We start from the raw sequence: 57671 nt of genomic DNA, 5'->3' as shown, positions 1-57671 counted from the left end.
AATTGATTCACCACTAATTAACGCCTCATCCAGATGACTCTGGCCCTGCAAAATTTCACCGTCAACAGGGATGCTTTCGCCCGGTATTACTTTAACTTTTTCACCGGATTTTACTGATGAAGCGGCCACTTTTTGCCATTTACCTAAGCGCTGCACTGTTGCCTCAACAGGTTTCAAATTTTCCAATGCTCTAAGTGCATCAGTTGTTCGGCGTTTTGCTTTGTGTTCTAAATATTTACCCAGCAGAACCAAGGTTATTACTGCGCTACTACTTTCAAAATACAAGTGCGGCATGCCATGAGCGCTATTAAAGCTCCACCACAAATACAAAGATAGTCCGTAGGCTGCACTGGTACCTATGGAGACAAGAAGATCCATGTTGCCCATGCCAGCTTTTAATGCTCCCCAGCCTGCACGATAAAAGCGAGCGCCAAAATAGAACTGTACTGGCGTAGCTAATAGCCATTGCCAAACTGGCGGTAACATCCACTGTTGGGAAAACAACATGCCTAACATGGGTAACACCAGTGGCAAGGTAAGTAGGCCTGCTCCCAATACGGGCCACCATGCTTTAGTATAAAAAGGCTGATGTTGGCTGGGCTTTTCTATCACGCTGTCATTGTTCAACGGGATAAAAAGGTAACCGGCTTGTGTCACGGCTTGGGCTAGTTGTTCATCCGTTACAAAGGATAAAGTTTTTACTTGTACGTGCTCGGTGGCTAAATTGACCGATGCATCGACCACACCGGTTACTTTTAACAATGCCTGTTCGACCCGCGTCACACAAGAGGAGCAACTCATCTTTCCAATACCAAATTGCTTTACCTTTACGGGCACTTGATAACCAGCCTTAATAACAGCGGTAATTAATTCACTATGACTGGCAGTGCCTTGAATAGTAGCCGTATCTGTAGCTAGGTTAACGGTAACATCTGTCACGCCAACCACTTTGTGTAAGGCCTTTTCAACACGACCGACACATGAAGCACAGGTCATACCGTCAATTATAAATTGTGTAGTTGTATTCATAAGCTTCTCATCTTAATTGAATTGTAGAACTAAGTTGAGGTTAAAGCTTACCACGGTAGTAGGGTCAACTGTTTTAGTATAAAAAGTGTTATAAGTAACAATTTATAATTTAACGGTGAACACCGTATTTTAAGGAGGAGTACAACAATCTTAATGACTGCTTTTTTAGATCAGCGATACCTGAGGTTAAATCTTTAATGTCTATATTCGTATCAAACAGTAAAATATACGCCTGCAAAATTTTAGGTTGCTAAAGACTCCTCTTTGGCAGCTATTGCCCTTAGGGTTATATTGTAGAAATTAACTACTTCAACGTTTAATTAAATTTTTTGAAAGATATTTTCGGTGCTTAAACGTAATAATTGCAGTTGCTGACTTTATTTAACGGTTTCCACCTTAATTAAGAAGGTTGCAACTTTAATCAACTTCTACAGGTTTTTACCTAATTATTTTCATTGATGTTTTTAAGAAAATAATAAACATAGAAAGCACCAATACCTAAAAGAATTGCTAATCCGCCAAAAGAATAAAGTACAACGGGATCATTAATAATCATATCGAAAAAGTTCATAATAGACTCCATAAAAATAATTGAGTTATAACAAAAATGGCTATAACGTAATGTTATAGCCATTTTAAATCGTGGGTTACTTTATGGTTGTGATATAGATCAATGAACCTTAAATTTATCCCTTAGATTATTGTCTTATTTTTTAGAGCTAAGGTTTTATTGTTTAGCTTTTAATGCTTCTTGTTCGATAATTTGTTGATAAAGTCGGTCAGCCTTTTCCCTTGCTTGAGCTATTTCTACATTGCTGAGTTTTAAGGAGTCCATATCGCGACTTTTTCCTGCATTTTGATAACCATTACTTGCGGAAATAATATTCCATATAAAAGACATCTCTACACTTTTCTCAACACCCAATCCTTCAAAATACATTAGTGCTAAATTAAACTGGGCTAGGGCGTAGTTTTGCTTTGCCGCAGTTTCATACCAACGTGCGGCTTTTGGATAGTCTTTATATGTACCCGTGCCATTGAAATACATAACACCAAGATTAAATTGTGCGGCAACGGAGTCTCTTATCGCTGCTCTTTCCATCAGTGCAAAAGCGGTTTTTAAATCTTTTTTAACGATGACTCCGTCAGAATACATCAGTGACAAACTAAATAGTGCGTCGGGGTGATTTTGTGAAGCGGCTAAGGACATTAATTCCAACGCTTTTTTGGGATCTTTTGTAACGCCGTAACCATTTAAATAAATAAGCGCCATTTGATACTGCGCAGGAGAATACTCCTGAGCAACTAAGGGTTCAAATTCATTTATAGCCGCTTTAAAAGCACCACGGTTTAATTCATAAATGCCTTGGTCAAGATCACCTTGATAAGCAAAGCTCGAAACACTGCTTACTATAGATAGACAAAAAAGGGCGAATATTGTTTTTTTCATAACGTTCTCATTATTTTAATCGTATGATTATTAAGTGTAGCAAGTAATATAATTTAATGGTTAATTTTTACAGTGAAGCTTGCAACATAATTTCTTCAATTTGTTCTTCTAATTCGAGCCAATACATTTCATTTTCTTCAACATCTGCTTTGAGCTTAGCTTGTTGCTTAATGAGTACGGCTAAGCGTGCTTTATGTTCACTTTGATATATCTCACTTTCGGCTAATACTCCTTCAACTTCAGCTAATTCAGTTTGCAGCAGTTGCACTTTCTTCTCGTATTTATCGGCTTGTTTACGCAGTGGAGATGCTTTTTTACGTAATTCAGCTTGGTCTTTGCGTAATTGTTTTTTATCTACAACCTCAAGAGACTTTGCGGGTTTAGTATTTTTCAGTGTTTGTTTTTTGTCTTCGTTAAGCCATTGTTGATAGTCATCAATATCACCAGAGAACTCGCTAACTTGACCATTGGCAACTAAGAAAAACTCATCAACACATGACTCTAATAAAAAGCGATCATGGGCAATCAAAATAATAGCCCCTTCAAAGTCTTGTAAAGCAAAGACAAGTGCTTGACGCATTTCTAAATCAAGATGGTTAGTGGGCTCATCGAGGAGAAGTAATTGCGGCTTTTCATTAACAATTAACGCCAATACCAGACGTGCTTTTTCTCCACCTGACATGGTACTTACCGGAGAGAGTGCTTGGTCGCCAGTAAAACCAAAGCTACCTAAAAAATTGCGCGCTTGTAGCTCTGTAGTCTCAGGTTTAGCACGAACAATATGATCAATCGCACTACTTGGCATATGTAATTGTTCAAGCTGATGTTGAGAGAAGTAACCAACAGTTAAGTCTTGGGCGCAATAACGCTCGCCTTTAATTAAGGCAATATCGCCGGCTAATGACTTTATTAATGTCGACTTACCCGCACCATTTCGTCCTAAAAGACCGATTCTACTACCGGGTACCAGTGTGAGACCGACATCACGTAAAATAATGGTTTCTGGATTATAGCCACAGGTTGTCTCTTTTAACGCTAATAACGGATAAGGCAATGTTTCCGGTGTTTTGAAACTGAAGGTAAATTGGCTATCAACATGTGCGGGTGCTAAGTCAGGTAATTTTTGTAAACGCTTTAAACGACTCTGTGCTTGTTTTGCTTTACTGGCTTTTGCTCTAAAGCGATCGACGAATGAGGTTAAGTGAGCAACTTCTTTTTGCTGTTTTTGAAATTGAGCATCTTGTTGTGCTAAATGTTCCGCGCGCTGACGCTCAAAGGCGCTATAATTACCCGAATATAATTTTGCTTGTTGATGTTCAATATGAAGAATTTGTTCAATAACGTCATCGAGAAAATCACGATCATGTGAAATAAGCACTAAAGTACCGGTAAAGCGTTTTAACCAACGCTGTAACCAAATTACCGCATCTAAATCTAGATGGTTAGTGGGTTCATCGAGTAAAAGTAAATCTGCGCGGCTAATTAACGCTTGAGCCAAGTTAAGACGCATGCGCCAACCACCAGAAAAATCCTTTACGGCATCACCTAGTTGTTCTTGTAAAAAACCTAAACCATGCAATAACTCGCTGGCACGGGCGGGTAAACTGTAGCCATTTATGGCGTCAATATGGTTGAGAATTAACGCTTCTTGGTTGCCATCATCATTTAATCGAGCTTTCTCAAGTTGTTGCTCAAGTTGACGAAACTCTTTATCTCCGTCCATCACATAATCTAAGGCTGATTGTTCGAGGGCGGGAGTTTCTTGTTTTACTGTCGCGACATCCCAGCCTGAAGGCATATTTACATCGCCCCTGTCGGGCTGTAACTCACCTAATAAGGCCGCAAATAAAGAAGATTTTCCACAGCCATTAGCGCCAACTAAGCCGACTTTGTGATTAGGATGAATAGTAAAGCTTGATGATTTTATGAGGTTTTTAGCGCCTCTATCTAAGCTTAAATCGGTGGCTATGATCATTGTGTATTATTACTCATTTTAATTCAGGCCGCTATTGTCCTTTTCCTATCGACAAGATTCAAGGTAAAATAATACAACTCGATTTTATTTGGATTGAAACACATGAAAAAAAGATTTATTGCTGGCGCTATTTGCCCGAAATGTAATGCTATGGACACAATGGGATTAACAAAAGAAAATAATGTTGAAAAAGTTACTTGTGTTAGCTGTGGGCATCAAATGTCACAGCCAGAAGAGCATGTTGTTAAAGAAATCCGTCCGCAAGAGCAAGTGATCGGTATTTTTAAGCAAGAATAAATCGTTATTTTACCAAGCTGAAATATTTCAGCTTGGTATTTATTTGAATGAAAGCTCAGGTTAAAAATTAATAATGTGGTGGTGGCGGTTCGATATCTTGCGACTGATTTTGACCCGGATTATTATCTTGAACACGACTTGCGATTAACTTTAGCTGTGCCCTAATGTCTGAAATTTCTAATTGATGAACAGCAAGTTCATTATTCAACTGTTCAATAACATCGTCTTGAAAGGCATTACGAGATTGTAGCGCTTCAACATTTTCTTGTAATTCGATGATTTTTTTTTGTATTTCTGTTGTCATAATTTGGGGTACCTAACGCGACTTTCTTTGCCAAAGCTCAGCGTATCCTGATGAACTTTCGGTGATTATTTGGTTCTTTCCTCGAAAGGCGACACTATACACTACCGCGCCTGCAGCACGTATACTTTCTTTTGGCGTAACTCGCCAGCTGTCAAGCCGCTCTCCGGTTAGTATGCTCCATAGGCTAACTTTTCGAGTTGGGGCTCCTGTTAATAGTTGAGTACCATCATCAGAAAACCTTACTGAGCTAAATATTTCGTGACGGTTATAGTATTGAAGTTGGCTAATGCGTTTACCTGTTTTTAAATCCCATATGTTTGAAGATTTTTTACTGTCGGCAGTAAAAGCAAACCGACCTTTAGGGTCTAAAGCGACCATAGTAACGCGACTGGGATGATTAAATCGGTAAATAACCTGCCCACTCTCTGTATCCCATACATAAGCGACGTAATCATTGCCTCCTGAAATGGCGATACGGCCATTGGGGAGCATATCAACCGCATTAATTTTTTCTGTATGACCTAAGAATTCTAAGCGACGGCCATTGCTCATGGTAATGTGAACAACGGTGCCATTACTTTTACCGAGTAAAATAAAGTCACCATTATTAGACAAGGCAATATCACGAATCGTTGACTCACGTACTTTCCAATAACCTTCTGATTGCCCTGTTGCTATATTCCACAACGAAAACGCTTCTCGATTTGCGGTCAATGCATGGCTATTATTATTGGATATATCGGCTAACAGCACTAAATTATCGCTACTATCTTGCTGTTGTGACCAGCTGTATTTTAATGCATTCTCTTCTATGTCCCATAAACTTAAGCCATGATAAATAGAAGAGACAACACTGTATTTGCCATCATTAGAAATATTAGCTGCATAAGCACCATCTGTAGCATGCTGCCAACGCTGTACAGGCTTGTCCTCTGCAGGCTGGCAAGCACTGTTCAATAAGGAAAATAGACAGATGAAAAGCAGTGTTAGCTTGTTATTACACTTAATCACAATATTAATACTTTTTTCTTAGTTAATTTATCGTTAGTATAAGCCGCATTGTCTAACAATACATAATATTTAATCAATGGCTTAGGGGGACTTCCTCCAACTGAGTACTAGGTTACGTTAACGGAGAAAAAATGAAATTATTTAAGCCAACTATGTTAGCTATTGCACTTGTGTCAGTGTTTGGCTGTCAAGAAAGTGTAAAACCAACCGAAACAGCGCCTGTTTTAGAAACTGAAATGCAAAAACAAGCGTACAGTTTAGGTGCTTCAATTGGCATGTACATGCAAAAGAATCTTGATCAACATGAGAAGTTGGGTGTTCCACTTGACCAAGCATTAATTACTCGTGGTTTCATGGACAGTCTTGCTGGCAAATCAATCATTGAGAAAGAAGAAATCCAAGCTCTATTAATGAGCCTTGATGAGCAAATGAAAGCAAAGCAACTAGCAGCAGCAGACGCTGAATCTGAAGCGGCAATTGCTGAAGGCATGAAATTCTTAGAAGAAAATGCCAAGAAAGAAGGTGTACAAGTTACTGAATCAGGTATTCAATACCTTGTTGTAACTGAAGGTGAAGGTGATAAACCTAGCGCTACTGATACAGTAACGGTTCACTATAAAGGTACTTTCTTAAACGGTGAAACTTTTGATAGTTCATATGAACGCAATGAACCAGCAGTATTCCCTTTAAATCGTGTTATTAGCGGTTGGACAGAAGGCGTACAGTTAATGTCAGTGGGCTCAAAGTACACTTTTACTATTCCATCTGATTTAGCTTACGGAAAAAATGGCAACCCGCCACGTATTCCTGGTAACTCAGTATTACAGTTTGAAATTGAATTATTAGACATTCAAAAATCAGCTGAACCAGAAGAAATCACTCAGTAATATTATTACTTTAGTGTTAAAGGAGCCAATTGTGTAAGCAATTGGCTTTTTAATTCATTTTAGAAACTCAAAATATAAACACTCATTTTTCACTCGCCATAAATACCTTACTCACTTTCAAATATATAAGCATTATATGGCTAGTCTTTCGTCGACATATTCAGCTATAGCTAAACTAGAAGTTAAGCCGGGTGAGTCAATACCAAACAGATTCACTAATCCTTTCACGCCATGCACTTTTTCACTTTGAATGACAAAATCTTTAAAACCATCATTCGGACCTTCTAATTTCGGACGAATACCCGAATAAGCAGGCTGTAATCTTTCGCTATCTAATGAAGGGTAATAGCGTTGAATCGCGGCAACAAATTTAGCTTTTAGAAGCGGAGAGACTTCATAATCAATATCATCTATGTACTGTGTGTCGGGACCAAACTTTAATTGTCCGCCAATATCTAATGAGGCGTGAATACCTAAACCATGCGCTTCGGGTAAGGGATAAATGAGTTGTGTAAAAGGACTTCTCCCTTGGTATGAAAAATAATGGCCTCGACAATAATAAAGCGTTGGAATATGTGACTTTTTTAAATCACTAATATTTTCGGCAACTTTAGTACTGTGTAATCCCCCTGAATTAATTAAATAATCACAATGCAGCTGCATTATTTCATCTTGACTATTTAAAGTAACAACAAAGCCATCATTATTGTTATCTGCCTTTATAAAGGTGGTTTTTCCAACAAACTGACCATTATTATGCTCAATTTCTGCCAGTAAAGCCTGCATATAACGATGACTATCAATAATGCCTGTTGAAGGGGAAAGTAAGGCAGCGGTGGCATGTAATGCTGGATTTGACTTCTTAAGCTCGTCTGCCGTTAACCAGACGAGATCATTAACATCATTAAGTGCTGCTTGTTTTATGGTTTTCGCTAAACATTGCTCTTCTTCCTCGCCGTGGGCAACCAGTAATTTTCCTAGGCGTTGATGAGGAATGCCTCGATCTTTACAATATTGATAAAGCTTCTCTTTTCCTTGCACGCATAGCTTAGCCTTTAAACTGTGCTGAGGATAATAAATGCCGGCATGAATAACTTCACTATTACGACTACTGGTTTCTTCACCAAAGCCAGCATTTTTATCAATAATGAGCACGTTATTGAGCTTATTGCTAAGTCTTGCCGCAATGGCTAAACCCACAACACCAGCGCCAATAATTATTGCGTCTACTTTTTCCATCATTTTATCTATTCTTTTAGCTTGAATTAAGTGTGGTCGCCCCTTATCTAAATTTCAAGAAAAAGAATGTCTTAAAATTTAGATAAGAGTGTGGGTAAAGGTTCAAAGAACTGACTTATTCTATTTTGGAATAAAAAAGCCTTTTCTATTCTTTTTATTATATGCAAAGTCAGTCTATTATTATTTTACTAAATTTAAATGGGCGAATTGACATTATGTTGCCAAACCAACAGAACTTACAAAAAACTATGCTAGATGCTGACCAACTTTCATCATTACAAAACGCTATTGGCAGTTACTCTCAGTTGCAGCTTGCATGGGCAAGTGGTTACTTAGCGGCTAAATCTGAAGGAGCATCGTTAAGCGTTAGCCCTACAGCTTCAGCTGTTGCAGCTCCTGCGCCTGTATTAACCATTTTATTTGGTTCTCAAACCGGAAATGCTAAAGGTGTTGCTAAAGCGTTAGCCGCACAAGCACAAGCAGAAGGTCTTACCGTCGACTTAAAAAGCATGAGTGACTTTAAGCCAAAAAGCATTAAAAATCTGACTCACCTATTAATTGTCGCCAGTACTAATGGCGAAGGTGAAGCACCCGATGATGCGATTGCTTTACATGAATATTTAGGCTCGAAAAAAGCGCCAAAGCTCGATGATTTACGCTATAGCGTTTTAGCCTTGGGCGACACTAGCTATGAGTTCTTTTGTCAAACGGGCAAAGACTTTGATGATTACTTAAGTAAGCTTGGTGCAAAACAGATTACCGCACGCGTTGACTGTGACGTTGATTACGAAGCTGAAGTAAAAGCATGGTCAGAGACTATTGTTAAAGATGTAAAAGCCTTGTTGGGTAATGAGATTGATAGCCATAATGTTGTGGTAATGCCAACACTTGGCGCGTCTAGCGAATATACTAAACAGGCGCCTTATGCTGCTGAGTTAAGTTTAAGCCAAAAGATCACCGGTCGTGATTCAGCAAAAGATGTTCGTCATATTGAAATCGATTTAGCCGATTCAGGTATCACCTATCAAGCCGGTGACGCTTTAGGTGTGTGGTTTGAAAATGACACCGAGTTAGTCGCCGAACTTATTGCAATACTTGGTTTGTCAGGTAATGAAAATATTGATGTTGGCGGTGAACGTTTATTACTGGAACAAGCATTAATTTCAACATTAGAAATTACTCAAACAGCGCCTAATTTTATTAGCTTTTGGGCGGATAAATCACAAGATAAAGCTTTGCTTACTTTGAGTGAAGATAAAAATGCTGCGCGTGAATATGCGGGTAACCATCAAATTATTGATGTAGTTAAAGCAGCTCCGGCGAAAGTAACAGCACAAGACTTTGTTGATGCGCTTAGAAAGATTACTCCACGTTTATATTCTATAGCCTCGAGCCAAGCTGAGGTTGAAGAAGAAGTACACTTAACGGTGGGCTTAGTTGAATACAGCGAAAATGATCAGTTAAGAAGTGGCGGTGCCTCAAGCTTTTTAGGTAAACGCTTAGCAGAAGGCGGCACAGTTAAGGTTTTCATTGAACACAACGATAACTTTCGCTTACCTGAAAATGGCGATACGCCTGTGATCATGATTGGCCCAGGTACTGGTATTGCTCCTTTTAGAGCCTTTATGCAAGAACGTGAAGCAAGCGAAGCAAGTGGTGATAACTGGCTGTTTTTTGGTGATCAAACCTTCACTCAAGATTTTTTATACCAAGTGGAATGGCAAGGCTATTTAAAATCAGGCTTGTTAACGCACCTTGATTTAGCCTTTTCTCGTGATCAAGCGGCAAAAATATATGTGCAAGACCGTTTACGTGAAAAAGCCAGTGAGATTTTTGCTTGGTTAGAACGTGGCGCACATTTATATATTTGTGGTGACATGAGCCGTATGGCAAAAGATGTTGAGCTTGCCTTGGTGGATATTATTGCTGAGCATGGCAAGTTGAGTACAGAACAAGCACAAGATTATTTAAAAGAATTGCGTAACGCCAAGCGTTTCCAAAAGGATGTTTACTAATGACTACAACAAATAAAGAAATCGTATTAACAGGTCCCGGACCGTTAATTGTAGAAGGTAAACAGGCTGATAACGAACGCTTAAAAGCAGATAGTAATTTTTTACGAGGGACAATTGTTGATGACTTAAAAGACCAAGTCACCGGTGGTTTCACTGCAGATAATTATCATATTATCAGAACTCATGGTATGTATCAGCAAGATGACCGTGATATTAGAACTGAGCGTAGTAAACAAAAATTAGAACCATTGCATAATGTTATGTTACGAGCTCGTATGCCTGGCGGTATCATTAAACCAGAGCAGTGGTTGGCTATTGACAAATTTGCTCAAGAGAGCACTTCATATGGCAGTATTCGCTTAACTACACGTCAAACATTTCAATTTCATGGCGTGTTAAAGCCCAATATTAAATTAATGCACCAAACATTAAATAGTATTGGTATCGACTCAATTGCGACTGCTGGCGATGTTAACCGTAATGTTTTGTGTACTTCTAACCCTATTGAATCAGAACTTCATCAAGAAGCTTATGAATGGGCTATTAAAATTAGTGAACATTTACTGCCTAAAACACGTGCTTATGCAGAGATCTGGCTAGATGGCGAAAAGCTTGAAGGCCCTGAAGGTAAAGAGACACAAGAGCCTATTTTAGGCAGCAACTACTTACCACGAAAATTTAAAACGACTGTTGTTATTCCGCCACAAAATGATATTGACGTTCACGCTAATGATCTCAACTTTATCGCTATTGCTAAAGATGGAAAATTAGTTGGTTTTAACGTACTTGTTGGTGGTGGTTTAGCGATGACTCATGGCGATAAGTCAACGTATCCTCGCAAGGCTGACGATTTTGGCTATGTGTCTTTAGCACATACCTTAGATGTTGCGACCGCTGTTGTAACAACACAACGCGACTGGGGAAACCGAGTTAATCGTAAAAATGCTAAAACTAAGTACACACTTGACCGAGTGGGTGTAGAAACCTTTAAATCGGAAGTTGAGAAACGTGCCGGTATTACTTTTGAAACCTCTCGTCCATACGAGTTCACTGAACGTGGCGATCGTATTGGTTGGGTTGAAGGTTTTGACGGTAAGCACCATTTAGCCTTATTTATTGAAAATGGTCGCTTATTAGATAGCCCGGGTAAACCCCTTAAGTCAGGTGTTGCTGAATTAGCGAAAATACACAAAGGTGATTTTCGTATGACTGCTAACCAAAACTTAATTGTCGCGGGTGTAGCAACTGAAGATAAAGCACAAATTGAAAAAATTGCCCGTGAATATGGCTTAATGAACGACACGGTTTCAAAGCAACGTAAAGATTCTATGGCTTGTGTAGCATTTCCTACCTGTCCATTAGCTATGGCTGAAGCAGAACGCTATTTACCGGGTTTTGTTACCGACGTAGAAGGCATTTTAGCCAAACATGATATGAGTGATGAAAGTATTATTTTACGTGTAACTGGTTGTCCAAATGGCTGTGGTCGTGCGATGTTGGCAGAAATTGGTTTAGTTGGTAAAGGTCCAGGTAAATACAATATGCATTTAGGCGGCAACTTGGCAGGAACGCGAGTACCTAAAATGTATAAAGAAAACTTAAGCGAACAAGATATTCTTGATGAAATGGATATGCTAGTGGCTCGCTGGTCATCGGAAAGAAACAGCAATGAAGCGTTTGGTGATTTTACTATTCGTACCGGCATTATTGCAGAAGTGAAAAATAGTAAGCGAGATTTTCATGACTAAACCTATTATTAATAGTGCTGATATCGCTGCGGCAAAAGCACCGATTAATAACCGTTTTCCTGCGTCTTTACCTAAGCCTTGGCTTAACCAGTGGAACGAGCTATTAGAGCAGCAAACCGCGACTGAACGAGTTGAATGGTCGATGGAAAATTTACCATCGCAGTTCGTTTTGTCTTCTAGCTTTGGCATTCAATCTGCGGTTATGTTGCATATGTTGACGCAAGTCGATGCGAATATCCCGGTGATTGTTACCGACACTGGGCACTTGTTTCCTGAAACTTATCAGTTTATTGAACAGCTCAACGAACGTTTGAAATTGAATTTACACGTTTATAGCGCGACAGAAAGTGCGGCATGGCAACAAGCAAAATATGGCGAAGAATGGGCAAAAGATGAAACATCACTCAAAGCTTATAATCGCCGTAATAAAGTTGAGCCGTTAGAACGTGGTTTACATGAGCTCAATGCAGCAACATGGTTTTCTGGCGTGCGTCGTCAGCAATCAGAACATCGTGAAGGCTTGTCTGTAGTCAGCATTTTACGCGGGCGTTTTAAAGTACATCCTATTATTGATTGGAGTAATAAGGATATACATGAATACCTAACTAAGCATAACTTGCCCTATCATCCTCTATGGGACCAAGGCTATGTATCGGTTGGCGACACACACAGTACACGGCCATTAACGTTAGGTATGAATGAAAGTGATACCCGCTTTTCTGGCATGGCCAGAGAATGTGGTCTACATACTGACGGTGACGGTATTTAAATAACGCCCAACTTAACATTTACTATTAAGGACAAACATCTTAGATGCTTGTCCTTTTTTATGTTGGGTACTTTTTGTCGGGAAAAAAACTGCATTTCAGTATCTGTATAGGGATCTTGAAGTTTAGTGACACGATCTGGTCGATAGTGACAGGGCTTGATGTGCACTCTTGTCGTCATGCTGAACTTGTTTCAGTATCTGTATTTTGGGGGTAAGTACAGATCCTGAAACAAGTTCAGGATGACGGGTTACAGCAGAATTAAGGGTTATAGCAGGATAACGTTGCTGGTAGCAGTATGAATAGGCTTGTATCTTTATTGAGAGCTTGAAGTTTAGTGACGCGATCTTGTCGATAGTGACAGGGTCTGATGTGCACTCTTGTCGTCATGCTGAACTTGTTTCAGTATCTGTATTTTGGGGGTAAGTAAAGATCCTGAAACAAGTTCAGGATGACGGGAGGTATAGCAGAATGAAGGCTTATAGCAGGATGGCGTTGCTGGTAGCAGTATGAAGAGGCTTGCATCTTTATTGAGAGCTTGAAGTTTAGTGACACGATCTAGTCGATAGTGGTAGGGCTTGATGCCCACTCTTGTCGTCATGCTGAACTTGTTTCAGTATCTGTATTTTTTTGGGGGGAAGTACAGATCCTGAAACAAGTTCAGGATGACGGGGTTGGTAGCAGGATGACTGGTTATAGCAGGATGGCGTTGCTGGTAGCAGTATGAATAGGCTTATAGCAGAATGAAGGGTTACAGCAGAATGAAGGCTTATAGCAGGATGGCGTTGCTGGTAGCAGTATGAATAGGCTTGTATCTTTATTGGGATCTTGAAGTTTAGTGACACGATCTGGTCGATAGTGACAGGGCTTGATGTGAACTCTTGTCGTCATGCTGAACTTGTTTCAGTATCTGTATTTGGGGAGGAAGTACAGATACTGAAACAAGTTCAGGATGACGGGGTTGGCAGCAGGATGACGGGGTAGGCAGCAGGATGACGGGATTGGCAGTTATATGACGTTGCTTATAGCAGGATGACGGGGCTGTAGCAGTCAGAGGGGCTTGTATCAGTATCTATATTGGTGGCTCTCAAACCACCAATTCTTATCCTTATCCCTCTGTAATTGAAAAATTTTCGCTTAATGCACTTTTTAAATGCTGTAAATAAACATCATCAATATTATCGCTGATTAGACGTGCTAGCTCGCTGCCTATTGGCGTAAATTTATAAAACTTCAGTACACAAGATGATTTTTTTGCGGTAAGCGTTAATGGCTTACCGTTAAAGTTAAAATGGAACGACTCTGACTTGTTCATTGGGCTAGATTCTGTCTCTTGAATAAAGACCAGGTGATTATCGGCTAGAATTAATAAATCAGCATAGCTCAATGAAAATTGGTTGAAGGGTATATTCTGTTCTCTATTTTTATTAAAAAAGTTTAGTAAGCCGGGTGTCTGATAGGCTCCTGAAATAATACGTATATTTCTTTTTGTTTGTTCTGTCACCGCTAAACTACAGGCCTTTGCTAACAATTTCGCTTCCGTGATACTCATGGCACGAAAAACCTTGAGGGTTTTAGTGGAAAATGAACCGGGTTGTGATATTTCCCCTGCTAGTATTTTTGCCCACAAATTTTGCATGGTGGTATTACTGACATCTTCGGCGAGTTCGGTAAAGGTACTAAACCAATCAGCATCTGCTTTATGGGTAAACTCGGTAGCAGAGCAGTAATTTACTGACTTTTTTATAATAGCTTCAAGATTCTCTTGTTTTCGTAATGCGGCAATCCGTGCTCTTTTTTGGGTTCTTTCTTCTAATGGCATCTGTTTTTCTGAAGAAATTAAGCCACCATCAAGTACAAAGTTTTTAGCCAAGGCAAGCAGTTGCATTTGGGAAGAAACACCGGCATTTTTTTTATTGCCGCTATTTTTAGCCGTAGATTCTGTTGTTTTTATTACTTCAGTGTTAACCGGTTCCTCAGCAATAACCAGCGGTGCAGTTGAGGGTTCGTTGATGTCTTTCATAAAAATTACCGTAACTAATATATTATTTTCATTACTATTTTTTCTAAGCATACGCTGGAAAATTAAAATCAGCAATATTCTCTTTATTCATCTAAACTTAACATAAATTAAGGAAGCAATTGAAATTATGAATATAATTGTAATTCTAGGTTGAATATTATTTAACTGACTCTTATTATGTAGTTTATTGGAAACATGATTCATAATAAAATTTGATGTGATAAAAAAACCTTAATCAGTAGTATTTTTCTGGTTAAATGAGGACGATATGCAGGCTTCTGAAAATAATAATGACGACTTTTTATTTATTGATGATAGTGATGAAGATGAAATTCTAAATGATGGCAGTGCTGAAACGTGGAAGGTTCTGATTGTTGATGACGATCCCGAAATTCACTCTGTTACTCAGTTAGCACTCTCAGATCTCGTCGTCTTAGGTAAAAATCTAGAGTATATACATGCTTACTCTGGGCGTGACGCATGTCTGCTTATTGAAGAGCACGAGGACATCGTTTTGGTATTACTCGATGTTGTTATGGAAACGGATGATGCGGGCTTAAATGTTGTAAAACATATTCGAGAAACTTTATCTCGTCAAGATATACGTATTGTTTTGAGAACCGGTCAACCAGGCTATGCTCCTGAAGAAAGTGTTATCAAAGATTATGATATCAATGACTATAAAACCAAAACAGAGTTAACTCGTCGCAAGTTAGTGACTACCGTTTATGCCGCTATTCGTTCATATCAACAAATTCATTCGGTTAATCAAAACCGCTTGGGCCTCGAAAAAATAATTAGTGCTACTGCTGACTTACTTGAACTGCACAGTATTCATGAATATGCAGAAGGTGTGTTGTCGCAATTAATTAAGTTGAGTAAGAGCCATTGCAGTGTTTTTTGTGCGCGTGGGCAAGGTATTATTGAGGGTTCTGACGATTTAAGCTTACATATCTTAGGTCAAATCGGTCATGACGCCGAACTGATTAATCAAAAAATTTCCTGCTTCGACAGAGATTCAGCACAAGATCGCATGAGTAGCTGTTTCACTCAAAAACAAAATAATTATGGTAGTGACTTTGCGGTATTGTATTTAGCAAGCGGTGGTTATCGCGCGGTTATTTACCTTGAAGTTGAGCAAGAGTTAACTGATATTCAAATACAGTTAATCGAAGTGTTTTTAGCCAATGTCGCCATCGGTTATGAAAATGTTCACCTTTTTCAAAAACTACGTAATGCTGCCTATCGTGATTGGCTGACTGAGCTGCCAAATCGTTTAGAGTTTGTTAATTTACTCGACAAGTTTAGTCAATCAGAAGAACCCAATCTTGTTGCCGCTTTAATAGATATAAATCACTTTAGTGATATTAATGATGGCTTAGGACAAGATTTAGGTAATAAGCTGTTGCTCGCTGTTACAGAGCGCATGAAAGAATTAGGAAAACATTGTCAGTTTGCTCGAATGGGTGCCGATGTTTTTGGTGTTATTGGTCCGGCTGAAAGTGTAAACCCTGATAAATTAATGTCATTATTTCATCGTTCGTTTACCGCGGGAGAACAACTATTACCTGTCACGGCATGTTTTGGGCTGTGCTCAAAAAGTAGTGCCGGTTCGCAAGGGGTAAAGGTTCTTAATCAAATAAATATCGCCTTGAATTTAGCCAAGAAAAGTAATCACGAAAATTTTGTTTATTACAAAAAAGAAATGGAAGATGAAACACTTTGGCGTTTAGGTATGATCAGGCAATTACGTACTGATTTTGCAGATAATCGTTTAGAGCTTTGGTATCAGCCTCAGCTTAGCTTAATTACCGGCAAGGTTATTGGCGCTGAAGCATTATTGCGCTGGCGAACCGCCGAAGGAAAATTTATTTCACCGGCTGTGTTTATTCCTTTAGCAGAATATTCAGGGTTGATTGTAGAAATTGGTGATTGGGTTATTAACCAAGCCTGTAAACAAATAAAAGTATTAGAGCAACAGAAATTTGATCATGTTGGTATCTCTGTTAATGTTTCTATCCCACAATTTAAACGTGATAACTTCGTTGACAGTATCATTCAAGCGACGATTAATCATGATGTTAAACCAAGTAAGCTCGAATTAGAGATCACTGAAAATATTTTAATGGATGAACCACAAGTTGTTATTGATGCATTAGTTAAGTTGAAAGCTGAAGGTATCAGCATTGCGCTTGATGACTTTGGTACGGGCTATTCATCAATGAGCTATTTACAACAACTACCGCTTGACCGTTTAAAGGTCGACCGTTCATTTATTACGGGTATTGCAGAGCCAGGGCAGTCATTGATTGCAGATACGATTATTAACCTCGGTAAGCAAATGAACTTAAAAGTTATTGCTGAAGGTATCGAAGAGGAAGAACAACAAGCGCATTTAATCGCTCAAGGGTGTGACGAAGTACAAGGTTTCTTTTATGCTAAACCTATGCCTGCTGATGAGTTTTTAACCTTCTTACGTAACAATAAGTAATAAATACTGATTGTTGCTAGCTTGAATAAATTAAAGCCGAGATATAATGTCTCGGCTTTTTTATCGGCTAATATAGTTAAGATGTTTCTTGGTATCTAAACTCGACGCCTTCCCTTGGTTGGCATGGAATAAAGTGCGATAAAATCAAAGAACAACAAGCAAAGCCAGCACCAATATAAAAGACCCATGACGGGTTATAAATCCACACTAAACCAAGCAACGCCGGAATAACCACAGCGGCAATGTGATTAATTGAAAAACTAACGCCAGCACTTGATGCTAAATCTTCAGGCTTGGCTATTTTTTGAAAGTAGGTTTTAATCGCAATAGCTAAAGCAAAAAATAAATGATCTATCACATATAAGCTTGCTGCGATCGTCGAGTTTTCGACAAAGCCATAGGCAATAAAGATAGTAATTAAACCGATATATTCAAATTTAAGCACCCGACGTTCACCAATAATGCCAATCAATTTGCCTATTTTTGCTGCGAATAACCAATTAAAAACATAGTTTATTAAGAATAATGCACTGATATCAGCAACGCTATAACCAAATTTTTCTACCATTAAAAAACCCGCGAATACGGTAAATATTTGGCGGCGCGCACCACTAAAGAAAGTCAAAGCGTAGAACAACCAATAACGTTTACGTAGTATCAGGCTTTTTTCTTGTTCGACCTTAACGGGAAACTCTTTAAAAGAAAGTGCCAAACAAATAGTGAGTACTAGGCCGAGTGCACCAAATAAGGCATAAGTACTTTGATAAGACCACGAGAACTTTTCCATCATCAACCAAATACTGCTAAAAGCGAGTAGTGATGCCGCTGATTTTACCGATAATAGACGCCCTAAAAAATGGGCTGTTTTATCTTTATCAATCCATTGCATGGTTAACGATTGGTTCACGGTTTCAAAATAATGAAAGCCAATAGACATGATAACAGTGGTCAGATACAAACCTAAAACAGAAGGAAAAAATCCGGTCATTATTACCCCAATAGCGGTAACGGCTAATGAAATAATGGCTAATTTTTGTTCTTTAATAAACAGTAGTACATAAATAACGGTAAAGGCTAGAAATCCAGGTATTTCACGGAGACTTTGTAAAATGCCAATTTCTTTACCGGTAAAACTGGCTTTTTCGATAACAAAATTATTGAGTAAAACCATCCAAACGCTAAATATTAGCGGCATAATAAATGCCATGGCGAGCAATAAATTCTCTGGTTTGTTGAAGCGTTCTTTAATTGACATTATTTTCCAATATTTGAGGCTGTAAATGCAGTCTTAATTGAAACAAATTATTACAGTTCAGCAGTATGTGATTAAAATTTAAAGCTATATATTGTTACGCGGGCTATTTTACCTTTATTTGTTAGATAAAAGTAATGGCATCAACAGGGATTAATTTTTATGGAGCGTAATAAGTGATCAAAATCGATAACATCAGTCGAATTTATGGTGAAGGTGAAACTCAAGTCATAGCTTTAAATAATGTTTCTTTAACCATTGAAAACAATGAATTCGTTGCGATAATGGGCACTTCGGGCTCAGGAAAATCAACCTTAATGAGTATCTTAGGTTGTCTCGATACACCGACTTCTGGTGAATACTTATTATCTGGTGAGTCAATAAAAAATATTGATGACGAAAGCCTTTCTAAGATCCGCAATCGTAAAATAGGTTTTATCTTTCAAACCTTTCATTTACTACCTCGTTTAACTGCCCTTGATAATGTTATTTTACCACTACGTTACAGTAATGCCGATCAAGAAGACGCCAAAAAACGTGGTATGGAAATGCTTGATAAAGTAGGTTTATCTTCACGTTGGCACCATAAACCCTTTGAAATGTCTGGTGGGCAACGTCAACGTGTTGCTATTGCTCGGGCGCTAGTAAATCGTCCAGAAGTGATTTTTGCAGATGAACCGACCGGTAACTTAGATTCTAAAACCTCTTATGAAATTATGGATTTACTCTGTGAGTTACATAATCAAGGACAAACTATTGTTATGGTGACTCACGAAGAAGATATTGCTGCGTATGCTGACAGAATGATCCGCATGAAAGACGGTAATATCATTGAGGACCGATTATGTATCAAAAACTAATATTATCAATCGCTATACTTGCTGTTAGCGGCTTCTCCTTAGCCGAAGGTCAAACTCCCTTGATTTTATCCGGTCAAATTAAAGCCAGCGACAATCAAACGTTTTACTCACCTAAAACAGATAGTTGGAATGTTCAAGTGCAATGGTTGCTACCAGAAGGTGATATAGCTGAAGAAGGCGATCTAGTTGTCGTCTTTGACAGTGGCTCAATTCAAAGTCAAATAGAACAAGAAAAAGTAAGCTTGATCGCCGCGAATGAAGAGTTATTTCGTTTGACTAGTAGCGCTAAGCAATCACTTTTAGAAGCGACTTACGGACAAAAGAGAACGGCTTTATTGCTTGATAAAGCACGAATTGATGCCGGTATTGCTGTTGTTCATTTAAGTGAATATGATTATCAGAAAAACCAACTTCAGCTTGAAAAATCGGTTGTTGCTAATGCGAAATCACTCGAAAATTTAAAGCAAGTCAAGGTCGCTAATCAGGTTGCCGTGACTAAGCAAAAAATTACGATTGTAAAGCATCAGGATAAATTGCAATACAATGAATACAAACTCAAGCAGATGAGTGGCTATGCTGAGCGAAGTGGTCCGGTACTTTATGGGCTCCATCCTTGGAGTGGTGAAAAAGTATTTGTCGGTATGACGGCGCAACCTTCTTGGGAAATTGCAAAAATTCCTTCGGTAAATGGCTTATATATTGAAGCTTGGGTGCATGAAGTTGACTATAAAAATATGCGTGTGGATAGCGTTGTCGATTTTAAGCTAGATGCTTTTCCACAATATAATCTTGTGGCTACATTAACCGAAATATCGAGCCAACCCGAAGAACGTAAAGAATGGGGCAACGATGTTTATTATCGCGCTGTGTTTTCTTTTACGCTTGATGAAGCCTTAACGTTATTACCGGGCATGAGCGCTCAATTAGAATTTACAGGAGTAAGCCCAAGTGAATAAATATTTTGCAATCATGTTGTTAGTATTGCTTTGTGCTTGTGAAAAAGCACCTAGCGAAACCGTAAAGTTAGAACAAGTGCGTCTAATTGTTACCGCGAGTGGAGAATTAGAGTCAAAACAAACGGCAATGATAGCACCACCGTCAGTTTCTGGTATGTGGCAGTATCAAATTAAGCAGCTAACACCGGAGAATACCCGTGTAAAAAAAGGCGAAGTGATCGTTGCCTTTGACAGTAAAAAGGTGGTGGATAGGTTGGTTGATAAACAAGCTGACTTAGACCGGGCGCAAAAAGAATTAGAAAATAAGAAAATTAAGGAAGAAGAATCAGAGCAAGAACTTATTCTCAGTATTGCTGAAAAGCAAATGGAATATGAAAAAGCGGAGCGTAAAGCCGATATTATTGATAACAGTCGCGCTGAAAATGATCGTAAAAAGTCTGTGATTGATTTTACTATTGCCGAAAATGATTTGTTTCTTGCGAAAGAGCGACTGACTTTTCATAAAAACAATAAAGCACTTAATTTAAAGTTAGCTAAAGGAAAAGTAAACCGTTTAACCGCAGAGGTAAATGATTTTAAAAGTGACATTGAGCGTTTGAAAGTTAAAGCACCGATTGATGGTATGGTTATCTACCGAGCTAATTGGCAAGGAGAAAAACCAGCGGTGGGTGAGAGTATTCAATTTGGCCAACCGGTTGTTGAACTTGCTGTTATTGAACAGATGCAATTAAAAGCACAAATTGCTGAACCTGACAGTGGTAAAATCAAACTTAATCAAAAAGTTAAAATTATGATTGATGGTACTCAAGAAATTGTTTTACAAGGTAGTATTGTTGAACTAGGACGTGTTTTTCGTGATAAGTCATCACAAGATAAACGCCGTGTTTTCGATGCAATCATTGCTTTTGAACAACCTAAAGATACGGTGATACGTCCAGGCATGACTGCGCGTATTGAGGTTGTTACCGCCATGATTGATAACGCGTTAACTTTGCCATCGCAGGCGGTTAAGTTAGAAAATGGCCAAGGGAGTGTTCGAATCACCGGTCTTTTTTCGGATCATGAAGAAACCATTGAGGTTGCTCATATAGTCGGAGATAAAGTGGTCATTAAAAGTGGCCTATCACAAGGAGATATAGTGGCTTTATGAAATATTCACAACAATCAATAATGAAAAAATCTTTTATCGTTAGTTTATTATCTATTGCAATAACCGCTTGTTCTGGGCAAGAAAACGCTCCCTTGTTATATGAGGTGACCAAACAAGACTTTATCGTTAATGTCCCGGCAAAAGGCGAACTGTTTGCAGCAAAAGCCACGGTAATAAATGCGCCAATGAGTCGACAAGGACCACAAAACATTTCATGGTTAGCACCAGAATTTTCACACGTTAAAAAAGGTGATGTTATTGCCCGCTTTGACGGTGAAGCGATGGAAATTCAAAGTAAAGATAGACAAAGTGAATTGTCGATCACCGAACAAGAAATTATTGAAAAAACTGGCATGCTTACTCAAGCACTTAACTCAATTAACAAAGATATTGGCGTGGTAGGTCAAGAGAAAAATTTTGCAGAAAATTTTTCAATCAATGATGATCAAATACGTTCGAAATTAGACATCCTTGATTCATTACAAAACACCCAGTACTTAGGGTCTAAAGAAGAATATCTTTATTGGAAAAATGATAGTTTTAGTAGCAGTTCAGCGGGAGATATGGGCTTGCTGGAAATGAAGCAAGCGCAAAGCAAAAGTAAATTAAAACAGTTAAGTGAAGGCCTAGCAAAACTTGAAGTTAAAGCACCGCACGATGGCTTACTTGCTTATAAAGCTAATTGGCGTGGAGAAAAACCACGTGAAGGCCAGTCATTATGGCCGGGGCAAAAAATTGCCGAGTTACCTGATATCAGTAACATGAAAGTTAAGTTATTCGTTTTAGAAAGTGAGGCGGTAAATTTAGCCGTAGATAAATCGGTAATCTTCTTTTTAAATGCTTATGCGGATAAACCGTTTAAAGGAAAAGTTGAGACAGTTGCCCCGTTTCCTACCTCGATAAAGCGTGGTGATCCACAAAAATATTTTGAAGTTATTGTTATTTTAGCCGAGCAAAATAGTGAGCTATTTGTACCCGGAAGAAAGTTAGAAGCTAATATTGAAATTATCGCCACCCGCCAAAAAATTATTATTCCGTTGCAAAGTGTTTTTGTCGAAGCAAAGCAGACGTTTGTCTACTTGTATAAAAATGGCGACTACACTTCATTACCCGTTACCTTAGGGCAGGCGAGTTTAAGCCATGTTGAAGTTTTATCAGGGCTTAAAGTAGGTCAGAAAATAGCATTAACCGACAAGGAGCATAGTTAATGAAATATTTAGCGATTTTTTTGGATACTTTTTCCGAGCTTGCTCAACATAAGTTACGCACGTTGTTAACTTTACTCGGCATGATTTTTGGCGTTGGTGCGGTTATCGCGATGCTTAATATTGGTGAAGGTGCGGAAGCTGAAGCGATGAAAATGATCGACTCGATGGGCTTACATAATTTAATCATCGAAGGGAAAGTTTTTGAAGAAAAAGAACTACAAGAACAACGTAAACACTCTCCGGGTTTAAGTATCAGAGACGGTGAGATTAGTGCGCGTTCATTACCTTTTGTTACTGCCTTTAGCGCGCAAAAACTTATCGATACTTACAGTATTTTCAGTGGTGAAGGGAAAAGTGATGGTGAAGCAACAGGGGTGAGTGCTAGCTTTTTTGCATTGTCTAAATTCCATGTAGCACAAGGGCGTTTACTCAACGACAGTGACGATAAAAACTTTTCTCAGGTGGCACTGCTGGGTTCATCAACCGCAAAACAGCTTTTTCCAAAAGGCAATGCCATCGGTCAAAATATTAAAATTAATCACCTCTGGTTTAAGGTGGTTGGCGTATTACAAGCGCCATTTTTAAAGAAACAAGAGTTTCAAGGCATAAAGCTCGGTGGTGACCAACGTCAGGTGTTTATTCCATTAAAAACCGCAATACATAAATTTGCTAGTAAAAAGCTAGCGAGTGAAGTCACCAGTATTAAACTTAAGCTTGATGAGAGTGTTGATCCTATTAGTGCAGCGCAAGCCGTGAGTCATTTGCTTAATCGTCGTCATAATGAAGTCGATGATTATAACTTAGTTATTCCTGCCGCATTATTGGCCCAGCAAAAACAAACACAGCAAATATTTAATATTGTCATGTCATGTGTTGCCGGTATTTCTTTATTAGTGGGCGGAATTGGTATTATGAATATAATGCTTGCTACTGTATTAGAGCGCACCAAAGAAATTGGCTTGTTGCGTGCGGTTGGTGCAACACAAAAAGATATTCGCTTACAGTTTATTGCTGAGAGTTTTACTATTTCAATTATGGGTGGCATCTTGGGGGTGTTTTTTGGGATTATGCTCTCAGAGCTTATCGCACTTTATTCTGAATGGGCGGTGTCATGGTCAACAAGTGCCATTATTTTGTCTTTTAGTATTTGTGCTTTAGTCGGTTTAACCTTTGGTGTTTATCCAGCCATTAAAGCGTCCAAACTTGACCCTATTGATGCCTTACAAAGTGACTAGTTAAGATAACCTATTCCCCCGCTATTATAGCTTAAAGCGTCATTAGTATTTGATGACGCTTTGCTCTTTATTTTTATCTGAAGATTATCGCCGCTTTTTAGTCGAGAGTGCTAAGCGGCGAATGTTAAATTTATTTTATCGATTTATTTATCTAGCACGGGCTTTTAGGATTAAGTTTAGTCTCTTGTGTCTATCGTCTTTTAGGCCCTATTAATCGGCTTATACCGCGAGCCATTCTTTCTGTCTTAGTTAAAAAACCATAGATTAATACACCTAATTAAAACGCCTGTTTAAAAAATTTGCATTTATTTTTCTTTCAAGGCACACTCAATCGTCTATTATTATAAAAACTGATCAGTTAAATTATCATTTAATTGAGTTCAGACCCTATTTTTATCCCACTAAACGAGGAAACTAGGCATGTTATTTCAAGGTCAAAACCTTTCTGCCGAATTACTGAATGACGGCATTGTTGAATTTAAATTCGATGCACAAGGCTCAGTGAATAAGTTTGATCAGCAAACTTTTAAAGAATATATCGAAGTGGTTGCTGCTATTAACAATTGTGCAGATGCTAAAGGCGTACTTGTAACGTCTGGAAAATCTAACTTTATTGTTGGTGCAGACATCACTGAATTTTTAACAATGTTCAAACTTCCTGAAGCGGAACTTATCCCTTGGATCAAAGGCGGCTCAGACGTTTTTGATTCATTTGAAGACATTAAGCTACCAACAATTGTTGCACTTAATGGTTTTGCTTTAGGTGGCGGTTGTGAAATGAGCTTAGCTTGTGACTACCGTATTGCTGATACAACATGTTCGATAGGTTTACCTGAAGTTAAATTAGGCCTGATTCCTGGTTTCGGTGGCACAGTGCGCTTACCAAGAATTATTGGCGCTGATAATGCTGTTGAGTGGATGTCTACGGGTAAAGCGTTTAAGCCTGAACAAGCAATGGCTGTTGGTTTACTTGACGCGGTCGTTGCGCCAGAGCATTTACGCGAAGCCGCTATTAACATGCTTAAACAAGCAATGTCTGGTAAGTTAAATTGGCAAGCTAAACGTCAACAGAAACTTGAAGCGTTAAAGCTTAGCCCTGTTGAATCAATTATGACCTTTAATACCTGTAAAGGTATGATTGCCGCTAAAGCCGGTAAACATTACCCTGCACCTATGATGATGGTAAAAACTATCGAAGCTGCTGCTTTACTCGGTAGAACAGAAGCCATGCTTATTGAGAATACAAACTTTGCTAAGCTTGCTAAAACTGATGCGGCTACGGCGCAAATTGGTTTGTTTATGGCAGATCAAGTCGTTAAAGGCAAAGCAAAAAAAGCCGCTAAAATGGCGACTAAACAAGTGAATAAAGCCGCTGTGTTAGGCGCGGGTATTATGGGCGGTGGTATTGCTTATCAGTCTGCTTATAAAGGCACGCCAATCATTATGAAAGACATTAATGATGCAGCACTTGATTTAGGCTTAAATACTGCTGCTGGCATTTTAACCAAGCAAGTTGAACGCGGTCGTATGAATATTAAGACTATGGCTGGCGTGTTAAATAACATCACACCAACCCTTAGCTACGATAGTGTTAAAGATGTTGATATCGTGGTTGAAGCGGTAGTCGAAAACCCTAAAGTAAAAGGTATGGTCCTTGCTGAAGTAGAAAGCTTTCTTTCTGAAGATGCCATTTTAACCTCTAACACCTCAACGATTTCTATCGATTTGTTAGCGCAAAGTGTAAAACGTCCAGAAAACTTCTGTGGTATGCATTTCTTTAACCCGGTAAACAAAATGCCATTGGTTGAAGTTATTCGTGGTAAAGCAACGTCTGAAGAAACCGTTGCGGCTGTTGTTGCTTACGCGGCTAAAATGGGTAAATCACCGATTGTTGTTAACGATTGTCCTGGCTTTTATATTAACCGTGTTTTATTCCCATACTTTGCTGGCTTTAGCCAATTAATGCTTGAAGGTGTTGATTTTGCTGCTGTTGATAAAATCATGGAAAAACAATTTGGTTGGCCAATGGGCCCAGCATACTTACTTGATGTGGTGGGTGTTGATACCGCTGATCATTGTACGGGTGTTATGTCATCTGGCTTCCCAACGCGTATGGCAAAAATTGATAATGACCCAGTAAGCACTCTATACAGTAATAAACGTCTTGGTCAGAAAAATGGCAAAGGCTTTTATGATTACGGTCAAGACAAGCGTGGTCGTCCAACAAAAGTAGCTTCAGCTGATGCTTACGCATTGTTTGAAAGTACCTGTGCAGACAAAAAAGAATTTAGTAGTGAAGACATTATTGCTCGCTTAATGATCCCTATGGTCAATGAAGTGGTGCGTTGTTTAGAAGAAGGTGTTGTTGATACTGCCGCTGAAGCTGATATGGGCTTAATTTACGGTATTGGTTTTCCACCGTTTAGAGGTGGTGCAATTCGTTATTTAGAAACGTTAGGTTTAACTAACTTTATTGCCATGGCTGATAAGTATGCGCATTTAGGTGAAATTTATCAGGTAACTGATGGATTACGCGAAATGGCTAAATCAGGTAAATCTTATTTCAACACCGACGTAAAAACAGCATAAGCTAAGGAGAAGAACATGAAAGAAGTAGTCATTGTAGATTGTATTCGTACACCAATGGGACGCTCTAGAGCTGGCGTTTTTCGTAACGTTCGTGCTGAAGGTTTATCAGCGCATTTAATGCAGCAACTATTAGTGCGTAACCCTAATTTAGATCCTTCATTAATTGAAGACATTATCTGGGGCAACGTTAAGCAAACTAAAGAGCAAGGTTTTAACATTGCGCGTAATGCACAGTTGTTAACTGACATTCCAAAAACAGTTGGCGCGGTAACAGTTAACCGTTTATGTGGTTCATCAATGCAAGCTTTGCATGATGCAACAACTAACATCATGTGTGGCCAAGGTGATGTATTCATCGTTGGTGGTGTTGAGCACATGGGACATGTTCCTATGATGTATGATGTAGACTTTGATCCGGCCTTGAGTAAGTACATTTCTCGTGCGGCTGGCAATATGGGTTTAACCGCTGAGTTACTCGGTAAGCAGTTCGGTATTACCCGTGAACAACAAGACGCTTTTGCGGCACGTTCACACAGAAAAGCTTATGAAGCACAACTTGCTGGTCGTTGGGACAATGAAATTGTTGCCACTCAAGGACATGATGCAATGGGCGCGTTAACCTTAGTTGAACATGATGAAGTTATTCGTCCTGAAACAACGATTGAAACGCTTGCCGGTTTACGCCCAGTGTTTGATCCAGTTAACGGTACAGTAACAGCCGGTACTTCTTCAGCTTTGTCTGATGGTGCATCAGCAATGTTAGTGATGTCAGCTGATCGTGCAAAAGAGCTTGGTTTAACCCCTCGTGCGCGTATTCGTGGTATGGCAGTTGCAGGTTGTGATCCGTCTACTATGGGCTTTGGTCCTGTTCCAGCAACGAAAAAAGCATTGAAACGTGCAGGTTTATCTTTAGCTGATATCGAACTAGCTGAATTTAACGAAGCCTTTGCGGCGCAAGCCTTATCGTGTGTTAAATCTCTAGGCTTAGAAGACCGTGCTGAAGATATGATTAACTTAAACGGTGGCGCTATCGCCTTAGGTCATCCATTAGGGTGTTCTGGCTCGCGTATCACGGGTACTTTATTGAACCTAATGGAAGGTCAAGATGTCAGCATAGGTTTAGCGACTATGTGTATCGGTTTAGGACAAGGTATTGCAACGGTAATTGAACGCGTTTAATTGTAAAATTTAACGGCATATTATCAAGATAAAAAAAACTCACTTCGGTGAGTTTTTTTATCGCTGTTTTGAAGAGGATCTCGACAAAATCGTACTTTATCTGTGCTGGTTACTCAGTGCATAAATTAATTGATTATAAAGGTAATATACAGAAAATGATGGGGGACGATTGCTTACAATATTAACGAATTAACGGGACCATACTTGGTCAGAAACGATTAAAGTTGAGTTAGATATCTCAACGTATAGTCGTTGTTATCGGTTTTATGATGATCAACCCATTAAAATTATGCCTTTAGCTAAGGTATTAGCATATAAAAATTATCAGATAAATCAACAGAATATACTCAGGTTTATTCGAGCAAGAATAGGCTATTTAAAAATACCCTTTCAGGAAAAGACATAAGCTCGGTGACTGCTAATGTAGAACATTAACCGTTAGGTATTTTGAAGCTGATAGTAAGCGACGGTACATTCAAATAATGGGTCAACATGAAGATATGTTTTAAGATATGACATACCTATTTTTTTCATTACACCTATTGAAGCTAGATTATTTTCGTCGGCAATAGCGCTAAATTTATCGTATTCAGGGTTCACGGCTAAAGCATTTTTAATATGTTGAGCCGCTTCACTGGCAAAACCTTTGCCCCATGATGTTTGAAAAAATCGCCAACCGAGCTCTAGGTTATTAAACTCAGGTAAGGCAGAGAAAAAATTCATCGGCCGCACAAGCACCCAGCCAATATATTGATCAGTTTCAGTGATATTAACTTGCCACAATCCCCAACCTTTAGTTGGACTTAGGTATTTTTGCATACGAGGCAATAACACATTTGTAATGGTCTCGCGAGACGACGGATTACCATCACTGATAAAACGCATCACTTCTGGGTCTTGGTCAAGTTGATACAATAACTCTGCATCGTCAGCAGACATTAATTTGTAGCTTAGTCGTGCAGAGTTATTGATTTTCATTTTTAAGCTAATGAATCTTGGAGAGGTGGAACAACTTGTTTTTTACGACTCAATACGCCGTCTAACCATACTTTACCGTCAACAAGTGGTTTGCCATAAGCTTTTTCTGTTAAATCAGCATTGTCGCTAATAACTAACATTTCAGAGCCTTCTTTCATAATGTCTGTCAGTAATAATAAAACCGTGTGTCGGCTACCTTCGGCTTTTAATTTTGCAATGTCAGCAAATAATTCAAGCTTCATATCATCAAAGATGGCGAGGTCAAGTACTTCCAACTGACCGATACCTACTAAGTTGCCATGCATGTTAAAGTCTTTAAAATCACGTAAGACTAGGTCACGTATAGGTGTACCTAATACGGCAGATTTTACTTCAAACATCTCCATACCCAAGGCTTTTGCGTCGCTAATGCCTGCAATTTCAGCTAATGCTTCAACACATTTTATATCAGCAGTGGTACAGGTGGGTGATTTAAAAATAACCGTATCAGACAAAATAGCGCACATCATTGCACCAGCAATATTTTTTGGAATTTCTACATCATAGAAATCGTACATCATTTTAATGATGGTATTGGTACAGCCAACAGGACGAACCCAAATTTCTAATGGGGTAGAGGTAGTAATATCGCCTAATTTATGATGATCAATAATACCTAATATTGTTGCTTCATCGATATCATCGGGTCCTTGAATACGGTCGGAATGGTCAACAATATAGATACCTTCGCCAGCAAAACTTGTTTTTAATTCAGGTTGCTCAAAACCAAACTTGTCTAAAATAAATAAAGTTTCTGGTGAAAGCTCTCCTAAACGAGCTGGGACGGTTTCTTCACCTAGCGTGGTTTTTAAATAGGAAAGGGCGATAGCTGAACAGATTGAATCTGAATCAGGTGTTTTGTGTCCAACAGCGTAATTAGGCATAAGTTTCTCGTATTAGCGTTTATATTGAGGCTATATTTTAAATTGGCGATATTTTAGCAAACAAACCATGGCGGTGAAAAGTTAAAGCTGACATTATCGGCACTAAATCATATCAATAGCACTAAGGCGCTTATTACTCTGCGATAACCGACTTAGTAGAATTGCGTTAATAAACCAACGCCAACAAATGTCACCACTAAAACAATAATAGGCAGTTTGACTATCCGTAATAAATAAAAACCAATAAGCACAGAAAATAAGTCAAATAGTGAACTAACAGCACTAGTAAAAATAGGGTGATAAAGCGCAGAAAATAATAGACCAACCACAGCGGCATTTACCGCCATAATCGCACCGGCGACTTTGGGCTTTGTTGCTAATGATTGCCAAGTACTTTCAAAGGTCAGTACCAATAAAAATCCAGGTAAAAATATTGCTAAGGTTGCGACTGTCGCTCCTATTAAAGGGGCTTGTGGAAATAGCTCTGCACCCAGAAAAGTCGCTAGGGTAAACATTGGGCCAGGAACTGCTTGCGCTGCGGCATAACCGGTAAGAAAAACATCGTTCGATAACGCTTCACCAATTGTTTGTTGTAATAGTGGCAAGACAACGTGTCCGCCACCAAAGACCATACTGCCCGCTTGAAAAAACTGATTGAATAAGACCATGATATCGGCTGTGTTAATCGGTGCTCCAACTACGGTTGCTAGTGGTAAAGCAAAGAGGATGATTAAGAACAACATCAATGGCAGTATTTTAAACTGTCTTGAGGTTAGAGCTGAAGGTTGGGTGACTTCAGTGGTAACTGATTTTAACGATGGATTAACAAAAAAACCAAAGCTTGCTGCGATAGTCAGTATGAAAATTTGCATCATTAAACTCGGTAAAGTGATTAAAGCAATCGCTGTTATAACCGCAATAAGTCTGTGGGTGTAATTATTACAGAAACTTTTAAACATAGTTAAACAAGCGTCAGCCACTACCACCACAGCCAGTAATTTCAAACCACTTATAACATGAAAAACCCAAGGTTGTTCAGCACCGCTAATATTAGTGGCGAGTAAATAGATAAGAATAAATGACGGTAAGGTAAAACCGATAAATGCAGCAATGCCGCCAGGCAGTCCAGCTTGTCTCAATCCAATAGCAAAACCTAATTGACTAGAGCCAGGACCCGGTAAAAATTGGCTTAATGAGATTAAATTTGCATAACTTGTTTGATCTAACCACTTTAGTTTATCGACAAATGTTTTTTGGAAATAGCCAATATGTGCGGCAGGTCCACCAAAACTGATACAACCTAAAAAAAGAAAACGCCAAAATACTTCAAATAGTTTTTTCATAAAAATGTCGTTAAAAGCCAGTCAATTATATTAACTATTATATCGTAAAACTATGAAGGGAATATTAAATTTAACGGTAAAAAAGCTCAATGAATGGAGCTTTTTTACCGACATAAGAAAAGTGTTAGTGACATGTAATAAGCTAAACAGGCTTCATCTTTGTTTTTAGAAACCTGTTAATTGGACTTATACACGTTGATACATGCTAATTTTCGATTATTTGTAATAAGCTAAACAGGCTTCATCTTCATTTTTGGAGCCCTGTTAATTGGACTTCGACATGTTGATGCATGCTAATTTTCGATTGTTTGTAATAAGCTAAACAGGCTTCTAGTTCATTTTTCGAGCCCTGTTAATTGGACTTCGACATGTTGATGCATGCTAATTTCTGATTATTTGTAATAAGCTAAACAGGCTTCATCTTTGTTTTTAGAAACCTGTTAATTGGACTTCGACATGTTGATGCATGCTAATTTTCGATTATTTGTAATAAGCTAAACAGGCTTCATCTTTGTTTTTAGAAACCTGTTAATTGGACTTCGACATGTTGATGCATGCTAATTTTCGATTATTTGTAATAAGCTAAACAGGCCTCTACTTCATTTTTCGAGCCCATAATCACTTCGACACGCTGATGAATGCTGTTCGGCTCCATATCCATAATGCGTCCTTCACTGGTCATTGCCAGTCCACCCGCTTGTTCAATGAGAAAACTCATTGGATTCGCTTCATACATTAAGCGTAGCTTGTGTGGTTGTTGCGGGTTTTTACTATCTTGTGGATAAGTAAAAATACCACCACGTGTTAATACACGATGAATGTCACCAACCATAGCGGCAATCCAACGCATGTTGAAATTTTTGCCACGAGGGCCGGTATCACCTGCAAGTAAATCACTGATGTAATTCTGCATAGGCGCTTGCCAAAAACGTTGATTTGACATGTTAACAGCAAATTCTTGTGTGTCCACAGGCACTTGAACATTACGTTCAACTAATAAAAAACCACCATGAGTACGGTCAAGTACATAAAAATGGGTACCGCTACCCGTAGTCATTACCAACATAGTTGACGGACCATATAAGACATAACCCGCACAAAGTTGTTTGTTACCCGCTTGCTTAAACATGTCTGGATCACTAGCATCCATATCACTTGGTGCTTCATGAATAGAGAAAATTGTGCCAATTAATGAGTTGATTTCGATATTAGAGCTGCCATCAAGTGGATCGAAAGAAACCAGATACTTGCCATTTTTTTCACCTGCAACAGAGCTATCTTCTTCTTCAGAAGAAATCGCTTTAACAAAGCCAGACTCTAATAAAATATCTTTAAGTAATTCATTTGCAACGACATCTAATTCTTTCTGAACTTCACCTTGAATATTTTCATCCAAAGTTGAACCCATCAAATCACTTAAGTGACCTTGGCTAACACGAAATGAAATTTCTTTAGTTGCCGCTAAAATCGTTTTGATCAGCGAAATTAAATCGAGTGGAACATTATCTTGACGTAAAGCTGGTGCTAGTCGTTGCATCGGGTTACCTAATTGATTTAGAGTAAGACTCTTAAAAATTGAGTCATAAAATTGTTGGTTATTTAATGTCGTAAAATAATAATAGCAGCTACATATTACATTATTTTACGATTAGAGGTGACGATGAAAGCTATCACCTCACCTGTAAGGCTAATGATAACAAAAATAATGGAATGACTTGAATATATATTTATAGAACCAAAAATCAAATAGGGAAAAACGATGAAACTGACGCTAGGTGTCTTTTTAATATTTATTTGTAGTACCTTTTCAATAGCCGCGCTCAGCGAAGAAATTCTTAGTTATAATGACTTTGTTAAAGATAAAGATCACCAGCAAGGCTATTTTTCTTTTTTTCATGATAAAAAAAAGGGCAATGTTTATTTAGAGATCCAGCAATTTGAACAAGACTTTTTATTTCAAAGCGGTTTACCTCAAGGAGTCGGTTCTAATGATATTGGACTTGATAGAGGCCAGTTAGGTGATACTCGTCTAGTACGCTTTGAAAAAGTAGGAGAGAAGGTCTTTCTCCGCCAACTTAATACTTATTATCGAGCGGATACTGAAAACAACTTAGAAAAAAAAGCCGTTAGCGAGGCATTTGCCAGCTCTATTATTTGGGGGTTTAAAGTTGCCAAAGAAAGTAAGGACGGTAAAAAAGTATTAATTGATTATACACCCTTTCTTTTATCTGATATTCATCAATTATCAAGTAAACTTAAACAACGTCAACAAGGTAACTTCAAAATTGATGAAAGCCGAAGTGGTATCTATATAAAACGCAGCAAGGCCTTTCCTAATAATACTGAGCTTGAAGCAACAGTGACTTACCAAGGAACCGATGCAGGTAAATACTTACGCTCAGTAACGCCAGACTCAACAGCTGTTACAGTGAACTTACATCATTCGCTGATTAAATTACCTGACGACAAATACCAAGCACGTACTTTTCATCCTTACAGTGGCTTTTGGTCAAATAGTTATGCCGATTACGCCAGTGCTATCGACCAACCGTTAATTCAGCGTAATATTCCACGTCATCGCTTAAACAAAAAAGATAGAAATCTTGAGGTCAGCGAAGCAATTGAACCTATTATCTATTATTTAGATGCCGGCGTACCTGAACCTATAAAAAGTGCTTTACTTGATGGCGCTCGTTGGTGGGACCAAGCATTTTCAGCCATCGGTTATAAAAATGCTTTTCAGGTAAAAATGTTACCAGCCGATGCAGACCCTATGGATGTTCGTTATAACGTTATTCAATGGGTACATCGAGCGACAAGAGGTTGGTCTTATGGTTCATCAGTGATAGACCCAAGAACAGGAGAAATATTAAAGGGGCATGTAACATTGGGCTCTCTACGTGTTCGTCAAGATTATCTCATTGCTTTGGGCTTAACATCTCCTTTTAAGTCATCTATAACAGACACTTCACCAATGAAAGAAATGGCTTTAGCACGCATTCGTCAATTGTCGGCTCATGAAGTTGGGCACACTTTAGGTATCGCGCATAATTTTGCCGCAAGTGCTAATAATCGCGCTTCAGTAATGGATTATCCTCACCCGTTAATTACCTTGAAAAATGGTGAAATTGATTTATCAAATGCCTACGCTACAGATATTGGTCGCTGGGACAAATCAGTTATTGCTTATGGTTATGCTGATATAACGGCTGATAAAGAAGCCGAGTACTTAGCGAAAGTTATAGCAAGCGCGCAACAAGCAGATTTGCTGTATATGTCAGACTCAGATGCTCGTTCTTCTTCGAGTGCACATAGTCGCGCACATTTGTGGGACAACGGAGTAGATGCCGCCGATGAGCTTAATAGAGTCTTAAAAATACGTGAAAAAGCGCTAACAGACTTTGGTTTAAATAGTATTCCTCTAGGGCGACCTTTGTCAGAAATTGAAGAGGTTTTGGTGCCCATCTATAATTTTCATCGTTTTCAAGTTACCGCCGCAGCAAAATTAATTTCAGGTATAGACTATCGCTATCAACTGCGAGAAGAAAATGTTCTAAAGCCATTGGAGGTAGTCTCAGGTAAACAGCAGCGAAAAGCGCTGCAGGTTTTATTAGCCACTCTAGATACAAAAATATTAACCTTGCCAGAACACATAGTGAAACTTATTCCACCAAAAGCTTATGGTTATTATCGTAATCGCGAAAGTTTTGCTGGTAATACGGGGCTTACTTTTGATCCGGTTTCTGCTGCGCAGGCTAGTGCTAAACACACGGTGTCTTTGCTTTTAAATGAACAACGTTTAGCACGTTTACAGCAACAGTCAGTAATGGATAAGCGTATTTTGAGTGTGCAAGAATTGATTAACGCTTTAATAGAGCAGTCAATTAAAGTACCGGCTGAAAAGGGCTTGGCTTTGTTGGTTCAACAGCGGGTTAATCAACAAGTTATTGAGCATTTATTAGCACTTTGGCATAACAAAAATTTAGTAACAGAGGTGCGTGCAGAAGTTTATATGGCTTTACTTAATATAAATGAATGGTTAAATGATAATTATGACTCTAAAAAGTACAAGCGCTTAGCTGCTCAGTTTATGTTGTTAGCAGTGCAGATTACCCATAGTCTTGAGCAAGGAAAACTTGTTCATCCTGCTGCTAGTATCACTATGCCGCCGGGTTCACCTATTGGTAGTTAATTATTGAAGTGTGGGTGGCTTGAGTCTTAATAAAACCACCCACACCTTTAAAATATTATTTTTATCTTTTACTTTGACGGTAAATATTTATCAGGATCAGCTAATAATTCAATTAGCACCTCAACATTATTATTAAGCTGCTGCTTAACACGTCCCGGAAATATTTCATCAAGTTTATCTAAACGGTCAAATTGAGTATGCCAAATATTTCCCCAGTTTTTCTCGGCTTTATTATCACAAGCTGTTGAATTCTTTTTATCATAACAAGTCCACAATTTTTTTGCGGTTGATTGAGAGTAACCATCAAAGCCATTCTGGCCATTAATTGAAAAGTTGGTTGATTCTACATACGCAATAGGAATACCAGCACAGGCAAAACTAGCATGATCAGACCAAGAGCCAGTTACACCTTCAGGATAGCCTTCATAGTCAGGATGAATAACATACTTGTTTTGTTCGCCTAACACCTTAATTGATGCCTTGAGTAAGGCATTTCGCATAAAAGTGTCGCTGTTATAAGTTTCATTTTTACAATTATCATAAGCTTGTGTATGCGCACTATGTACATAAACCTTATCGCCACCTGCTATGGTGTCAAAATTAATCATCGCTGCGATATTATCTAATTTGTTATGGGTTAATAAGTCGTTGACGTAATAGTTTGAACCTTGCAAACCAATTTCTTCTGCGCCAAAGGCAATAAAGCGAATACTATAATTATTTGGCATTTTTGTGGTCAATGCTTGGGCTATCGCTAACATTGCCGCAACACCTGCGCCGTTATCTGTGGCGCCCATTGATCCCGTTTTCATTGCCGTAGAATCATAATGTGCGCCAAGTATGATGGTTGGCTTTGTTACGTCACCAAATTCAGCAATAATGTTCTTTGATTCACCGACCATTTTTCTACTGTTATAGGAAAAATTTTGCTCGGTAACTCGATAACCAAACTTTTCAAATTTAGTTTTAATATAGCGGGCTGTTTGCTGTTCTTTTATCGTTCCAGCTTCGCGAGCACCTATACCTTCGGTGGGTGAAACAAGTTCTTTAAGATAGGTATAAGCAGCAGTTTCATTGTTATCTGTTTTGGCTTGTTCGCTTGATAACGAGCAAGATGTTACGAGCAATAAAGAGCTAGAAAGCAAACAAGGTAGCACTGAGCGATGGAAATATTTCATATTACCCTTAAATTTTAAGACGAGATAAAGCGGATTATTTTAAGGTAATAGGATAATGGAGTCACTTGTTATTAACAACTACGCGCGATAATAAATGCGCAACAACTAACCTTATAAAGTACTTAGTTATAAATTAAGTCGATGAGCATTATATATAAGCTTTTATAATACTTTCGAGACTACCATCTATTTTTAATCGTTGAATGGCATCATTGATTTGGGGTAAAAGATATTTTAGCTCTTTTCTTAGTCTAATTTTTAAGTAACCATCAGAATGGACGGGGCCTAAAATAATGGGTACTGATAATATTTTTGCCCAATATTGTGCTGGTTTATCACCACTAATAGCAAAGGTGATCCTTTTTCTAAAAAGTGCTTTTATTAACTCTTTTTCTGAAGGGTAATCTAGGCGATTAAATAAATTATCATTGTGATAATAGTAACCTCGAACGGTACCTATATCTTGGTCGGTTAATTGTTGATCTTCCCCTAAGTTTTCAGGAATAACGGTACCGGCCAAATAGATAATATGCTCTTTAATTGGGATCACGCTATCGCTAAAGACATAGTCGTCAGACTGTTGCTCTTTAGATAACCAATCAGGATTAATTAAATCAAAATCAACGAGACCATTTTTCAATGATAAATTGGTGCGTTTTGGCGGTAAAATTATTTCCTTACCACTTATATTGGCAGTGGCGAGTATTATGGCTACGGCGTCAACGACAATGCCACGTTTTTCACCGGTATTAATATAATAGGGATACCAAGCATTTGAGCCAGAAGGGTCAAACTTTAACGTTACTATGGGTAAATAATGATTATTATTTATTTTTTGGCAAGCGGCACTCGTCGTCATAAGTAACGATAGCGCTAGTATTAACAATTGACCCCATGAGTTATTTAACATCTTGCCCCTAATTAATGATTTTATAAAAATTAATCACTCTAAAAAGAGTAGCATCTCAATAAAATTATGCCTTTATTTCAACTCGATTTTTATTGAAAATAACAGCGTCACTTAGCGTTTTATGCGCTGCTTATGTTATTACCTATAAATTACTTGGTAAAGTCATTTTGGATTAACAAGCTGATTTAGCATAAATATATTTAAAAGTAGGATGCTTTTATGGTGTTATTATTATATTTTTCTTTTTTGGTTTAGTTAACACAACAATATTCCCGGCGACAATAATTAATAAGCCAATGACAGTATAAATATTCCAGCTAAAACCTTCAAATATCGTTGAGATAACGACGGCAACAGCAGGGAACATCACGCTTGCATATGAGGCCTTATGGGCTCCGATGTTATTTAAAAGTGTTAAGTAACTGGCAAATGCAATAATAGAGCCGAAAACCGATAGGTAAATTAGCGAACTAATATAGGGTAAGGTATATGAAAAACTAAATGATTTTCCTTGTATTAATAGCAATATAGTCATAAATATTGAGCCATAAAACATGCCCCAAGCATTGGCTTGCATCATAGGTAAATTCATAAGTTTATTTTTCATTGAGACCATATTGCCCGTTGATGCGAACAATGTTCCAACGAAGCAAAGTGATAAACCTAGTAATGTTTCTGCGCCTAACTCGGTATCGTTAATTTGTGGCCAGAATAAAACCACAATGCCGGTTAAACCTAGAAAAGCGCCTAGATAAGTTTGTTGAGTAATTTTAGTGTTAAACCAAATGCGGGCATTGACCACATTGAAAAACATAATCATTGAAAAAGCGATTGAGGCAAGCGCAGAATTTATATGCTGTTGAGCTGAATATAAAAAATAGTAATTACAGCCAAATAACATCAAACCAAAGAACAAAAATTGTAGGTGCTGTTTTTTGTTAAAGGCAAGTGAGAGCTTTTTAAAACGACAATAAGCAAATAGCAGAAGTGCTGCTAAGCCAAAACGATAAACAATAGATGCTTCGGCGGGAACATCACCTAATTGATAATTAATGGCGATCCAAGTTGTTCCCCAGATAAGTACGGTGATCACATATAATAGTGTGTTGTTCATTATTCTTTCCTGAAAAATTTAAGCGCAATCTTCTCAATTAATTTTGACTAAATCACTGTAACAGCATTTCTTATATGAAGTACTATTTCTTAAGGTCGACTTATTTCTAAAACACTAGTTTATAGATAGTTCTGTTGTGTAACAGATACAAAAAATATAAAATGTAACCTATACAGTTTTTGTTGAGGTGAAATAAAATGCGACTTTTAGATAAATCTTCTTCAGAATTTTTATATCAGCAAGTCATTGACTTTGTTGAAGACCAAGAAAAAAGTGGTGCAATAAGAGCGGGAGACAAGCTACCTAGCCTACGTAAACTCAGTAGACAATTTGAAATAAGTATACCGACAGTAAAACAAGCGTATATTGAACTAGAGCGTCAGGGTAGTATTTCTGCAAGGCCACAATCAGGCTATTATTTAAAAGCTAAGCAAGCACGAACCTTAAAACCTATGCGGTCATTATGGGCAAGTTGTCAGCCCGTTGAAATCTCATGTCGAAGCATAATAGAACAAGTTTATGAAGCTGTTCATTTACCCGATACTGTCGCATTGGGTATTTCTAACCCGGTCAATGCACACCCACCAGATAAAGCCTTAGCACGATTAATGCGTTCGGTATTGAGTAAGAATGCTGAAAAAGCGGTTAGTTACGGACCGGTAAATGGTGATCCAAAACTGCGTTTAAACCTTGCTTTTCGTTATCATGAGCAAGGCGTAGCCATTAATCATGACGATATAATTATCACTAGTGGTGCCCAAGAAGCACTATCAATTGCCTTACAGTGTGTCGCAGAACGTGGTGATATTATCGCTGTAGAATCACCGTGTTTCTTTGGTTTGATTGAATTAATTGAAAGTTTGGGTATGAAAGCTCTGGAAGTTTATACCTGCACTGAAGAGGGGATTTGTGTTGAAGAACTGGCTAAAGTTATTGAGCAACATCCGGTAAAAGCGTGTTTGTTTTCTACCGCTATCTCTAACCCACTTGGCTCTATGATGACTAATCAACAGCGCCAGAATATGGTCAGTTTATTAGAAAAACATGATATTCCACTTATCGAAGATGAAGTTTACAGTGACTTATATTTCAGCAAAGATAGACCAGTACCCGCGCAGCTTTACTCCAAAAAAGGCCTAGTGCTAACGTGCTCATCTTTTTCAAAGACCGCTGCACCAGGTTATCGGGTCGGTTGGCTATTACCAGGCAGATATGAAGAAGCAGCAAAACGTATTAAACGCGCCCAGTCTTGCTCAACACCAATGTTACAGCAATGGACATTAACTGATTATTTGATGAGTGGTGAATATGATCGTCACTTACAAGTGTTAAGAAAAACCTTACGTTATAACTGCGAGCGGATGCGCGCCTTAATCGCTAGTCATTTTCCAAAAGAAGTCTGCATTTCACAGCCACAAGGTGGCAGTGTCTTATGGATACGTTGCCGTTCTCATGTTGATACTAGCCAATTTTTTACTCAGGCTATTGCTAAGGGGGTGAGTTTTGCTCCCGGTGAAATTTTTTCCCCAACCGGGCAATATAAAAATTTTATGCGCATTAGCTATGGGGTGAAATGGTGTGAAAAAATAGACAAAGCGATTGCTGACCTTGGCAAACTTGTTTACGACTATCCGGAAAAATCATGAGAAACCTAAAAGTTAGTGAACAAACAGAGCTTTCACTAAAATTATTATTACCCTTATTAGCAGCCATTATTGCTATCTCACCATTGGCAATCGACATGTATTTGCCGGCAATGCCAATACTGGCGGAGCATTTGTCAACTGATATGCCAATGGTACAAAATAGCCTGAGTATATATTTACTAGGCTATGCTTTAGGTCTGTTATTTTTTGGCCCACAAGCGGATAAACACAGCAGAAGAAAATTAGTGATGCTCGGTATCTCAGGTTTTATCGTGATGAGTATAGCGATAACGTTTGTCACGAGTATTGAACAGTTTTTATCCTTACGATTTTTTCAGGCATTTATTAGTAGTGCGGCAACGGTTGTTGTCCCGGGAACAATAAAAGAGCGATATGGCAAAGATACCGCCAAAGGGTTTTCTTATGTATCTATGATTATGATGATAGCGCCTATGATAGCGCCCGCTATTGGCTCAGTGTTACTGCTGCATAGTTGGCAGCTTATATTTTTAAGTTTAGCGGCCTACAGCTTTATTATTTTACTCTTAGTATATCGATTTTTACCTGAAGTAAAGCGTGAGAAAAATTTAGCACCGGTTAGTTTTTTGCAACGCTATAAAATTGTCTTATCTAATAAAAAGTCACAACTAAATATTTTTACGTCTATGGTTATTTCATTAGCTTTTTTTGCTTACATTACCGCGATCCCTTTTGTCTATCTAACGGTTTTTAAGGTCTCGGAATTTGAATTTAGCCTACTATTTGCCGTTAATGTTTTGGCGTTAATGACCGCCCATTTTATTAATACCCGCTTAGTTAGTCGTAAAGGGTCATTTAAAATGTTGACCTACGGTTTAATCGTTGCGTTATGTTTTTCTTCATTGTTGGTGGTGGTAAACTTTTTGCAGCTACCATTAATGTACACGGCAGTTGCGGTATTGCCGTTGATGGGCAGTTTATCGATGATAGCGGTCAATGCTGATGCACTTATTATGCAAGAATTTACCCGGGAATCAGGTACGGCTAGTGCGGTAATAGGTACTCTTCGCTTTGGCATTGGCGCATTAGCAGGACCAATATTAGCGTATTTTTATGATGGTAGTGCTTTACCGTTTGCATTATTGATGTGGTGCTCGATAATAGTTGTTTTATTATGTCAGTTACCTAATATGACAAAGAATATAGGAATAAAGGATTAACATGAAAAAAATAGCGATTATTTTATCTGGCTGTGGCGTTTATGACGGCAGTGAAATACATGAAAGTGTTTTAACGTTATTAGCGATTGAACAGCAAGGAGCAAGCTATCGTTGTTTTGCACCAAACATTAATCAACATCATGTGATTAACCATTTAACTGGCGCGGTTAGTGAAGATGAAACACGTAATGTTTTGGTTGAATCTGCGCGCATTGCCCGTGGTGACATTGAAGACATTACTGAGCTCTATCATGAAGAATTTGATGCGCTAATTTTCCCTGGTGGCTTTGGCGCGGCAAAGAATCTCTGTGGCTTCGCGCTTGATGCAGAAAACTATCAAATAAATGCTGAAGTACTTGTTGCTGCTCAACGCTTTATTAAAGCGGACAAACCGCTTGGCTTTATGTGTATTGCTCCGTCAATGATCCCCCTTATTTACGGTGAGGATGTTCAAGCAACGATTGGTAAAGACCGTGATATCGCAGAGTCGTTAATAAAGCGTGGTTTAGCACACGTTGATTGTGAAGTGGGCGATATTGTTGTTGACGGAAAACGAAAACTTGTTTCAACACCGGCCTACATGTTAGCGACATCACTTGTTGAGGCAGCCAGTGGTATTAACAAATTAGTGAAAAAAGTGATTTTACTCAGCTAATATTACTCAGCTTTGGCATCAGTTTGTAATTCGACTTGTTGTAAACGCCACTTTTCGTATTCGCTATAGTAGTGGTCCCATACACAAGGACAACAAGCGCCGCCGCCGCAACAGTCATCGTCGGCGGGAAGGGAAGGTTCTTTAAGTAATTCAGTCATACACAGTATCGCTTAGAAAGTCGCTTAGTCTTAATTTGACTCGTTGTCTTGGGCTTGTTTTTCTTTTAGTGCGACTTGTTGCAGGCGCCATTCTTTACGCTTTGCATAGAAATTGTCCCAAACACATGGTGTACATGCGCTGTCACAACATTCACCATCGGCAGGTGGTAAAGGTTTTTCAAGTAATTCAGTCATATTTTTAAATTCAATGAGTAAAGTATAAGCCATATATTGTTATCTATGGTAACACGACATCATTGCTATTTGGGGGTAGGAATTTCATTTTTATGTAAACGTTTAATACTGTTATCCCTGATATAAAAAAGCCCTGCGATGCAGGGCTTGATTGTTAAATTTGTAGAAACTTATTCAGCTTCAGCTAATTTCTTTTCTAGATAATGGATGTTGGCACCGCCATTAACAAAACCTTTATCATTTAAAATATTTTGATGTAAGGCAATGTTGGTTTTAATACCATCAATCACTAATTCGGCTAAGGCATTGCGCATACGTGCGATTGCAACATCTCTGTTATCACCCCAAGTGATCAGTTTGCCGATCATAGAGTCATAATTTGGCGGTACCGTATACTCAGCGTAGATATGAGAATCCCAACGAACACCCAATCCTCCTGGAGGATGGAAACGAGTGATTTTGCCCGGTGAAGGAACAAAAGTACGAGGGTCTTCAGCATTGATACGACATTCAATTGAATGGCCAGCGATTTTAATATCATCTTGGGTATAAGATAATGGTTGACCAGCAGCAACACGTAATTGCTCTTTGATCAAATCAACACCGGTGATCATTTCAGTAACTGGATGCTCAACTTGAATACGGGTATTCATTTCAATAAAGTAGAATTCACCGTTTTCGTATAAAAATTCAAAAGTGCCGGCGCCACGATAATTAATATCAATACAAGCTTTACAACAACGCTCACCAATTTTGGCGCGCATTTCTGGAGTAATACCTGGTGCGGGAGCTTCTTCTACCACTTTTTGATGACGACGCTGCATAGAACAATCACGCTCACCTAAGTGAATTGCAGCACCTTGACCATCAGCCATTATTTGAATTTCAACATGACGAGGATTTTCAAGGAATTTTTCCATGTAAACCATATCATTTTTGAAAATAGTACCGGCTTCTCTTTTGGTTAATGCAATCGCGTCGACTAAATCTTCTTCGCTGCGCACAACACGCATACCACGACCACCGCCGCCGCCAGCCGCTTTGACGATAATTGGGTAGCCAATACGTTTAGCATGAGCTTTATTGGCCGCTTCATCATCATTAAGCGGGCCATCTGACCCTGGAACACAAGGAACACCCGCTATTTTCATTGCTTTAATTGCCGCAACTTTATCACCCATAATACGGATGCTTTCAGCTTTTGGACCGATAAAGGCAAAGCCTGACTTTTCAACCTGTTCTGCAAAATCAGCATTCTCAGCTAGAAAACCATAGCCAGGATGTATTGCTACTGCGTTAGTGACTTCAGCTGCCGTTATTATGGCAGGAATATTAAGGTAGCTGTCAGGCGCTGGCGCTTTGCCAATACAGATAGTTTCATCGGCTAATAAAACATGTTTTAAGTTTCTGTCAGCCGTAGAGTGTACTGCAACAGTTTTTATACCGAGTTCTTTACATGCACGTAATATTCTTAGTGCAATTTCGCCTCGATTGGCGATAACAACTTTATCTAACATGGAATGATCCTTTTGTTTGATATCTATAGGATTATTCAATGATGAATAGCGGCTGGTCAAATTCTATCGCGTCTTCATTGCCCGCTAGAATTTCTTTTATAACACCAGACTTATCAGCTTCAATTTGGTTCATCATTTTCATTGCCTCAAGAATACATAAAGTATCACCAGCATTGACATGTTTACCTACTTCGACAAATGCAGGTGAATCAGGTGATGCAGAAGCGTAGAAAGTACCAACCATTGGCGAACGAACAACGTGACCTGAAATAACAGCAGGTGCCGTTTCAGTGACTACAGGTGCGGCAATAGGTGCAGCAGCAGGAGCAGAGTGCATCATTGGAGCAGCTTGTACCATAGTACCGCCACGACAAATACGTACTGATTCTTCACCTTCAGAAATTTCTAATTCGTTAATCCCTGATTCTTGTACTAATTCAATTAATTTTTTTATTTTACGAATATCCATTTGAATACCTTTTTATCAATGTGTAATTTATGTTGTAAATAGAGCCGCTAAAGTTAAGCCACTCTCTGTTGTTTTTTCATTAACTTTTATGGTCAGTCAACCAAGTATAAGCCGACGCTAACGCATATTTATAACCATCGGCACCTAAGCCGCAAATAACACCAATAGCTTTGTCTGATAGATACGAATGATGTCTAAACGACTCTCTAGCATGGACATTTGAAAGATGAACTTCAATATATGGAATGTCCACAGAAAGGAGTGCGTCACGTATCGCTATACTAGTATGGGTAAATGCGGCAGGATTAATGACAATAAAGTCTATTTCATTATGAGCTTGATGTATTTTTTCTATTAGTAGGTGTTCAGCATTTGATTGCAAATGACTTAATTCAATTCTCAGTGGTATAGCTTGCAATGTTAAATCGTCAATAATATCGGTTAATGATTGCGCGCCATAAATTTCAGGCTCGCGTTTCCCTAACATATTTAAGTTAGGGCCATTTATCACTAAAACTTTAAACTTTGTAGTCATTTTCTGAGAAAAACCTATTAAATAGCAAATATTACAAATATCATCACATAAAAGCTAGAGTGATGGAACAGCTAATAACAAAATCGAGCATTTCTGCTGTTAAGCGATTATTATAGTGTTTTCGCAGAATATAGCAGCAAAATACTGGTCTGATCTGTTGTTGTTAACTTTTTATCAATAAGTTGACAATAAAGTTTTGTATTTTAGGAAAAATTTACTACAATATTATTATCTATATTTAGTAATCAATTCATTGGTTTAGCGGTTTTTATATACAGGTTAACATATAGCAGTGGGTTGCGTGGTCTCCTTTACTCGGTTACTACTAGTGGCTACGGAGCACTTTGTTAGATACACAAAGAGCTCTTTATTTCTCATTAACAAGGATTTAGTTATCAGCCAAATTCTAATCAGATTAATGGTTCTTGTCATATTAATTGGCAGTCCGGCAACTCATGCGGTCGAAGTTATTACCAATATCACTGCTGATACTGTGTCAATAACAACCACTCAGTTGCGTCGTATATATTCAATGCGTCAAACTAAATGGGCCAATGGCCTACCAATAACTATTTTTGTTTTATCAAGTACTAATCCCACCCATCAAAAATTTTGTAAAGACACCTTACGCTTATTTCCATATCAACTTGACCGCATATGGGACAAGTTGACTTTCTCAGGTATGGGTATTGCACCAACTGTGGTGTTAAGTGAAGAGGAGCTAATTGAAGCCGTTAAATCAACCACAGGTGCCATTGGTTACATTGAAAATATTAATGAGGTAAGTGATGTCAATCTGCTTAAAATCGATCAATAAAATGAATTATAAAGTAATGTGCTTATCAGCATTACTTGCGCTTAATGCGCACGCACAGGAAGGGCATTCGGCAGATCCGTTAAAAATACATGGCTTTGTTGCGCAAGGCGTTATTGACGTCGACAATAGCAACTTCGTTAATGATAACGGCGAAATATCGTTAAAGTTAACAGAAATAGGACTTAATACCTCGTATCAATTATCTGACGATTATCGCTTTGCGGCACAAGCTGTTTATTTAAACGGGGGCAATCGCTACAAAGAAGGTTTGCGTGTTGATTACTTCTTAATGGATTGGAGCGCTTATAGTTCAGAGCAGTGGCAAGCCAATTTATTTGTTGGTCGTTTTAAAAATGCCCATTGGTTACATTCAAGTACCCGTGATATTCCTTTTGCACGGCCCTCAATTTTGTTACCGCAAGGGACTTATTTTGATGGCTTTCGTGACATCGCTGTTGGTGGCGATGGTGCTGCATTAAAATTGACGTACAATAATGATAAATATGGCGAATTTGATTTCAATTTTAGTCGTGGTAAAAGTCCGATTGATAGTGATGATTCAGAAGTCATTCTCAGTAAGTTAGCACAGGGAGATATCGAGCATGAGCTTGATACGCAGGCGAGTGTTTATTGGCGGCCAGTATTTTCACAATGGCGCTTTGGTCTAACCTTATTGGATTCAGAATTTAACTATAAAAATGAGAGTCCTGATTTTTTTGTTGATGGACGATTTGTTTTTCAGTTTTATACGGTGAATGCTATATATGAAGGTGAACACTGGGAGTTTACCAGTGAAATTTTACAAACAAGGTTTTTAACGGAAGGTTTTTATGCTGCTCAGTTTAACCAAGTCAATATTGGTCAAGGTGGTTATGTTCAAGCGGTTTACAAGGTAAATCAACGATTGAAATTTATTAGTCGTTTTGAAAATTTCTATGCAAATAAGGATGATAAAAAAGGCCGTCAATTACAACAACAAAGTTTTGGCACCATACCTTATTATTTTGCTTATCAGCACGATAAAATGCTAGGGTTTTCATACGATTTTTCTGATAATTTACGAATCAATGCAGAGTACCATTGGGTAAAAGGCGCTGCGCGCGTTAATCCTATTGTGTTACCCAACCCAGAGGCGAACAGTGAGCATTGGAAAATGTGGGCCTTACAACTAATGTACTGGTTCTAGTGGGGCTAACTTGATGAGAAAAAGATTTGTTAGCGTTCCTGTTAAATTATTAGTGCTAGTTATTGGGGCGTTACTGCTCCTAACGTCTATTTTTTCTTACTTGTCTTTATCAAGGTTAAATCAAGAATTCACCCAATATCAAAGTGATACTTTACGTAAAGGCCAGGCACAATTTTCTGTGCAAAATAACGTATTACGTCAAAAGATACTAACGTGGCTAGAGTCGTTTTCAGATATTGTGCGGTTAAAAGAACAGGCTGATTTTGACGTTTTAGCACAAGAGTTTGCCGCGCAGTTTGATACCCTGCAAATGAATCAAAATGTTGAAAATGTATGGTTAGTTTCAGCAAATAATGAAGAGTTATACCTTTCTAATGCTATTCCTAAATTTGTTCAGCTGAGTATTGAAAATGTACTAAAACATCAGCAACCAGAACACACTTTGTACTGTGAGGGTCAATGTGTTCAGTTGATCACCATACCGGTGTTAAACGGTAAGGGTGATATGGCGATTGTTGCGATGACAGTTTCACTTGTTGATATGATTTATTACATAAATCAAGCGCTTGATAATGAGTTGGCTGTTGTAAGTTTTTCTCGTGTAGACAAGCTTGTATCAATAACAGGTAACGAAGAGGCTATTATACTTGCTGACGCTAAATTTATCTCTTCAACAAATACTCAACTAGTCAGTGAATTATTTATGTCGAACCAAGAAATTGTCAACAGCGAGATGATTAATTTTCAAGGTATAAAAGCTACAGCCAACGATAGCAGTTATCTGATTAACTTAATTCCCATCGCAAATACCCGTGATGATTTTTATTACCTGGCACTGATTGATGACGCCACTATTTTTACAGATAAGTATCAGCAAAATCGTTGGCAATTTTTAATTTTTACCTTAGTTGTGCTTATTGCTTTAGTGATTGTTGTTCATTTTGTTGCTAGCCCCTTTACTCGTCGCTTACTAGTCTTGTCAGATGTTTTACCTCTATTGGCGAAAAAAGAATTTGATCGGTTTCGTCAAACAGACCTACAAAGAAATGGTAAATATATTGATGAACTAGATATTTTAGCCAATGCAGCCACCGAGTTAAGTTTTGAACTTGAACAGTTAAATATTGAAATTGAACAAAAAACGAAAGAGCTCGAAAATATTGCCATGTATGATTTGTTAACGGGATTGCCTAACCGCAATATGCTTAACTATCAACTGCGTAAAGCGTTTCTCAATGTGTCACGCAGTGACGGACAAATTGCCGTTTTATTTTTAGATCTCGATGATTTTAAGAAAGTAAATGATAGTCATGGTCATACTGATGGCGACAAGTTGTTAATTCAAGCGGCTAATCGTTTGCGCTCCAGTATTCGGAGAGTTGATATGGCTTGTCGATTTGGTGGTGATGAATTTGTTGTGGTACTTGGTCATATCGATAATGAAAATGATGCAGTGCTTGTCGCACAAGAAATTTTAGAAGCATTTAAAGAACCAATTAAAATACAAAATAGCCTTTTTTATGTAAGTACCAGTATTGGAATAGCCTTTGCTCCTGAAGAAATGACTAAGTCAGAAGATCTGATCAGTTATGCCGATATCGCTATGTATGAAGCTAAAGATGATGGTGGCGCCAAATATCATATTTACCATGAAGAGATGTATAAAAAAGTTGCCCTTCGGGTGATGATGGAAAGTGAAGTTAGACAGGCTTTAGCTAAAAATCAATTTAGCTTAAGTTTACAACCTCAGTTAGATGCAAAAACAAAAAAACTATACGGCTTTGAAGCGTTACTTCGATGGCAGCATCCTGAACGAGGCATGGTTTCGCCGGAAGATTTTATTCCTCTCCTTGAAAATTCTCAGCACATGGTTGAACTGGGTTATTGGGTGATCAGACGCTGTTTTGAACTTTGCCAAACTTTTATTGATAAGGGCTTAACTGATGTCCGTATTGCGATAAATCTGTCAGCAGGTCAATTTGCCGATCCTCATCTAACCCCTTATTTAACCGATTTACTTACTGAGTTCTCACTTGAGGCAAGTCACTTCGAACTAGAGCTGACTGAGCAAACCTTAGTAAAAAATATTGATAGTGCAATTGAAATGATGAATGGCTTGAGAGATGTAGGGTTTAGTTTTGCCATTGATGATTTTGGTACCGGTTATTCGTCATTAGCTTATTTGAAAAAAATGCCAGTCGACGTTATTAAAATAGATAAAAGCTTTGTATTTGGCATGTTAGAAAATCGAGCTGATTATCAAATTATTATGTCAACCATTGCTATGGTGAAGAACTTAGGTTTGCAGGTTATCGCAGAAGGTGTTGAAACGAGTGCGCAGTTACGCAGTTTAACAGAAAACGATTGTGATATTATTCAAGGATATTACTTTTCTAAACCTATTCCTGAAACCAAACTAATGGAATTTCTTGATACAAAAATTGTTAATGGTTATTGGAAAGTATCAGCACTTTAACCCGCGAGTTCTGCGAGTTAAAGTGTGCTTGTTTGTTAAAGGTTAAAGGATTTTTTGTAGATGTTCAGTAAATTCTTCTGCGCCCATAAACCCCGTTACGCGCTGCTGAGTTAATTCTTTACCTTGTTGGTCAAAGAAGAGAATACTCGGTAAGCCAAGTACTTGATACTTTTCCGCAAACTCAGCATTGTCAGTCGAATCGAAGTCAGTCATATCAATTTGTAACCATACCGTGTTACTCAGCACTTTTTGTACTTGCGGGGCATTAAAGGTGTATTCTTCAAACTCTTTACAGGCGATACACCAGTCTGCATACAAATCGACCATTACAGTCTTCCCTTGTGCATTAGCGTTATCCACTGCTGCTAACAACTCTGGTAATGTTGCTACTTTAGTAAAGTGTTGTTGTGGAGCTTCTTGATTACTTGTAGCAACACTTTGGCTAGGACTTATCAGTTGAAAAGCTTGGTTGGCGCCAAAAAATATCATTACAAATATCACCACACTTCTAACACCAAACCAAAAGTTATTCTGGGTCTGTTGATTGACGGTATAAAAATAACCTGCGCTTGATAAGACCAATATTGCCCACATGGCTTGTGTTACCACTGAAGGTAAAAACCTTTCCATTAAAAATATCGGAACAGCGAGTAGTAATAAGCCAAATACATTTTTAATTACCGTCATCCATGTACCTGCTTTTGGTAATAATTTACCACCAGAACTACCCAAAACAAGTAATGGCACACCCATACCTAAACTTAATGCGTAGAGCGCTGATGCGCCTAACCAAATATCACCCGATTGTGAAATGTATAGCAGAGCACCTGTTAAAGGAGCGGTAGTACATGGAGACGCCACTAAACCAGAAATAGCACCCATAACAACAACACCGAAGTATGAGCCTCCTTTTTGGCTATTACTGATGTTATTCAATTTATTTTGCCAGCTACTTGGCAAGGCAAGATTAAAAACTCCAAACATAGAAAGCGCTAAAAAGATGAATAAAACACTTAACACAATTAAAACGGCAGGATGTTGAAACATTGCTTGGAACTGAGCGCCGGCGAGTGCAACAACAATGCCCAGTAAGGTATAAGTTATTGCCATGCCTTGTACATAAGCAAACGATAAACGAAAGGCTTTTGACGTTGATAATTTATCGCCTTGCCCAACGATAATACCGGTCAAAATAGGGTACATAGGAAATACACAAGGCGTAAATGAAAGCAGTAAGCCTCCAACAAAAAAAGCGAGTAGAGTTAGCCAAATATTATCACCTTTGAGCATATCGGCTAATTGATGTTGTTCGCTGGCATTTTCAGCGGCAATAGATGTATTGCCCGTTTCATTATCAGGTGATATCGCCGCCAAAACATTGTTGGTGTTAATGGCTTCTTCATTATTCACTTTTGATAGTGCTACAACTTTACTTTTAGGAGGGTAGCATAAGCCTTTTGCTGCGCACCCTTGATAGCGTATTTTAATGCTGGCATTACTATCAGCGTTAACAAGCTTAATAGTGAAGTTAAGCTGTTCGGTAAATATTTGCTGAACACCAAAAAATTCATCTTCATGGTCTTCACCTTTAGGCAGTTCGACAGGGATTATTTCTGCGTTTTCAACACTGAACTTAAACTGGTGACGATATAAGTAATAGCCCTCAGCTATGGTAAAGGAAACAGATAATTGATCATCCTTCTGGTGAAAATTAAATTCAAAGGCTTCTTCGACACTAAGAAACTCATCATCGTTACTGAATAACGAAGCGGACGAAGTATCAAAAATTGAATCTTGAGCTTGAGCATTGGGTACTTGTAAAAAAATACTGGTTAAAACTAACCAAAAAAGTAAGACAATTTTTTTCATAACAACTATTTTAAAGACTCAGTGATCCAGTTTAAATAACTATCGTCGCCTTGCTGGATGTTCATGGCGATAATTTCAGGGGTATCATAACGATGTAAGCGTTTAATTTCACTAGCTACATCGTTAAACTTATTGGTTTGTGTTTTTATCATTAACTGTATTTCTTCATCACATTCAATATTATCTTGCCAGCGATAAACAGAGATAACGTTAGGAATAATATTGACACAAGCGGCCAGTTTCTCTTGTATTAAGTGTTTTGCAATCAATTTCGCATTGCTAATATCAGGACAAGTGCACATTATTAATTGAAACATTAACGTATTTTCCTTAACAAAAACTTAAGCTATTTAAATGACAATTAATAGCTTATTACCATATGAACTAGCTTGTATTTACCTGATGCTTGAAAAAGACCTGCACAACCCCATATATGTTTCATCTTATATAAAATTTTTTAATGAAGAGACTTTAAATGTTTCGTTTTCTATTTATCCTTTTTATTGTCGTTCCTATTATCGAAATTATGGTACTGATCAATGTTGGTACTTGGCTTGGCGCATGGCCAACAATTGCTATTGTTATTATTACCGCATGGCTGGGTGCCAGAAATGTTAAACAGCAGGGGATTGCCACCTTAAACTCGGTACAAACTAAAATGGCGCAAGGAGAAATGCCTTCAGATGAAATAGTTGCAGGACTACTTTTACTGGTTGCGGGCATACTTTTAGTAACGCCTGGCTTTGTTACTGACATTTTTGGGCTATCTCTCCTGATCCCTAGTGTGAGAAGTCTGTTGATAAAGTCAGTGCAGTCACATTTAGTCATGAATCAAAGTGCGGCTGGTTTTACTTATCAAAGTTCGGTGCATACTCAGCAAGAACAGCCAGTTACGTCTGATCCATTTGAGCAGGGTTTAGGCACTAAGAAGCCGATTGAACACCACCAAGGTGAAACGCTTGAAGGTGAGTATGAGCGCAAAGAATAAAAAATTTTTTAACGGGGCTTGTGAAGTTTTAAATTAGCCCCATCTTTAATTGCAACAAAGTTTTATAACCTTTTATTTAAATTTATTGAGAGTGAATAAACTCTCAGGAGAAAATTAATGAGCATTCGTCCATTACATGACCGCGTAATAATTAAACGTAAAGAAGTAGAATCAAAATCAGCTGGTGGTATTGTTTTAACAGGAAGTGCTGCAGAAAAATCAACGCGCGGTGAAGTTATCGCTGTCGGTAACGGTCGCATTTTAGAAAATGGCGAAGTACGTGCTTTAGACGTAAAAGTAGGTGACCAAGTTATTTTTAGTGAAGGTTACGGCGTTAAAACTGAAAAAATTGATGGCGAAGAAGTTTTGATCCTTTCTGAATCAGACATTTTAGCGATTGTTGAGTCATAGTAACGCTACTGACTTTATATAAACTGTAGGAATTCGTTAGGCTAAGCCTCAACTTACAGTGTATTAATTATTGTAGTCGAACGATGTTCGACAAACTAACAAAATATAGGAAGAAACAACATGGCTGCAAAAGACGTATTATTTGGAAATGACGCACGAGCAAAAATGCTACGTGGTGTAAATGTTTTAGCTGACGCGGTAAAAGTAACATTAGGCCCTAAAGGTCGTAATGTTGTATTAGACAAATCTTTTGGTGGTCCAATCATCACCAAAGATGGTGTTACTGTTGCAAAAGAAATTGAATTAGAAGACAAATTTGAAAACATGGGCGCACAGATGGTTAAAGAAGTTGCTTCTAAAGCCAATGATGAAGCCGGTGACGGAACAACTACTGCAACTGTTTTAGCGCAAGCTATTGTAAATGAAGGTTTGAAATCAATTGCTGCCGGCATGAACCCAATGGACTTAAAACGTGGTATCGACCAAGCAGTTATTGCCGCCGTTGAAGCGTTAAAAGGTTTATCGCAAGAATGTAGCGATAACAAAGCGATTGAGCAGGTAGGCACTATCTCTGCTAACTCTGACGAAACTGTCGGTAAAATCATCGCAACAGCGATGGAAAAAGTGGGCACTGAAGGCGTAATTACTGTTGAAGAAGGTCAAGCGTTAACTGACGAATTAGACGTTGTTGAAGGTATGCAATTCGACCGTGGCTATTTATCTCCTTACTTTATCAACAACCAAGAAAGTGGCACTGTTGAATTAGAAAGCCCATTCATTCTCTTAGTAGACAAAAAAGTAGGCAGCATTCGCGAATTACTTTCTACTTTAGAGGGTGTTGCAAAATCAGGTAAGCCATTATTAATTATTGCTGAAGATGTTGAAGGTGAAGCTTTAGCAACATTAGTGGTAAACAACATGCGCGGCATCGTTAAAGTTGCAGCGGTTAAAGCACCTGGTTTTGGTGACCGTCGTAAAGCAATGTTACAAGATATCGCGACATTAACGGGTGGTACGGTAATATCTGAAGAAATCGGTATGGAGCTTGAAAAAGCAACATTAGAAGATTTAGGTCAAGCTAAACGTGTTGTTATCACTAAAGACAATACAACGATTATTGATGGTATTGGTAACGAAGCTGATATACAAGGTCGCGTAATGCAAATTCGTGGTCAAATCGAAGACTCATCTTCTGATTACGATAAAGAAAAGTTACAAGAACGTTTAGCTAAATTAGCTGGCGGTGTTGCGGTTATTAAAATTGGCGCAGCAACAGAAATCGAAATGAAAGAGAAAAAAGCCCGTGTTGAAGATGCATTGCATGCAACTCGTGCCGCGGTAGAAGAAGGTGTTGTTGCTGGTGGTGGTGTTGCATTAGTTCGCGCTGCTGACCTTATCAAAGACCTTGAAGGTGCCAACGAAGATCAAACACATGGTATTAACGTTGCAATTCGCGCAATGGAAGCACCTCTACGTCAAATCGTTGCTAACTGTGGTGATGAAGCTTCAGTCGTATTAAACGAAGTGCGTAACGGTAAAGGTAACTTTGGTTACAATGCTGGTAACTCTACTTACGGTGATATGTTAGAAATGGGTATTCTTGACCCAACTAAAGTAACGCGTAGTGCATTACAGTTTGCTGCTTCTGTCGCTGGCTTAATGTTAACAACCGAAGCTATGATCACTGATGCACCGGTAAAAGATGCTGGCGCTGGTGGCATGCCTGATATGGGCGGTATGGGTGGAATGGGCGGCATGATGTAATTATGCTTGTCTAAACTGTTAATTTCTTCGTTGCGTTATCCTTCGTTTAAGAAACACTAAACGTCACAATAAAGCGCCTTGAAGTAAACCGTTTATCCTGCGCATAAATAGTCAAAACCATTTATAGCTCAAAATTTAAAAGCCTGAATAGCGATATTCGGGCTTTTTTTATTTACTATGCAAGAACATGTTTATGCTCTTAATTATACGAATTGCCAGCCTTAGCTTATTGATTTGTGTTAAATCGGATTTAAGCTCATTGTTGTCGTGAGCAAAATACCATCTGGGTGAGCAAGAGGCAGTCTCATAGATTAGCGACAAGCTCGCCGTCTTTTCTATTGCAGGTGTTTAATTTTATGCAGCCCCTCTAAAACCGGATTAACTAATTATTTTGTTTTTTTAGCTTGAGCAATGAAATCATTTAAGTAGTCAATATTTTGGTCGGTCTTGCGAATACCTACAAAGATTTGCTTACTAATACCTTTTTCTCCAAAACGAAGACTCTTAATAGGCATTGATTTTGAGTACTCATCTACTAGCCAGCCCGGCAAGGCACAAATACCTCGACCAGCAGCGACCATTTGTAACATGATCTCAGTTGTTTCAATGTTTTTGTGTTTTTTTACTGAACACTTTGCTGGATTAAGAAATTGACTAAAGATATCGAGCCTTTGCGGCTCAACAGGGTAACTAAACAGTACCTCTTCGCTTAATTGCTCGGGTAAAACAAAAGCTTGCTTTGCAAGTTTGTGAGACGCTGAAACGACCAGCCTATGTTCATAGTCAAAAACGGGTATGTAGACTATTTTAGGTTTAAAGAGTGGATCTGGTGTAATAAGTACATCTATTTCGTAGCTAAGCAATGCACCTAAAGCACCAAATTGGAACTCCTGCTTCACGTCCATATCAATGTCCGGCCACTGCTCTAGATAAGGCTGAATGACTCTAAGTAACCATTGATAGCAAGGATGACATTCCATGCCAATTCGTAGAGCCCCCATTTCACCTTTTGCAATCTGACTCAGTAATAATTCTGTATGTAAAAACTGAGGTAATACTCTATTTGAAAGCGTTTGAATACGCTCTCCAGCAGCTGTAAGACGTAGGTTTCGACCCTCTTTTTTCCATATTGGAGTAGCAATTTGGCCTTCTAATTTTTTAATGCTGTGACTTAACGCAGATTGAGATAAGTGCAACGAATCAGCAGCTTTAGTTAGGGTTCCATGCTCTTTTATTGCGGTTAGTATTTCTAAATGGATCCTTTCTAACACCTGTTAACTCCTGTTTTTAGCTTTGATGATGAGCTCCATTGATTGATGAATGCTGTTCATTTTATCAATCAAATAAGTTGATTTACAATTATCATTTACTGTTCAACAACAATGAACAGCAATAAAATCTATAAGAAAAGTTGCGCCAACATACGTAAGCCCGTAAATAGTAATACGAAGGCAAAGATTTTTTTCAGTTTTTCCGCATCTAATTTCGCTGCTAATGATGCCCCTAACGGTGCGAATAATACGGTTAGCGGCACAATACAAGTGAAGGCAAATAGATTGACCAAACCAAATGTACCCGCTGGAGCATCGGTTGGCGTACTGCCGAAGGTCAGCATTGTTAGCGCTCCAGGCAATGAAATTATTAACCCTATTGCCGCTGCTGTGCCAATGGCTTTGTGGGCGGGATAGTTATATAGAGTGAGCAGTGGCACCGAAATAGTACCGCCGCCAATCCCGACCATAGAACTGAAAAAGCCAATGGATGCCCCCATAACCGTTTGTCCTGTTTTATTAGGTAGTTTCTGGTACAGAGCTGATTTCCCCGTGCGGAACAACATATTTAGTGCCGATAAAACCGCTATCACCCCAAACAACATAGTAAGCATAGTACCTTCAACAAGAGTCACTAACCAGCTACCAACCAATACCCCGATAAGAATAAAGACAGCCCAGCGTTTGAGCAGGTCAAAATCGACATTACCTTTTTTATTGTGAGAACGAATAGAACTAACAGATGTGGGTACTATGGTGGCTAGTGAGGTTGCTGTCGCAACCAGCATCGCAGACTCTGGTGATACGCCAAAGCTCTGAAACAAGAAAAATAATACAGGTACGATTACGATACCACCACCTACACCTAACAAGCCCGCTAAAATACCTGCGAATACACCTGTGGCAACCAATGCAAAAAACGGTGAGATATTATTTGTTATAAATTCAATGATATTCATTAACGACTACTTTTATTTTTAATAACGCTAAAGACCCTACTATCAATTAAACGGGCAACTGCAGCATACGTTGTTAGGTCTTTAAGTAAATAATAGCTCAAGCATAGCCAATTTTGCTCGATTGTGAGAAAGCCATAGCCTACTTTACTAAACACTATTATATCAGTTAGTTACTATTAGAAAGTTCTCTTCTAACTATTTCTGCACCTGCACTTAACGCATTTAATTTCCCTTTTGCTACCTTACGAGATAAAGGGGCCATGCCACAGTTTGTACATGGGTAGAGCTTGTCGGCATCGACATACTTGAGGGCTTCTCGTAGGGTCTTGGCGACTTCCTCTGGTGTTTCAATGATATCGGTTGCGACATCAATGGCTCCTACCATCACTTTTTTACCTCGAATAAGTTCAAGTAGCTCGATTGGTACATGAGAGTTATGACATTCTAACGAAATAATATCGATAGTAGATTTTTGTAGTTTGGGAAAGGCTTCTTCATATTGTCGCCACTGAGACCCCAAAGTTTTTTTCCAATCTGTATTGGCTTTAATGCCATAGCCATAGCAAATATGTACAGCTGTTTCACACTTAAGTCCTTCAATTGCTCTCTCTAAACAAGCCACACCCCAATCATTAACCTCATCAAAAAACACATTAAATGCAGGCTCATCGAATTGAATAATATCAACACCCGCTGCTTCTAACTCTTTGGCTTCTTGATTAAGGATTTTGGCAAATTCCCAAGCTAGCTTTTCTCGACTTTTATAATGGTCATCATAAAGTGTATCTATCATCGTCATAGGGCCTGGCAGCGCCCATTTAATCGGGTGTTTTGTTTGTTGACGTAAAAACTTGGCATCTTCAACAAAAACTGATTTTTGGCGTGAAACAGCACCAACAACCGTAGGTACACTCGCATCATAGCGATTACGAATTTTTATGGTCTTGCGTTTTTGAAAGTCAACTCCGTTGAGGTGCTCAAGAAATGTAGTAACAAAATGTTGGCGTGTTTGTTCGCCATCACTGACAATATCAATGCCTGCTTGTTGTTGATCTTGTAATGATAAACGTAGAGCATCTTGTTTTCCCTCAATTAATTCGTCACCTTGTAATTTCCAAGGAGACCAAAGAGTCTCAGGTTGTGCAAGCCAAGAGGGTTTAGGTAAACTGCCTGCCGTTGAAGTAGGTAATAATTTTTTCATGATAGTTGATGCCATAATTTTAGGATATTTATAAAAGATAAGTATTAAATAT

Annotated in this window: 49 protein-coding genes (1 of these 49 running past the window's edge); 23 read left to right on the top strand and 26 right to left on the bottom strand. The window is 38.5% G+C overall.

Going from position 1 to position 57671, the window contains the following annotated elements:
• From H4J75_RS02315 to H4J75_RS02305, 4 genes are all read right to left on the bottom strand, one after another.
• Positions 1–1029 carry the start of a heavy metal translocating P-type ATPase gene (locus H4J75_RS02315; protein ID WP_182221213.1) on the bottom strand. It extends 1347 nt beyond the left edge of the window, so 1029 of the gene's 2376 nt are visible here — the first part of the coding sequence; the start codon lies at positions 1027–1029; its stop codon lies off the left edge, out of view.
• Between the two features lie 442 nt (positions 1030–1471).
• Complete coding sequence (locus tag H4J75_RS20050) at positions 1472–1600, bottom strand: DUF3149 domain-containing protein (protein WP_157470907.1); 129 nt, start codon at positions 1598–1600, stop codon at positions 1472–1474.
• 156 nt (positions 1601–1756) lie between these two features.
• Positions 1757–2479, bottom strand: coding sequence for a tetratricopeptide repeat protein (locus H4J75_RS02310; protein ID WP_182214699.1), 723 nt, complete (start codon positions 2477–2479; stop codon positions 1757–1759).
• Positions 2480–2546: 67 nt separating this feature from the next.
• The gene (locus H4J75_RS02305) at positions 2547–4454 is read right to left on the bottom strand and encodes an ATP-binding cassette domain-containing protein (protein WP_182214697.1); all 1908 of its coding nucleotides are present in this window, start codon (positions 4452–4454) and stop codon (positions 2547–2549) included.
• Between the two features lie 102 nt (positions 4455–4556).
• On the opposite strand from H4J75_RS02305, the gene H4J75_RS02300 reads away from it, so the two are divergent.
• Positions 4557–4751 carry a YheV family putative zinc ribbon protein gene (locus H4J75_RS02300; protein ID WP_070374933.1) on the top strand — a complete coding sequence of 65 codons (195 nt, stop codon included), beginning with the start codon at positions 4557–4559 and terminating at the stop codon, positions 4749–4751.
• Between the two features lie 67 nt (positions 4752–4818).
• Here H4J75_RS02300 and H4J75_RS02295 read toward each other — a convergent pair whose 3' ends face one another.
• Together H4J75_RS02295 and H4J75_RS02290 are read right to left on the bottom strand one after the other, a co-directional pair.
• Positions 4819–5055 (bottom strand): SlyX family protein, encoded by a 237-nt coding sequence (locus H4J75_RS02295; RefSeq protein WP_070374932.1) that lies wholly within the window; start codon positions 5053–5055, stop codon positions 4819–4821.
• 12 nt (positions 5056–5067) lie between these two features.
• On the bottom strand, positions 5068–6066 hold the full coding sequence (locus tag H4J75_RS02290) for a hypothetical protein (RefSeq protein WP_310733505.1): 999 nt from the start codon (positions 6064–6066) through the stop codon (positions 5068–5070).
• Positions 6067–6197: 131 nt separating this feature from the next.
• On the opposite strand from H4J75_RS02290, the gene fkpA reads away from it, so the two are divergent.
• A complete protein-coding gene (gene fkpA, locus H4J75_RS02285) occupies positions 6198–6953 on the top strand; it encodes an FKBP-type peptidyl-prolyl cis-trans isomerase (RefSeq protein ID WP_070374931.1) in 756 nt (251 codons plus the stop codon).
• 132 nt (positions 6954–7085) lie between these two features.
• On the opposite strand, the gene H4J75_RS02280 is transcribed toward fkpA, so the two are convergent.
• Positions 7086–8195: an NAD(P)/FAD-dependent oxidoreductase gene (locus H4J75_RS02280; protein WP_310733755.1), complete on the bottom strand. Its 1110-nt coding sequence runs from the start codon at positions 8193–8195 to the stop codon at positions 7086–7088.
• 212 nt (positions 8196–8407) lie between these two features.
• Between H4J75_RS02280 and H4J75_RS02275 the strand changes: the two genes are divergently transcribed.
• From H4J75_RS02275 to H4J75_RS02265, 3 genes are read left to right on the top strand one after another with little or no spacing between them, the layout of a single operon-like run.
• A complete protein-coding gene (locus H4J75_RS02275; RefSeq protein WP_182221212.1) occupies positions 8408–10207 on the top strand; it encodes an assimilatory sulfite reductase (NADPH) flavoprotein subunit in 1800 nt (599 codons plus the stop codon).
• Entirely contained in the window at positions 10207–11955 is a 1749-nt protein-coding gene (cysI, locus tag H4J75_RS02270; protein ID WP_220465204.1) for an assimilatory sulfite reductase (NADPH) hemoprotein subunit, read from the top strand. Before H4J75_RS02275 ends, cysI begins: the two co-directional genes overlap by 1 nt.
• Positions 11948–12724: a phosphoadenylyl-sulfate reductase gene (locus tag H4J75_RS02265; protein WP_182221211.1), complete on the top strand. Its 777-nt coding sequence runs from the start codon at positions 11948–11950 to the stop codon at positions 12722–12724. The genes cysI and H4J75_RS02265 overlap by 8 nt, the downstream gene beginning before the upstream one ends.
• Positions 12725–13830: 1106 nt before the next feature.
• Here H4J75_RS02265 and H4J75_RS02260 read toward each other — a convergent pair.
• On the bottom strand, positions 13831–14745 hold the full coding sequence (locus tag H4J75_RS02260) for a TIGR03899 family protein (protein ID WP_182221210.1): 915 nt from the start codon (positions 14743–14745) through the stop codon (positions 13831–13833).
• A gap of 268 nt (positions 14746–15013) precedes the next feature.
• On the opposite strand from H4J75_RS02260, the gene H4J75_RS02255 reads away from it, so the two are divergent.
• Positions 15014–17236, top strand: coding sequence for an EAL domain-containing protein (locus H4J75_RS02255; RefSeq protein ID WP_182214690.1), 2223 nt, complete (start codon positions 15014–15016; stop codon positions 17234–17236).
• Positions 17237–17312: 76 nt separating this feature from the next.
• Here the strand turns inward: H4J75_RS02255 and H4J75_RS02250 are convergent, their stop codons facing one another.
• Entirely contained in the window at positions 17313–18491 is a 1179-nt protein-coding gene (locus H4J75_RS02250) for an MFS transporter (RefSeq protein WP_182214689.1), read from the bottom strand.
• A gap of 173 nt (positions 18492–18664) precedes the next feature.
• Between H4J75_RS02250 and H4J75_RS02245 the strand changes: the two genes are divergently transcribed.
• The 7 genes from H4J75_RS02245 (at position 18665) to fadA (ending at position 27665) form a co-directional block, all read left to right on the top strand.
• Positions 18665–19348, top strand: a complete 684-nt coding sequence (locus H4J75_RS02245; RefSeq protein WP_182214687.1) for an ABC transporter ATP-binding protein — start codon at positions 18665–18667, stop codon at positions 19346–19348.
• Positions 19333–20304, top strand: coding sequence for an HlyD family secretion protein (locus tag H4J75_RS02240; protein ID WP_182221209.1), 972 nt, complete (start codon positions 19333–19335; stop codon positions 20302–20304). The genes H4J75_RS02245 and H4J75_RS02240 overlap by 16 nt, the downstream gene beginning before the upstream one ends.
• Positions 20297–21454 (top strand): HlyD family efflux transporter periplasmic adaptor subunit, encoded by a 1158-nt coding sequence (locus H4J75_RS02235; RefSeq protein ID WP_182214684.1) that lies wholly within the window; start codon positions 20297–20299, stop codon positions 21452–21454. Before H4J75_RS02240 ends, H4J75_RS02235 begins: the two co-directional genes overlap by 8 nt.
• Positions 21451–22662 carry an efflux RND transporter periplasmic adaptor subunit gene (locus H4J75_RS02230; RefSeq protein ID WP_182214682.1) on the top strand — a complete coding sequence of 404 codons (1212 nt, stop codon included), beginning with the start codon at positions 21451–21453 and terminating at the stop codon, positions 22660–22662. The genes H4J75_RS02235 and H4J75_RS02230 overlap by 4 nt, the downstream gene beginning before the upstream one ends.
• Positions 22662–23897, top strand: coding sequence for an ABC transporter permease (locus tag H4J75_RS02225; protein ID WP_182214680.1), 1236 nt, complete (start codon positions 22662–22664; stop codon positions 23895–23897). Before H4J75_RS02230 ends, H4J75_RS02225 begins: the two co-directional genes overlap by 1 nt.
• A 420-nt stretch (positions 23898–24317) precedes the next feature.
• The gene (gene fadB / locus H4J75_RS02220) at positions 24318–26486 is read left to right on the top strand and encodes a fatty acid oxidation complex subunit alpha FadB (RefSeq protein WP_182214679.1); all 2169 of its coding nucleotides are present in this window, start codon (positions 24318–24320) and stop codon (positions 26484–26486) included.
• A gap of 15 nt (positions 26487–26501) precedes the next feature.
• Positions 26502–27665, top strand: a complete 1164-nt coding sequence (gene fadA, locus H4J75_RS02215; protein WP_070374925.1) for an acetyl-CoA C-acyltransferase FadA — start codon at positions 26502–26504, stop codon at positions 27663–27665.
• A gap of 438 nt (positions 27666–28103) precedes the next feature.
• Here the strand turns inward: fadA and H4J75_RS02210 are convergent, their stop codons facing one another.
• The 4 genes from H4J75_RS02210 to H4J75_RS02195 all read right to left on the bottom strand — a co-directional run bounded on the left by H4J75_RS02210 (position 28104) and on the right by H4J75_RS02195 (position 32446).
• Positions 28104–28643 (bottom strand): GNAT family N-acetyltransferase, encoded by a 540-nt coding sequence (locus tag H4J75_RS02210; protein ID WP_182221208.1) that lies wholly within the window; start codon positions 28641–28643, stop codon positions 28104–28106.
• Positions 28644–28645: 2 nt separating this feature from the next.
• Positions 28646–29566, bottom strand: a complete 921-nt coding sequence (locus H4J75_RS02205) for a manganese-dependent inorganic pyrophosphatase (protein ID WP_182176428.1) — start codon at positions 29564–29566, stop codon at positions 28646–28648.
• A gap of 152 nt (positions 29567–29718) precedes the next feature.
• Positions 29719–30909: a chromate efflux transporter gene (gene chrA, locus H4J75_RS02200; RefSeq protein ID WP_182221207.1), complete on the bottom strand. Its 1191-nt coding sequence runs from the start codon at positions 30907–30909 to the stop codon at positions 29719–29721.
• A 568-nt stretch (positions 30910–31477) separates the two neighbouring features.
• Positions 31478–32446, bottom strand: a complete 969-nt coding sequence (locus H4J75_RS02195; RefSeq protein ID WP_070374921.1) for a class 1 fructose-bisphosphatase — start codon at positions 32444–32446, stop codon at positions 31478–31480.
• A 222-nt stretch (positions 32447–32668) separates the two neighbouring features.
• Between H4J75_RS02195 and H4J75_RS02190 the strand changes: the two genes are divergently transcribed.
• Entirely contained in the window at positions 32669–35101 is a 2433-nt protein-coding gene (locus H4J75_RS02190) for a zinc-dependent metalloprotease (RefSeq protein ID WP_182221206.1), read from the top strand.
• A 68-nt stretch (positions 35102–35169) separates the two neighbouring features.
• Here the strand turns inward: H4J75_RS02190 and H4J75_RS02185 are convergent, their stop codons facing one another.
• From H4J75_RS02185 to H4J75_RS02175, 3 genes are all read right to left on the bottom strand, one after another.
• Positions 35170–36279, bottom strand: coding sequence for a M28 family metallopeptidase (locus tag H4J75_RS02185; protein ID WP_220465203.1), 1110 nt, complete (start codon positions 36277–36279; stop codon positions 35170–35172).
• A gap of 148 nt (positions 36280–36427) precedes the next feature.
• Positions 36428–37189: an ABC transporter substrate-binding protein gene (locus H4J75_RS02180; protein ID WP_182221205.1), complete on the bottom strand. Its 762-nt coding sequence runs from the start codon at positions 37187–37189 to the stop codon at positions 36428–36430.
• A 217-nt stretch (positions 37190–37406) separates the two neighbouring features.
• Positions 37407–38303, bottom strand: coding sequence for a DMT family transporter (locus H4J75_RS02175; protein ID WP_182214669.1), 897 nt, complete (start codon positions 38301–38303; stop codon positions 37407–37409).
• Between the two features lie 197 nt (positions 38304–38500).
• On the opposite strand from H4J75_RS02175, the gene H4J75_RS02170 reads away from it, so the two are divergent.
• Genes H4J75_RS02170 through elbB form a run of 3 tightly spaced genes read left to right on the top strand, consistent with a single transcriptional unit; the run spans position 38501 to position 41803 of the window.
• Positions 38501–39949 carry a PLP-dependent aminotransferase family protein gene (locus tag H4J75_RS02170; protein ID WP_182221204.1) on the top strand — a complete coding sequence of 483 codons (1449 nt, stop codon included), beginning with the start codon at positions 38501–38503 and terminating at the stop codon, positions 39947–39949.
• Positions 39946–41148, top strand: coding sequence for a multidrug effflux MFS transporter (locus H4J75_RS02165; protein WP_182221203.1), 1203 nt, complete (start codon positions 39946–39948; stop codon positions 41146–41148). Before H4J75_RS02170 ends, H4J75_RS02165 begins: the two co-directional genes overlap by 4 nt.
• 1 nt (position 41149) lies before the next feature.
• Positions 41150–41803, top strand: coding sequence for an isoprenoid biosynthesis glyoxalase ElbB (elbB, locus tag H4J75_RS02160; protein WP_182221202.1), 654 nt, complete (start codon positions 41150–41152; stop codon positions 41801–41803).
• A gap of 2 nt (positions 41804–41805) precedes the next feature.
• On the opposite strand, the gene H4J75_RS02155 is transcribed toward elbB, so the two are convergent.
• The 5 genes from H4J75_RS02155 to aroQ form a co-directional block, all read right to left on the bottom strand.
• Positions 41806–41961 carry an oxidoreductase-like domain-containing protein gene (locus tag H4J75_RS02155; RefSeq protein WP_182176418.1) on the bottom strand — a complete coding sequence of 52 codons (156 nt, stop codon included), beginning with the start codon at positions 41959–41961 and terminating at the stop codon, positions 41806–41808.
• A gap of 30 nt (positions 41962–41991) precedes the next feature.
• Positions 41992–42189, bottom strand: a complete 198-nt coding sequence (locus H4J75_RS02150) for an oxidoreductase-like domain-containing protein (protein ID WP_182214663.1) — start codon at positions 42187–42189, stop codon at positions 41992–41994.
• Between the two features lie 137 nt (positions 42190–42326).
• Positions 42327–43673, bottom strand: coding sequence for an acetyl-CoA carboxylase biotin carboxylase subunit (accC, locus tag H4J75_RS02145; RefSeq protein WP_070374912.1), 1347 nt, complete (start codon positions 43671–43673; stop codon positions 42327–42329).
• 31 nt (positions 43674–43704) lie between these two features.
• Entirely contained in the window at positions 43705–44142 is a 438-nt protein-coding gene (gene accB, locus H4J75_RS02140; RefSeq protein WP_182214661.1) for an acetyl-CoA carboxylase biotin carboxyl carrier protein, read from the bottom strand.
• Positions 44143–44221: 79 nt separating this feature from the next.
• Positions 44222–44677, bottom strand: coding sequence for a type II 3-dehydroquinate dehydratase (gene aroQ, locus H4J75_RS02135; RefSeq protein ID WP_182214659.1), 456 nt, complete (start codon positions 44675–44677; stop codon positions 44222–44224).
• 418 nt (positions 44678–45095) lie between these two features.
• Between aroQ and H4J75_RS02130 the strand changes: the two genes are divergently transcribed.
• Genes H4J75_RS02130 through H4J75_RS02120 form a run of 3 tightly spaced genes read left to right on the top strand, consistent with a single transcriptional unit; the run spans position 45096 to position 49156 of the window.
• Positions 45096–45494: a hypothetical protein gene (locus H4J75_RS02130; RefSeq protein ID WP_182221201.1), complete on the top strand. Its 399-nt coding sequence runs from the start codon at positions 45096–45098 to the stop codon at positions 45492–45494.
• Between the two features lies 1 nt (position 45495).
• Positions 45496–46680, top strand: a complete 1185-nt coding sequence (locus H4J75_RS02125; RefSeq protein ID WP_182221200.1) for a hypothetical protein — start codon at positions 45496–45498, stop codon at positions 46678–46680.
• 13 nt (positions 46681–46693) lie between these two features.
• Positions 46694–49156, top strand: a complete 2463-nt coding sequence (locus tag H4J75_RS02120; RefSeq protein WP_182221199.1) for a bifunctional diguanylate cyclase/phosphodiesterase — start codon at positions 46694–46696, stop codon at positions 49154–49156.
• Positions 49157–49198: 42 nt separating this feature from the next.
• Here the strand turns inward: H4J75_RS02120 and H4J75_RS02115 are convergent, their stop codons facing one another.
• Positions 49199–51025 carry a protein-disulfide reductase DsbD gene (locus H4J75_RS02115; protein WP_182221198.1) on the bottom strand — a complete coding sequence of 609 codons (1827 nt, stop codon included), beginning with the start codon at positions 51023–51025 and terminating at the stop codon, positions 49199–49201.
• A 5-nt stretch (positions 51026–51030) separates the two neighbouring features.
• On the bottom strand, positions 51031–51342 hold the full coding sequence (gene cutA / locus H4J75_RS02110) for a divalent-cation tolerance protein CutA (RefSeq protein WP_182214650.1): 312 nt from the start codon (positions 51340–51342) through the stop codon (positions 51031–51033).
• A 158-nt stretch (positions 51343–51500) separates the two neighbouring features.
• Here cutA and H4J75_RS02105 point away from each other — a divergent pair, with 158 nt between their 5' ends.
• From H4J75_RS02105 to groL, 3 genes are all read left to right on the top strand, one after another.
• Positions 51501–52013, top strand: coding sequence for an FxsA family protein (locus tag H4J75_RS02105; RefSeq protein WP_182214649.1), 513 nt, complete (start codon positions 51501–51503; stop codon positions 52011–52013).
• A 117-nt stretch (positions 52014–52130) separates the two neighbouring features.
• Positions 52131–52424, top strand: a complete 294-nt coding sequence (locus H4J75_RS02100; protein ID WP_070374905.1) for a co-chaperone GroES — start codon at positions 52131–52133, stop codon at positions 52422–52424.
• Positions 52425–52544: 120 nt separating this feature from the next.
• Positions 52545–54188 (top strand): chaperonin GroEL, encoded by a 1644-nt coding sequence (gene groL / locus H4J75_RS02095; protein ID WP_070374904.1) that lies wholly within the window; start codon positions 52545–52547, stop codon positions 54186–54188.
• A 386-nt stretch (positions 54189–54574) separates the two neighbouring features.
• Here groL and H4J75_RS02090 read toward each other — a convergent pair whose 3' ends face one another.
• The 3 genes from H4J75_RS02090 to H4J75_RS02080 form a co-directional block, all read right to left on the bottom strand.
• Positions 54575–55459 carry a LysR family transcriptional regulator gene (locus H4J75_RS02090; protein ID WP_182221197.1) on the bottom strand — a complete coding sequence of 295 codons (885 nt, stop codon included), beginning with the start codon at positions 55457–55459 and terminating at the stop codon, positions 54575–54577.
• A 128-nt stretch (positions 55460–55587) separates the two neighbouring features.
• A complete protein-coding gene (locus H4J75_RS02085) occupies positions 55588–56418 on the bottom strand; it encodes a sulfite exporter TauE/SafE family protein (RefSeq protein ID WP_182221196.1) in 831 nt (276 codons plus the stop codon).
• Positions 56419–56584: 166 nt separating this feature from the next.
• Complete coding sequence (locus H4J75_RS02080; RefSeq protein WP_182214646.1) at positions 56585–57619, bottom strand: methionine synthase; 1035 nt, start codon at positions 57617–57619, stop codon at positions 56585–56587.
• Between the last annotated feature and the right edge of the window lie 52 nt (positions 57620–57671).

It is taken from the genome of Colwellia sp. BRX10-1, assembly GCF_014077545.1.
Taxonomy (GTDB): Bacteria; Pseudomonadota; Gammaproteobacteria; order Enterobacterales; family Alteromonadaceae; genus Colwellia_A.
The sequence above is the reverse complement of the archived record's forward strand: the minus strand, read 5'-3'. Positions and strand labels throughout refer to the sequence as shown.

Coding starts and splice junctions, on each gene's coding strand:
- H4J75_RS20050 (WP_157470907.1), bottom strand. CDS start 1,600: ATGAACTTTTTCGATATGATTATTAATGATCCCGTTGTACTTTATTCT.
- H4J75_RS02310 (WP_182214699.1), bottom strand. CDS start 2,479: ATGAAAAAAACAATATTCGCCCTTTTTTGTCTATCTATAGTAAGCAGT.
- H4J75_RS02305 (WP_182214697.1), bottom strand. CDS start 4,454: ATGATCATAGCCACCGATTTAAGCTTAGATAGAGGCGCTAAAAACCTC.
- H4J75_RS02300 (WP_070374933.1), top strand. CDS start 4,557: ATGAAAAAAAGATTTATTGCTGGCGCTATTTGCCCGAAATGTAATGCT.
- H4J75_RS02295 (WP_070374932.1), bottom strand. CDS start 5,055: ATGACAACAGAAATACAAAAAAAAATCATCGAATTACAAGAAAATGTT.
- fkpA (WP_070374931.1), top strand. CDS start 6,198: ATGAAATTATTTAAGCCAACTATGTTAGCTATTGCACTTGTGTCAGTG.
- H4J75_RS02280 (WP_310733755.1), bottom strand. CDS start 8,195: ATGATGGAAAAAGTAGACGCAATAATTATTGGCGCTGGTGTTGTGGGT.
- H4J75_RS02275 (WP_182221212.1), top strand. CDS start 8,408: ATGTTGCCAAACCAACAGAACTTACAAAAAACTATGCTAGATGCTGAC.
- cysI (WP_220465204.1), top strand. CDS start 10,207: ATGACTACAACAAATAAAGAAATCGTATTAACAGGTCCCGGACCGTTA.
- H4J75_RS02265 (WP_182221211.1), top strand. CDS start 11,948: ATGACTAAACCTATTATTAATAGTGCTGATATCGCTGCGGCAAAAGCA.
- H4J75_RS02260 (WP_182221210.1), bottom strand. CDS start 14,745: ATGAAAGACATCAACGAACCCTCAACTGCACCGCTGGTTATTGCTGAG.
- H4J75_RS02255 (WP_182214690.1), top strand. CDS start 15,014: ATGCAGGCTTCTGAAAATAATAATGACGACTTTTTATTTATTGATGAT.
- H4J75_RS02250 (WP_182214689.1), bottom strand. CDS start 18,491: ATGTCAATTAAAGAACGCTTCAACAAACCAGAGAATTTATTGCTCGCC.
- H4J75_RS02240 (WP_182221209.1), top strand. CDS start 19,333: ATGTATCAAAAACTAATATTATCAATCGCTATACTTGCTGTTAGCGGC.
- H4J75_RS02230 (WP_182214682.1), top strand. CDS start 21,451: ATGAAATATTCACAACAATCAATAATGAAAAAATCTTTTATCGTTAGT.
- H4J75_RS02225 (WP_182214680.1), top strand. CDS start 22,662: ATGAAATATTTAGCGATTTTTTTGGATACTTTTTCCGAGCTTGCTCAA.
- fadB (WP_182214679.1), top strand. CDS start 24,318: ATGTTATTTCAAGGTCAAAACCTTTCTGCCGAATTACTGAATGACGGC.
- fadA (WP_070374925.1), top strand. CDS start 26,502: ATGAAAGAAGTAGTCATTGTAGATTGTATTCGTACACCAATGGGACGC.
- H4J75_RS02210 (WP_182221208.1), bottom strand. CDS start 28,643: ATGAAAATCAATAACTCTGCACGACTAAGCTACAAATTAATGTCTGCT.
- H4J75_RS02205 (WP_182176428.1), bottom strand. CDS start 29,566: ATGCCTAATTACGCTGTTGGACACAAAACACCTGATTCAGATTCAATC.
- chrA (WP_182221207.1), bottom strand. CDS start 30,909: ATGAAAAAACTATTTGAAGTATTTTGGCGTTTTCTTTTTTTAGGTTGT.
- H4J75_RS02195 (WP_070374921.1), bottom strand. CDS start 32,446: ATGCAACGACTAGCACCAGCTTTACGTCAAGATAATGTTCCACTCGAT.
- H4J75_RS02190 (WP_182221206.1), top strand. CDS start 32,669: ATGAAACTGACGCTAGGTGTCTTTTTAATATTTATTTGTAGTACCTTT.
- H4J75_RS02185 (WP_220465203.1), bottom strand. CDS start 36,279: ATGAAATATTTCCATCGCTCAGTGCTACCTTGTTTGCTTTCTAGCTCT.
- H4J75_RS02180 (WP_182221205.1), bottom strand. CDS start 37,189: ATGTTAAATAACTCATGGGGTCAATTGTTAATACTAGCGCTATCGTTA.
- H4J75_RS02175 (WP_182214669.1), bottom strand. CDS start 38,303: ATGAACAACACACTATTATATGTGATCACCGTACTTATCTGGGGAACA.
- H4J75_RS02170 (WP_182221204.1), top strand. CDS start 38,501: ATGCGACTTTTAGATAAATCTTCTTCAGAATTTTTATATCAGCAAGTC.
- H4J75_RS02165 (WP_182221203.1), top strand. CDS start 39,946: ATGAGAAACCTAAAAGTTAGTGAACAAACAGAGCTTTCACTAAAATTA.
- elbB (WP_182221202.1), top strand. CDS start 41,150: ATGAAAAAAATAGCGATTATTTTATCTGGCTGTGGCGTTTATGACGGC.
- H4J75_RS02155 (WP_182176418.1), bottom strand. CDS start 41,961: ATGACTGAATTACTTAAAGAACCTTCCCTTCCCGCCGACGATGACTGT.
- H4J75_RS02150 (WP_182214663.1), bottom strand. CDS start 42,189: ATGGCTTATACTTTACTCATTGAATTTAAAAATATGACTGAATTACTT.
- accC (WP_070374912.1), bottom strand. CDS start 43,673: ATGTTAGATAAAGTTGTTATCGCCAATCGAGGCGAAATTGCACTAAGA.
- accB (WP_182214661.1), bottom strand. CDS start 44,142: ATGGATATTCGTAAAATAAAAAAATTAATTGAATTAGTACAAGAATCA.
- aroQ (WP_182214659.1), bottom strand. CDS start 44,677: ATGACTACAAAGTTTAAAGTTTTAGTGATAAATGGCCCTAACTTAAAT.
- H4J75_RS02130 (WP_182221201.1), top strand. CDS start 45,096: ATGGTTCTTGTCATATTAATTGGCAGTCCGGCAACTCATGCGGTCGAA.
- H4J75_RS02125 (WP_182221200.1), top strand. CDS start 45,496: ATGAATTATAAAGTAATGTGCTTATCAGCATTACTTGCGCTTAATGCG.
- H4J75_RS02120 (WP_182221199.1), top strand. CDS start 46,694: ATGAGAAAAAGATTTGTTAGCGTTCCTGTTAAATTATTAGTGCTAGTT.
- H4J75_RS02115 (WP_182221198.1), bottom strand. CDS start 51,025: ATGAAAAAAATTGTCTTACTTTTTTGGTTAGTTTTAACCAGTATTTTT.
- cutA (WP_182214650.1), bottom strand. CDS start 51,342: ATGTTTCAATTAATAATGTGCACTTGTCCTGATATTAGCAATGCGAAA.
- H4J75_RS02105 (WP_182214649.1), top strand. CDS start 51,501: ATGTTTCGTTTTCTATTTATCCTTTTTATTGTCGTTCCTATTATCGAA.
- H4J75_RS02100 (WP_070374905.1), top strand. CDS start 52,131: ATGAGCATTCGTCCATTACATGACCGCGTAATAATTAAACGTAAAGAA.
- groL (WP_070374904.1), top strand. CDS start 52,545: ATGGCTGCAAAAGACGTATTATTTGGAAATGACGCACGAGCAAAAATG.
- H4J75_RS02085 (WP_182221196.1), bottom strand. CDS start 56,418: ATGAATATCATTGAATTTATAACAAATAATATCTCACCGTTTTTTGCA.
- H4J75_RS02080 (WP_182214646.1), bottom strand. CDS start 57,619: ATGAAAAAATTATTACCTACTTCAACGGCAGGCAGTTTACCTAAACCC.